Origin of the sequence: Undibacterium sp. Ji50W (assembly GCF_049340445.1) — a bacterium.
Lineage (GTDB): Bacteria > Pseudomonadota > Gammaproteobacteria > Burkholderiales > Burkholderiaceae_D > Undibacterium.
Map to the genome: position 1 here is coordinate 1 of NZ_JBMPOX010000013.1, position 57,671 is coordinate 57,671.

Annotated in this window: 56 protein-coding genes (1 of these 56 running past the window's edge); 36 read left to right on the forward strand and 20 right to left on the reverse strand. The window is 51.7% G+C overall.

The features are described 5' to 3' along the window. Positions 1 to 389 precede the first annotated feature (389 nt). From waaF to dnaE, 5 genes are all read right to left on the reverse strand, one after another. Positions 390 to 1,418 (reverse strand): lipopolysaccharide heptosyltransferase II, encoded by a 1,029-nt coding sequence (gene waaF / locus ACO0K9_RS17585; RefSeq protein ID WP_422987254.1) that lies wholly within the window; start codon positions 1,416 to 1,418, stop codon positions 390 to 392. Between the two features lie 29 nt (positions 1,419 to 1,447). Further along, positions 1,448 to 2,029, reverse strand: coding sequence for a peroxidase-related enzyme (locus ACO0K9_RS17590; RefSeq protein WP_422987256.1), 582 nt, complete (start codon positions 2,027 to 2,029; stop codon positions 1,448 to 1,450). A 42-nt stretch (positions 2,030 to 2,071) separates the two neighbouring features. Continuing rightward, positions 2,072 to 3,817, reverse strand: a complete 1,746-nt coding sequence (gene msbA / locus ACO0K9_RS17595) for a lipid A export permease/ATP-binding protein MsbA (protein WP_422987258.1) — start codon at positions 3,815 to 3,817, stop codon at positions 2,072 to 2,074. A gap of 123 nt (positions 3,818 to 3,940) precedes the next feature. Then, positions 3,941 to 5,272, reverse strand: coding sequence for an O-antigen ligase family protein (locus ACO0K9_RS17600; protein ID WP_422987260.1), 1,332 nt, complete (start codon positions 5,270 to 5,272; stop codon positions 3,941 to 3,943). Beyond that, positions 5,259 to 8,777, reverse strand: a complete 3,519-nt coding sequence (gene dnaE / locus ACO0K9_RS17605; protein WP_422987262.1) for a DNA polymerase III subunit alpha — start codon at positions 8,775 to 8,777, stop codon at positions 5,259 to 5,261. The genes ACO0K9_RS17600 and dnaE overlap by 14 nt, the downstream gene beginning before the upstream one ends. Before the next feature lie 270 nt (positions 8,778 to 9,047). Here dnaE and ACO0K9_RS17610 point away from each other — a divergent pair, with 270 nt between their 5' ends. The 7 genes from ACO0K9_RS17610 to ACO0K9_RS17640 all read left to right on the forward strand — a co-directional run bounded on the left by ACO0K9_RS17610 (position 9,048) and on the right by ACO0K9_RS17640 (position 17,070). Beyond that, positions 9,048 to 11,081, forward strand: coding sequence for a TonB-dependent receptor plug domain-containing protein (locus ACO0K9_RS17610; RefSeq protein ID WP_422987264.1), 2,034 nt, complete (start codon positions 9,048 to 9,050; stop codon positions 11,079 to 11,081). A gap of 87 nt (positions 11,082 to 11,168) precedes the next feature. Then, a complete protein-coding gene (locus ACO0K9_RS17615) occupies positions 11,169 to 12,080 on the forward strand; it encodes an ABC transporter substrate-binding protein (RefSeq protein WP_422987266.1) in 912 nt (303 codons plus the stop codon). After that, positions 12,077 to 13,420: a diguanylate cyclase gene (locus tag ACO0K9_RS17620; RefSeq protein WP_422987268.1), complete on the forward strand. Its 1,344-nt coding sequence runs from the start codon at positions 12,077 to 12,079 to the stop codon at positions 13,418 to 13,420. Before ACO0K9_RS17615 ends, ACO0K9_RS17620 begins: the two co-directional genes overlap by 4 nt. 300 nt (positions 13,421 to 13,720) lie before the next feature. Beyond that, positions 13,721 to 15,466 carry a glutamine--tRNA ligase/YqeY domain fusion protein gene (locus ACO0K9_RS17625; protein WP_422987270.1) on the forward strand — a complete coding sequence of 582 codons (1,746 nt, stop codon included), beginning with the start codon at positions 13,721 to 13,723 and terminating at the stop codon, positions 15,464 to 15,466. Between the two features lie 83 nt (positions 15,467 to 15,549). After that, positions 15,550 to 16,122, forward strand: coding sequence for a zeta toxin family protein (locus ACO0K9_RS17630; protein ID WP_422987272.1), 573 nt, complete (start codon positions 15,550 to 15,552; stop codon positions 16,120 to 16,122). After that, the gene (locus tag ACO0K9_RS17635; RefSeq protein WP_422987274.1) at positions 16,098 to 16,265 is read left to right on the forward strand and encodes a hypothetical protein; all 168 of its coding nucleotides are present in this window, start codon (positions 16,098 to 16,100) and stop codon (positions 16,263 to 16,265) included. Before ACO0K9_RS17630 ends, ACO0K9_RS17635 begins: the two co-directional genes overlap by 25 nt. Positions 16,266 to 16,524: 259 nt before the next feature. Further along, entirely contained in the window at positions 16,525 to 17,070 is a 546-nt protein-coding gene (locus ACO0K9_RS17640; RefSeq protein ID WP_422987276.1) for an REP-associated tyrosine transposase, read from the forward strand. Between the two features lie 76 nt (positions 17,071 to 17,146). Here the strand turns inward: ACO0K9_RS17640 and ACO0K9_RS17645 are convergent, their stop codons facing one another. From ACO0K9_RS17645 to ACO0K9_RS17660, 4 genes are all read right to left on the reverse strand, one after another. Continuing rightward, positions 17,147 to 17,698, reverse strand: coding sequence for a DUF4399 domain-containing protein (locus ACO0K9_RS17645; protein WP_422987278.1), 552 nt, complete (start codon positions 17,696 to 17,698; stop codon positions 17,147 to 17,149). 365 nt (positions 17,699 to 18,063) lie between these two features. Further along, positions 18,064 to 18,588 carry a hypothetical protein gene (locus tag ACO0K9_RS17650; protein ID WP_422987280.1) on the reverse strand — a complete coding sequence of 175 codons (525 nt, stop codon included), beginning with the start codon at positions 18,586 to 18,588 and terminating at the stop codon, positions 18,064 to 18,066. Positions 18,589 to 18,909: 321 nt separating this feature from the next. Then, positions 18,910 to 19,974, reverse strand: a complete 1,065-nt coding sequence (locus tag ACO0K9_RS17655) for a serine hydrolase domain-containing protein (protein ID WP_422987282.1) — start codon at positions 19,972 to 19,974, stop codon at positions 18,910 to 18,912. A 322-nt stretch (positions 19,975 to 20,296) separates the two neighbouring features. Then, complete coding sequence (locus ACO0K9_RS17660) at positions 20,297 to 21,214, reverse strand: LysR family transcriptional regulator (protein WP_422987284.1); 918 nt, start codon at positions 21,212 to 21,214, stop codon at positions 20,297 to 20,299. A gap of 129 nt (positions 21,215 to 21,343) precedes the next feature. On the opposite strand from ACO0K9_RS17660, the gene ACO0K9_RS17665 reads away from it, so the two are divergent. The 6 genes from ACO0K9_RS17665 (at position 21,344) to ACO0K9_RS17690 (ending at position 25,081) form a co-directional block, all read left to right on the forward strand. Continuing rightward, positions 21,344 to 22,141 (forward strand): putative hydro-lyase, encoded by a 798-nt coding sequence (locus tag ACO0K9_RS17665; protein ID WP_422987286.1) that lies wholly within the window; start codon positions 21,344 to 21,346, stop codon positions 22,139 to 22,141. A gap of 19 nt (positions 22,142 to 22,160) precedes the next feature. Continuing rightward, on the forward strand, positions 22,161 to 23,033 hold the full coding sequence (locus tag ACO0K9_RS17670) for a DMT family transporter (RefSeq protein ID WP_422987288.1): 873 nt from the start codon (positions 22,161 to 22,163) through the stop codon (positions 23,031 to 23,033). Between the two features lie 120 nt (positions 23,034 to 23,153). Further along, positions 23,154 to 23,660: a DUF4124 domain-containing protein gene (locus ACO0K9_RS17675; protein ID WP_422987290.1), complete on the forward strand. Its 507-nt coding sequence runs from the start codon at positions 23,154 to 23,156 to the stop codon at positions 23,658 to 23,660. A 70-nt stretch (positions 23,661 to 23,730) separates the two neighbouring features. Next, on the forward strand, positions 23,731 to 24,114 hold the full coding sequence (locus ACO0K9_RS17680; RefSeq protein ID WP_422987292.1) for a YkgJ family cysteine cluster protein: 384 nt from the start codon (positions 23,731 to 23,733) through the stop codon (positions 24,112 to 24,114). An 83-nt stretch (positions 24,115 to 24,197) separates the two neighbouring features. Then, positions 24,198 to 24,671, forward strand: a complete 474-nt coding sequence (locus ACO0K9_RS17685; protein ID WP_422987511.1) for a hypothetical protein — start codon at positions 24,198 to 24,200, stop codon at positions 24,669 to 24,671. 62 nt (positions 24,672 to 24,733) lie between these two features. Then, on the forward strand, positions 24,734 to 25,081 hold the full coding sequence (locus ACO0K9_RS17690; RefSeq protein ID WP_422987294.1) for a TfoX/Sxy family protein: 348 nt from the start codon (positions 24,734 to 24,736) through the stop codon (positions 25,079 to 25,081). A 62-nt stretch (positions 25,082 to 25,143) separates the two neighbouring features. Here the strand turns inward: ACO0K9_RS17690 and ACO0K9_RS17695 are convergent, their stop codons facing one another. After that, positions 25,144 to 25,716: an outer membrane beta-barrel protein gene (locus tag ACO0K9_RS17695; protein ID WP_422987296.1), complete on the reverse strand. Its 573-nt coding sequence runs from the start codon at positions 25,714 to 25,716 to the stop codon at positions 25,144 to 25,146. Positions 25,717 to 26,038: 322 nt separating this feature from the next. Continuing rightward, the gene (locus ACO0K9_RS17700) at positions 26,039 to 26,635 is read right to left on the reverse strand and encodes an outer membrane beta-barrel protein (RefSeq protein WP_422987298.1); all 597 of its coding nucleotides are present in this window, start codon (positions 26,633 to 26,635) and stop codon (positions 26,039 to 26,041) included. A gap of 169 nt (positions 26,636 to 26,804) precedes the next feature. Here ACO0K9_RS17700 and ACO0K9_RS17705 point away from each other — a divergent pair, with 169 nt between their 5' ends. The 11 genes from ACO0K9_RS17705 (at position 26,805) to ACO0K9_RS17755 (ending at position 38,959) form a co-directional block, all read left to right on the forward strand. Then, positions 26,805 to 27,506: a hypothetical protein gene (locus tag ACO0K9_RS17705; RefSeq protein ID WP_422987300.1), complete on the forward strand. Its 702-nt coding sequence runs from the start codon at positions 26,805 to 26,807 to the stop codon at positions 27,504 to 27,506. 214 nt (positions 27,507 to 27,720) lie between these two features. After that, positions 27,721 to 28,983: an MFS transporter gene (locus tag ACO0K9_RS17710; protein WP_422987302.1), complete on the forward strand. Its 1,263-nt coding sequence runs from the start codon at positions 27,721 to 27,723 to the stop codon at positions 28,981 to 28,983. A 505-nt stretch (positions 28,984 to 29,488) separates the two neighbouring features. Then, positions 29,489 to 30,325 (forward strand): heme-binding protein, encoded by an 837-nt coding sequence (locus ACO0K9_RS17715; RefSeq protein ID WP_422987304.1) that lies wholly within the window; start codon positions 29,489 to 29,491, stop codon positions 30,323 to 30,325. Positions 30,326 to 30,470: 145 nt separating this feature from the next. Then, on the forward strand, positions 30,471 to 31,664 hold the full coding sequence (locus ACO0K9_RS17720) for an FAD-dependent oxidoreductase (protein WP_422987306.1): 1,194 nt from the start codon (positions 30,471 to 30,473) through the stop codon (positions 31,662 to 31,664). A gap of 75 nt (positions 31,665 to 31,739) precedes the next feature. After that, entirely contained in the window at positions 31,740 to 33,752 is a 2,013-nt protein-coding gene (locus ACO0K9_RS17725) for a hypothetical protein (protein WP_422987308.1), read from the forward strand. Between the two features lie 236 nt (positions 33,753 to 33,988). Then, a complete protein-coding gene (locus ACO0K9_RS17730; protein WP_422987310.1) occupies positions 33,989 to 34,351 on the forward strand; it encodes a VOC family protein in 363 nt (120 codons plus the stop codon). A 2-nt stretch (positions 34,352 to 34,353) separates the two neighbouring features. Then, complete coding sequence (locus ACO0K9_RS17735) at positions 34,354 to 34,842, forward strand: EVE domain-containing protein (RefSeq protein WP_422987312.1); 489 nt, start codon at positions 34,354 to 34,356, stop codon at positions 34,840 to 34,842. Between the two features lie 179 nt (positions 34,843 to 35,021). Further along, positions 35,022 to 35,894 (forward strand): hypothetical protein, encoded by an 873-nt coding sequence (locus ACO0K9_RS17740; RefSeq protein ID WP_422987314.1) that lies wholly within the window; start codon positions 35,022 to 35,024, stop codon positions 35,892 to 35,894. A gap of 132 nt (positions 35,895 to 36,026) precedes the next feature. Next, a complete protein-coding gene (locus ACO0K9_RS17745; RefSeq protein ID WP_422987316.1) occupies positions 36,027 to 36,557 on the forward strand; it encodes a hypothetical protein in 531 nt (176 codons plus the stop codon). 210 nt (positions 36,558 to 36,767) lie between these two features. Continuing rightward, positions 36,768 to 37,739: an arsenic resistance N-acetyltransferase ArsN2 gene (gene arsN2 / locus ACO0K9_RS17750; protein WP_422987318.1), complete on the forward strand. Its 972-nt coding sequence runs from the start codon at positions 36,768 to 36,770 to the stop codon at positions 37,737 to 37,739. Positions 37,740 to 37,762: 23 nt separating this feature from the next. Beyond that, positions 37,763 to 38,959, forward strand: a complete 1,197-nt coding sequence (locus ACO0K9_RS17755; RefSeq protein WP_422987320.1) for an MFS transporter — start codon at positions 37,763 to 37,765, stop codon at positions 38,957 to 38,959. A gap of 47 nt (positions 38,960 to 39,006) precedes the next feature. Here ACO0K9_RS17755 and ACO0K9_RS17760 read toward each other — a convergent pair whose 3' ends face one another. Then, a complete protein-coding gene (locus ACO0K9_RS17760) occupies positions 39,007 to 39,405 on the reverse strand; it encodes a nucleotide pyrophosphohydrolase (RefSeq protein ID WP_422987322.1) in 399 nt (132 codons plus the stop codon). 342 nt (positions 39,406 to 39,747) lie between these two features. Between ACO0K9_RS17760 and ACO0K9_RS17765 the strand changes: the two genes are divergently transcribed. From ACO0K9_RS17765 to ACO0K9_RS17775, 3 genes are all read left to right on the forward strand, one after another. Beyond that, a complete protein-coding gene (locus ACO0K9_RS17765) occupies positions 39,748 to 41,313 on the forward strand; it encodes an acid phosphatase (protein ID WP_422987324.1) in 1,566 nt (521 codons plus the stop codon). 291 nt (positions 41,314 to 41,604) lie between these two features. Beyond that, on the forward strand, positions 41,605 to 42,615 hold the full coding sequence (gene phaP / locus ACO0K9_RS17770; RefSeq protein ID WP_422987326.1) for a TIGR01841 family phasin: 1,011 nt from the start codon (positions 41,605 to 41,607) through the stop codon (positions 42,613 to 42,615). Between the two features lie 162 nt (positions 42,616 to 42,777). Continuing rightward, positions 42,778 to 43,527 (forward strand): hypothetical protein, encoded by a 750-nt coding sequence (locus ACO0K9_RS17775; RefSeq protein WP_422987328.1) that lies wholly within the window; start codon positions 42,778 to 42,780, stop codon positions 43,525 to 43,527. A gap of 55 nt (positions 43,528 to 43,582) precedes the next feature. Here ACO0K9_RS17775 and ACO0K9_RS17780 read toward each other — a convergent pair whose 3' ends face one another. The 3 genes from ACO0K9_RS17780 to ACO0K9_RS17790 all read right to left on the reverse strand — a co-directional run bounded on the left by ACO0K9_RS17780 (position 43,583) and on the right by ACO0K9_RS17790 (position 45,354). Continuing rightward, positions 43,583 to 44,110, reverse strand: a complete 528-nt coding sequence (locus ACO0K9_RS17780; RefSeq protein WP_422987330.1) for a GNAT family N-acetyltransferase — start codon at positions 44,108 to 44,110, stop codon at positions 43,583 to 43,585. Between the two features lie 124 nt (positions 44,111 to 44,234). Continuing rightward, positions 44,235 to 45,080, reverse strand: coding sequence for a PA4780 family RIO1-like protein kinase (locus ACO0K9_RS17785; RefSeq protein ID WP_422987332.1), 846 nt, complete (start codon positions 45,078 to 45,080; stop codon positions 44,235 to 44,237). Positions 45,081 to 45,093: 13 nt separating this feature from the next. Then, on the reverse strand, positions 45,094 to 45,354 hold the full coding sequence (locus ACO0K9_RS17790) for a hypothetical protein (RefSeq protein WP_422987334.1): 261 nt from the start codon (positions 45,352 to 45,354) through the stop codon (positions 45,094 to 45,096). Positions 45,355 to 45,617: 263 nt separating this feature from the next. On the opposite strand from ACO0K9_RS17790, the gene ACO0K9_RS17795 reads away from it, so the two are divergent. From ACO0K9_RS17795 to ACO0K9_RS17835, 9 genes are all read left to right on the forward strand, one after another. Next, positions 45,618 to 46,436, forward strand: coding sequence for a hypothetical protein (locus tag ACO0K9_RS17795; RefSeq protein WP_422987336.1), 819 nt, complete (start codon positions 45,618 to 45,620; stop codon positions 46,434 to 46,436). A 91-nt stretch (positions 46,437 to 46,527) separates the two neighbouring features. Then, entirely contained in the window at positions 46,528 to 47,451 is a 924-nt protein-coding gene (locus tag ACO0K9_RS17800) for a fused MFS/spermidine synthase (protein ID WP_422987338.1), read from the forward strand. Positions 47,452 to 47,664: 213 nt separating this feature from the next. After that, the gene (locus tag ACO0K9_RS17805) at positions 47,665 to 48,435 is read left to right on the forward strand and encodes a DUF1223 domain-containing protein (protein WP_422987340.1); all 771 of its coding nucleotides are present in this window, start codon (positions 47,665 to 47,667) and stop codon (positions 48,433 to 48,435) included. A gap of 279 nt (positions 48,436 to 48,714) precedes the next feature. After that, complete coding sequence (locus tag ACO0K9_RS17810) at positions 48,715 to 49,167, forward strand: DUF2214 family protein (protein ID WP_422987342.1); 453 nt, start codon at positions 48,715 to 48,717, stop codon at positions 49,165 to 49,167. Positions 49,168 to 49,363: 196 nt separating this feature from the next. After that, positions 49,364 to 49,735 carry a hypothetical protein gene (locus ACO0K9_RS17815; protein ID WP_422987344.1) on the forward strand — a complete coding sequence of 124 codons (372 nt, stop codon included), beginning with the start codon at positions 49,364 to 49,366 and terminating at the stop codon, positions 49,733 to 49,735. 281 nt (positions 49,736 to 50,016) lie between these two features. Then, positions 50,017 to 50,367, forward strand: a complete 351-nt coding sequence (locus ACO0K9_RS17820; RefSeq protein ID WP_422987346.1) for a LiaI-LiaF-like domain-containing protein — start codon at positions 50,017 to 50,019, stop codon at positions 50,365 to 50,367. Between the two features lie 30 nt (positions 50,368 to 50,397). Next, positions 50,398 to 51,084: a LiaI-LiaF-like domain-containing protein gene (locus ACO0K9_RS17825; protein ID WP_422987348.1), complete on the forward strand. Its 687-nt coding sequence runs from the start codon at positions 50,398 to 50,400 to the stop codon at positions 51,082 to 51,084. A 15-nt stretch (positions 51,085 to 51,099) separates the two neighbouring features. Continuing rightward, a complete protein-coding gene (locus ACO0K9_RS17830) occupies positions 51,100 to 52,167 on the forward strand; it encodes a sensor histidine kinase (protein WP_422987350.1) in 1,068 nt (355 codons plus the stop codon). Further along, entirely contained in the window at positions 52,164 to 52,937 is a 774-nt protein-coding gene (locus tag ACO0K9_RS17835; RefSeq protein WP_422987352.1) for a LytR/AlgR family response regulator transcription factor, read from the forward strand. Before ACO0K9_RS17830 ends, ACO0K9_RS17835 begins: the two co-directional genes overlap by 4 nt. Before the next feature lie 33 nt (positions 52,938 to 52,970). Here ACO0K9_RS17835 and ACO0K9_RS17840 read toward each other — a convergent pair whose 3' ends face one another. From ACO0K9_RS17840 to ACO0K9_RS17860, 5 genes are all read right to left on the reverse strand, one after another. Further along, positions 52,971 to 53,828 (reverse strand): HDOD domain-containing protein, encoded by an 858-nt coding sequence (locus ACO0K9_RS17840; RefSeq protein ID WP_422987354.1) that lies wholly within the window; start codon positions 53,826 to 53,828, stop codon positions 52,971 to 52,973. A 98-nt stretch (positions 53,829 to 53,926) separates the two neighbouring features. Further along, a complete protein-coding gene (locus ACO0K9_RS17845; RefSeq protein ID WP_422987356.1) occupies positions 53,927 to 54,481 on the reverse strand; it encodes a winged helix DNA-binding protein in 555 nt (184 codons plus the stop codon). A 169-nt stretch (positions 54,482 to 54,650) separates the two neighbouring features. Then, positions 54,651 to 56,261 carry a methyl-accepting chemotaxis protein gene (locus tag ACO0K9_RS17850; RefSeq protein WP_422987358.1) on the reverse strand — a complete coding sequence of 537 codons (1,611 nt, stop codon included), beginning with the start codon at positions 56,259 to 56,261 and terminating at the stop codon, positions 54,651 to 54,653. 125 nt (positions 56,262 to 56,386) lie between these two features. Further along, positions 56,387 to 57,091 carry an ABC transporter ATP-binding protein gene (locus ACO0K9_RS17855; protein WP_422987360.1) on the reverse strand — a complete coding sequence of 235 codons (705 nt, stop codon included), beginning with the start codon at positions 57,089 to 57,091 and terminating at the stop codon, positions 56,387 to 56,389. Further along, positions 57,091 to 57,671 carry the 3' portion of an ABC transporter ATP-binding protein gene (locus tag ACO0K9_RS17860; RefSeq protein WP_422987362.1) on the reverse strand. It continues 133 nt past the right edge of the window, so 581 of the gene's 714 nt are visible here — the last part of the coding sequence; its start codon lies beyond the right edge, outside the window — the gene reads right to left on this strand; its stop codon occupies positions 57,091 to 57,093. Before ACO0K9_RS17860 ends, ACO0K9_RS17855 begins: the two co-directional genes overlap by 1 nt.

Here is a 57,671-nt window from a genome sequence, read left to right on the forward strand (position 1 = left end):
GTCTTATCGGTCTCTGTTTTTGAGAAAACTGAGATTTCATGCGCCTTTCAGACCGATGACTACATTTCTGAAACAGCACCCAACGCTAACCAATTGAATTTATTCGACTTTTAACCGGACGCTAGTGTGCTGCAATAATTAAATGCACTCCAGACAGGCGCAGATCTACTGCCATCTCACTGCCTGGAATGCCTTGTAATACCTATTACAATTTAAGAATACTGCAACGCCTTAGCTTAATATTGCCAAAATTGACATATTCCGGTTACTGCGGGCAAAAAATAAGGCCGACTGTGTATTTGTGGCGTTTGATTTTGATGGTACAGCAGCCTGCCAGAAAGAATCGTGGCTGAAACAATCATTTACAGTCGAATCGTTTCCAGTGCAGGTCAGGCGGCTGACAGCAAGATTTTTTGCAGCGGTTGCCAGACCCTGTCTGCCCCCAACTTTTGCATGCAGTCATGATGGCCTAGCGGACATTCCCTTTGGCGGCAAGGCGCGCAGTCCAAGTGCAGGGACAATGAATGGGCAATATCAGAAAACGGCGGTGCGTGGCCGGGGTCGGTTGGCCCATAGATCGCGATCACCGGACGATTCAGGGCCGAGGCAATATGCAGAAGGCCAGAATCATTGGAAACCACCGCCGCAGCCCGGGCAATCAATGCCACGGCCTGGTCCAGCGAAGTTTTGCCAGCGAATTGATGTACTTGCGGGCAGATAGCCTGAATCTGATCGCAGACATCCATATCCTTGGGCGACCCCAGCAAAACGATTTGCGTCGTCGGTTCTGCATCCAGGATGGTACGCGCCAGTTCAGCAAAATGGGAGACTGGCCAGCGTTTGGCATGACCAAACTCGGCCCCTGGTGCAAAACACACCAGCGTATGCTGCATGGACAAGCCCATGTCCTGCATGGCCGCAGCAATGTTGGCGGCATCGACTTCCAGCTTTGGTTTTGGTAAATTTTGTGGTGCCTCATCGGCAGGTGCAAAAGCCAGCGCGGCATAAAATGCCACCATGGCACGCGGTGCCTGGCGGTTGTCATGATGCATCAGGTTGATCAGGCCATAACGACTTTCGCCCTTGTAGCCTACACGTTTCCTGATACCCGCCATCCAGGGCAGGAGTGCAAATTTTAGTGTATTGGGTAATACATAGGCGGCCACATAGCCACGCTGGCGCAGTTGGCGTGCATAACGCCAGCGTTCGCGCAATTGCAAGGCACCATGCCTGAACGGGGTTTCCAGCACAGTATCGACTTCTGCCATGGCGCGTAGCACTGGTGCTACCCAGGCCGGGGCCAGCACATCAATGGCAGCTTGCGGATTATCCTGTTTAAGCAAGTGCAACAGTGGTTGCGCCATGACGGCATCGCCTATCCAGTTAGGGGCAATCACCAGGATACGGGGTACTGACATAGGGGATACAGGTTTTTCCATGCCCGACATCATCTTGGCGTACGCCCCATCAGGAAAAATTCATCATTCGGCCGCATCGAAATGACATTCGCCATGCGGTTGGACAGGCCGAAGAAAGCGGTGATGGCAGCAATGTCCCAGATATCTTCATCATCAAAACCATGGCCATGCAGCAGGGCATAATCTGCATCGTTGACGTTTTGCGAATCCAGGCATACCTTGATGGCAAAATCCAGCATCGCGCTTTGGCGGGGTGTGATATCGGCTTTCAAATGATTGACGGCGACCTGGTCAGCCACCAGGGTATTCCTGGCATAAATGCGCAGGATGGCACCATGCGCCACCACGCAGTACAGACAATTATTTTTGGCGCTGGTGGCGGTGACGATCATTTCGCGTTCGGCCTTGTTCAGCTTGCCTGTCGTCTTCAGCATCAGTGCATCATGGTAGGCAAAAAAGGCGCGAAATTCATCCGGCCTGTGCGCCAGCGTCAAAAACACGTTGGGTACAAAACCAGCCTTCTCCTGCACTGCAAGGATTTTCTCGCGCATGTCCTGCGGCAGGTCTTGCAGGGACGGCACCGGAAAACGGGAAATGGCAGTAGTCATCATGCGTCCTCTCACTATGTACAAAACTAAGATCGCAAGCAGGTTCTAAGCCGCAAATTGCAAACGATACAGGTTAGCATACACGCCATTATTATCCAGCAATTGGGCGTGCGTACCCATTTCCACTATCTTGCCATCCACCAGTACAGCAATGCGGCTGGCGCGTTCTATGGTGGACAAACGGTGTGCAATCACCAGCGTGGTTCTGCCCTGCATCAATTCATCCAGCGCTGCCTGTACGGCACGTTCAGATTCGCTATCTAGTGCCGACGTGGCTTCATCCAGGATCAGGATGGGTGCATTTTTATAGATGGCGCGGGCGATCGCCAGACGCTGTCTTTGACCACCAGACAAGCGCATGCCGTTGTCGCCTATCATGGTGTTCAAGCCATCTGGCAAGTCACGTACCACATCGCCAAGGTGGGCGGCCTGCACCGCAGCAGCAATACGTGCAGCATCTGGCTGGGCATCGCCATAAGAGATATTCGCAGCCACTGTATCATCAAACAGCACCACGTTCTGGCTGACCATAGCGATCTGTTCACGCAGGCTGCTGAGAGAAATCGCCTGCAGCGAACTGCCGTCGAGCAAAATATCTCCTGAATCAGGCGTGTAAAAACGTGGCACCAGATTCACCAGTGAGGTTTTACCACCACCTGACATCCCCACCAGGGCGATGGTTTCGCCCGGTTCTATGCGCAGATTAATGTCCTTGAGCGCTTCTTGCTCTTGTCCCGGATAAGAAAAATTGGTGCCGACAAATTCCAGCCGGCCTTGTGCCCGTGCAGTCAGGGTCTTGCCGCTATTGTTTTCTGGTGCGGTATCGATCAATGCAAATACCGATTCTGCCGCTGCCATGCCGCGCTGCAACGGGCCATTCAGGTCAGCCAGTCTTTTCAGCGGCGTCAGCAACAACATCATCAAGCTGACAAACTCGACGAAATGTCCGGCTGTCGTAGCATCTGCAGCCGCCTGCGATACCGCAAACATGATCACCACCGCCACCGCAAAGGCTGCTGCCAGTTGTGTCAGCGGCGTGGTGGACGCAACTGCGACTGTGGTGCGCATGGCGTAACCACGCAGCTTTTCGTTCTTGGCTTCAAAGCGCTGCTGCTCATATTTTTGGCCACCAAAAATACGGATGACCTGGCTGGCGCGGGTGGCTTCTTCTATCACCTGGGTCAGTTCGTTATTCACATTCAACTGGTTCTGGTTGAGTTTGCGCAGGCGTTTGCTGACCCCACGCACCAACAGAGCCATGACCGGCATCAACACCAGAGCGACGATGGTCAATTGCCAGTTGCGCCATAGTAGCGCTGCCAGCAACACCACCACTGTCAGTGAGTCACGGAACAGGGTCGTCATCGACACCTTCAGCATTTCAACGATTTGCTGCGCTTCAAACATGATGGTATTGATGATGCGCCCGCTGGATTCAGCCTGATAAAAACTGATGGGTACGTTCAGTATGCGGTCAAATACCTTGGCCCGCAGTTCATTGAGCAATTTGCTCGATACCCAGGTCATCAGGTAGCTGGTGGTGAAAGTACAGATGCCGCGAAACAGGAAGATGGCGATAATCGCCACCGGCACTTTCCACAAAGCCAGCTTGCTGGCATCGCCGTTGAAACCGTGATCCAGGATATAGCCCAACACTTTGGGGAACATGACCTCTGTCGACGCTGTACCCAGCATGGTTAGCAAGGCCCACCACACGCGCGAGCGGTAAGGCGTAATGGATACCCATAAACGCCGGAAAACCATCGTAGTTTCTTTATTGATCAAGCTCATAGTCCGATTTCATTTTTCTCATTTGTTATGATGCACATGCGGGTCATTCATACCGCGCGATACCGTACGATATCGCCACATCACCGTACATAAATTTTATCTTGAAGATGTCCTGCAGCAGGCTTACTCACTGCGCAGGCCAGCCAGCGGGATCGCCAGCATTATCATGAATGCCATGCCAAACACGCCATCACGCAAAATGGCATTGAACATGCCACCCAACATCATCGCCACGGTCAGCATCAGCAGGGGCATGGACAATTCCCACACCCTGGTATGTTCATGCAAGGACATGCGGCGTGCCGTCCACAACTGTGTTGCCCAGATACCCAGTAAGGCCAGCAAACCAAAGACCCCCAGTTCAGTCAGGTACAGCAGATAATCATTGTGCGGCGTGGTCATGGTGGCACTGCTCAGGCCCTTGGCTTTTTCCTGATACAGCGGCATCCAGCTGGCAATGCCATGCCCTGCCCAGGGGTCGTCGGCAATGATGTCGGCGGTGATCCTGTATATCTCCAGGCGCATGCCGTCTTCATTGACCTTACGGCCCTGAGAAAAATCACGCAATTGCTGGATAGTACAAATGCTGCGTAATTTAAATATTTCCCACGGGCCCGCCTGAACCAGGCGTATCTCGCAGGTGGGTGGCGGTGGCAGGCTCAGTGCATATTTCCAGCCACCAAACAAAGCCGCCAGCAACACCAGCGGCAAGGCAAAGGTACGCCAGGACCAGCCCATCTGACGCAATAGTAAAATCACGCACAGCAAGACAAACAGCAGGCTTGCGGTACGGGTCTTGGCCAGCAGAATCAAGCTCGCTGCCACATACACAATCGCCAGCACACGCCACAGCAAATGATCGCGATGCAAACGCAATTCATGCAACATCCAGGCTGCGGCCACTGCCATCAGGATACCCAGCAAAATCGATTTATTCCCCTCATACACCACATAGCTGCGAAACAGGGTATTGGCAGGTAGCAGGTGCAAGGCATTCGCCACAAACAGGCTTGCCGCCAATAGCGCCCCGGCAAAAAACACATGCATGGCACGACGCTGCCAGGCACCCGGTGCGACCGTCAAAAATGGCAAGAGAAACAGATAGGTCTGGTAATGCCAGAAGCCAGGCCAGAATTCCCTGGCATTATCGTCCGGCATGCCCTGGCTGGCAGCAATCACCACACTGACCAGGCTCAGGGCAAAAATCGGCAGCAGCATGGGACTCTGGCGCAGTCTTTGTATCTTGCGGACGAAACCGCCCGATACCAGTAACGCCACATAAAACAGCAAAACGCCAAAATACATGACCCCCACCGGGAAAAACAGGGTCAGCGGCAATACCGGTAATATCTGTTGCGGTAAAGCCTGGCGCCAGCCCTGTGTGCCATCCCTGGGCAGCACGGCAGCATCTGCAGACGACATGCGGGCATTGTCCATGGAATCAGGCGTATTCAATTTTTACGTTTTTCATGGACAGCCATTCACCCAGGTTTTGCCGCAAGGTGTCATCCGGGTTCACCCGCCATTGATCCGACAGATAGAGCTCGGCACTGGCGTTACCGTTTTGATAGCGTATCAATACCGGGCAACCATCGGCATTCAGATGTGGTTTTAACAGTTCCTGCAATTTTTTGGTATCTGCACCGGCGGTCAGTGTCAAACGCAAGCCTTGCGAAAACTGGACACGGGCACGGCCGATGTCCATGACTTTTTCGGCAGAAATACGCAAGCCACCAGAGAACCTGTCTTCCGACACCTTGCCCAGCACCGCCAGGAATTCATCTTCCTTGAACAGGGATTTAAACTCTTCCATGATTTCGCTGTAGACCGTTACCTCAACCACGGCGGTGCCGTCGTCCAGGCTGACAATCAGCAGCTTGCCGCGTTGCGTCATCTGGGTGCGTACACCACTGATGATGCCGCAGATCAAACGCAAATCGCGCGAAGGTTCCAGCTTGGCCAGCGTGGTCTTGATGAACTGTCGCACTTCTGGCGCGTAAGAATCAAACAGATGCCCGGACAAATAAAAACCGAGTGCGGTTTTTTCTTCGGTCAGACGTTTTTTGTCCGACCAAACCGGCACATCCAGATAATCCGGCGGCGGGATCAGGTCGTCATCATCACCAAACAGGCTGACCTGGTTTGCTGCGGCTTCGGCCTGCTCGGCAGCTTCCAGCGCAAAATCAACCGTCGCCAGCAAGATGCCCCGGTCTTTGCCCAGGCAATCCATGGCACCGGCGCGTATCAGCGATTCCACGGTGCGGCGATTGACCTGACGCTTGTCAACGCGCTTGCAGAAATCAAACAGATCAGTGAATGGGCCACCATTTTTTCTGGCGGTGATGATACTTTCAATCGCATTCTGGCCCGAGCCCTTGACGGCTCCCATGCCGTAACGTATCTGACTGGATTTTTTACCTGGCTCAGCAACCGGCATGAAACGATAATCAGACAGATTAATATCCGGCGGCAGCATTTTCAGCTTGCAGACATCAATCGCATCTTCCACCAGAATCTTGACCTTGTCGGTGTCATCCATGGCCAGCGACATATTGGCTGCCATGAACGCGGCGGGGTGATGGGCCTTCAGATAGGCGGTGTGATAAGACAACAAGGCATACGCGGCAGCATGCGATTTATTAAAACCGTAGCCGGCGAATTTTTCCATCAAATCGAAAATCTCATCGGCTTTTTCTTGCGGCAAGCCATCCTTGGCAGCACCGTCGCGGAAAATCTGGCGATGCTCGGCCATCTCTTCGGCTTTCTTTTTACCCATGGCCCGACGCAGCAAATCCGCACCACCGAGCGAGTAACCACCAACCACCTGCGCCATCTGCATAACCTGTTCCTGATACACCATGATGCCGTAGGTTTCAGACAAAATGCCTTCAGTACGTGGATCGGGATAATCGAAGCGTTCACCGTGCTTGCGCTTGCAGAAATCCGGTATCAGGTCCATAGGACCAGGCCGGTACAAAGCCACCAGCGCGATAATGTCTTCAAACCTGTCAGGACGCGCATCTTTCAGCATGCCCTGCATGCCGCGGCTTTCCAGCTGGAACACGGCGACGGTTTTCGCCTTGGTCAGCAATTCATACGATGCTCTGTCATCCAGCGGCAGTTTGGCCAGATCAAAATCTGCCATGGCCGGGTCCATCAGTTTGATATAGCGCACGGCCCGGTCGAGTATAGTCAGCGTGGTCAAGCCCAAAAAGTCGAACTTGACCAAGCCCACGGCTTCGACATCGTCTTTATCATATTGCGACACCACGCCCGAATCACCACCCTGGGTATACAGCGGGCAAAAATCAGTCAGCTTGCCCGGTGCAATCAATACACCACCGGCATGCATACCAATGTTACGCGTGATACCTTCAACCTGTTGTGCCAGGTCGAGCAGGGTTTTGACTTCCTCTTCGTTTTCCTGGCGTTCGGCCAACAGCGGTTCTTCGACGATGGCTTCCGCAATCGTCACCTGCTTGCCTGGCTTGAACGGAATCAGTTTGGACACGCCATCGCAAAACATATAGCCAAAATCCAGCACCCGACCGACGTCGCGAATCGCGCCCTTGGCCGCCATGGTACCGAAAGTGGCAATCTGCGACACGGCGTCTTTACCATACCGGTCCTTCACATATTGAATGACGCGATCACGGCCTTCCTGGCAAAAGTCAATATCAAAGTCGGGCATGGATACCCGCTCTGGATTCAGAAAACGTTCAAACAGCAGGTTGTACTGCAAAGGGTCGAGATCGGTAATCAGCAGCGAATACGCCACCAGCGAACCAGCACCAGAACCACGGCCCGGCCCTACTGGTACGCCATTATTTTTTGCCCACTGGATAAAGTCCGCCACGATCAGGAAGTAGCCGGGGAAACCCATCTTGATGATGGTGTCGGTTTCAAACTTCAGGCGTGCTTCATAACGGGCACGTTCTTTCTCGCGCTTTTCTTCGTTCGTGAACAAATGCTGAAGACGGAATTCCAAACCCCGCTGGGCTTCATGCACCAGGAAATCATTGATGGTCATGCCATCCGGCGTAGGGAAATCGGGCAACTTGGGTTTGCCCAGTTCCAGCGTCAGGTTGCAGCGTTTGGCAATTTCCACCGAATTGCGCAAGGCACCGGGCATGTCGGCAAACAGTTCTGCCATCTCTGCCTGGGTTTTAAAACACTGTTGTTCATTGAAGCGGCGTACACGGCGGCCGTTGGCCAGCATATCGCCTTCGGCGATACAAACCCGCGCTTCATGCGCCGTATAGTCATCCTTGCTGATGAATTGCACCGGGTGGGTCGCCACTACCGGCAACTGCAGCCTGCTGGCCATTGCCACGGCAGCACGCACATGGTTTTCCATATTCGGCTGGCCGGCGCGCTGGATTTCTATATAAAAATGCTGCGGGAAAATCCGCGACCAGCGCAGCGCCAGTTGTTCTGCCAGATCAGGATTGCCATTGTCGATGGCAACACCAACGTCACCAAAATGCGCACCAGAAATGGCGATAAGACCGCCGCCCTGTCCATCTTCATGCAGTTTTTGCAACCATTCATAACGGATTTCTGCACGTCCGCGATGCTGGTTGGTCAGCCAGGCCTGCGCCAGCAATTCGCATAACTGCAGGTAACCCAGGCGATTCTTGACCAGCAACAGCAATCGGGAAGGCTTGTCACGGTCAGCATCATTGCTGATCCAGACATCACAGCCGGCAATCGGCTTCATGCCCTTGCCGCGTGCGGCTTTGTAGAACTTCACCATGGCGAACAGATTCGCCAGGTCGGTAATCGCCATTGCTGGCTGTTTATCTTTGACCGCTGCCTTGATGACATCATCGATGCGTACCAGGCCATCCACAATCGAATATTCGGAATGGATGCGCAGGTGGACGAAGGCAGGTTCGTAAGGCTTTGCAGCAGCCGTTTCAGTACCGGCGTCGGGGGAAATAATTAATTCTGTAGTCATCCCGCTATTCTACCCCGTTGCCCGCCTTGTTCAGAAGCTTTGCCTTATCGCGGGTTTGGATAAATGATATTTTTTGAAACACATTCAATGACCGGGCGCCGATTCGCAGGGTGGCATAATAAATATACAACGTCATAAGTATATTTGTACAAATGTTAATTCACGCACAGAAACCGGGGGAATCTCCAAAAAGGCACACGCTTGATTTTCTTTGCATTTAAACTATAAGCAAGGACTTTGCTGTGTTACTCTAAATCAACAAATTTTCTGATGCTGGAGCCACTCTTGTCTGCTGACAAAATCAGATTAGCACTATCCATTCTCTGTCCGGGCAAAAAGGCCGGCAGCCTGCTGTTGCTGTGTGTGCTGGCCCAGGGTCGGGCACTGGCAGGTGGCGGTGAAGAATCAATTTTCCTCGATGAGATGCCAGTCATCCTGTCTGCGTCACGCCTGTCACAACCCATCAATGAAGCACCGGTGGCTGTCACTATCATAGACCGGCAAATGATCAAGGATTCCGGTGCCTGGGATTTATCTGAAGTGTTCCGCCTGGTACCCGGCATGTATGTGGCTTATCACGCCGACCCGTATTTTTCTGCCGACAGTACCGTGGCCTACCACGGCATGGTCACTACCACCACCTCAGACCGCATGCAGGTGCTGGTTGATGGCAGGTCGGTGTATTCCACCCTGTTTGGCGGGGTCAACTGGAGTGACCTACCGATCGTTCTGGAAGACATAGAACGCATAGAGGTCATACGCGGGCCAGATTCTGCCAGTTATGGAGCCAATTCGTATTCTGGTGTCATCAATATCATCACCCGTCACCCGGCCGAAACGCAGGGGCAGATGCTGTCACTGACAAGCGGTACTGGTCGCAAGGAAGCCATATTCCGCTATGGCGGCAAGAGTGGTGATCTCAGCTACCGGATAACTGGCAGCCTGCGTGACGATATTGGTGAAGACAGCCGTATCAAGAATCCAACCTCACAGTTCACTTTCTGGAATCTGAACAAGTACGACAACAAGACCATACAAAACCTGAACCTGCGTGCCGATTACCAGCTCACTGCGGCGGACGCGCTGGAATTTCAGTTCGGCTACAACGGCGGCCCGCGTGAAGTGGGTGAATACGGCAATGTATCTGCCATCAGCCGCAGGGCAGAAAACCATTTTGAAATGCTGCATTGGCGACGTGCACTGGAAGCTGGCGGTGAGCTGTCAGTACAAATTTTCCACACCGTAGAACGGGTCTATGCCAGCTTGAAAGATTCAGATGGTGTCAGCGATGGCGATGCCATCTTGCGCCGTTATGATATCGAAGTGCAGCATACCTTTTCCCCTTTCAAGGATGCCAGGCTGGTCTGGGGTGGCAGCGTGCGCTATGACCAGACCTATGCACCGTATTACCTGGGAGTAGGTGACAACCAGTATCTGTTCGGCGATTTTCCTTATCATTTGCGACGTTTTTTCGGTAACCTGGAATGGCGCGCCAGACCCGACCTGATCTTCAATGTCGGCGGCATGATAGAAAACAATACCTATACCGGCACCGATACCACACCGCGCGTCGCCGTCAACTGGCACATGCTGCCGGGGCATACTTTGCGCTTCAGCCATTCACGCGCCACGCGCTCACCGTCGGTGTATGAAAAAGTGTATGACAGCTACTGGCGCAGTGCCGGGTTTTACCCAGGTTTGCCAGAAATGCAGACAGAACGCGTAAAATCCACCGACATCGGTTACATGGGCAAATACGCAGGTCTGGATATCGATTTTCGCCTGTTTTATGATGACTACAGTCAGTTGATTGATGTCCGCAACAAGCGGTCGGCGGCCAACGGCAACCTGAACGCCGGCACCGCCATCATGCGCGGGTACGAGCTGCAACTGAAAACCCAGCTTGGTGACAAGACCAAACTGATTTATGGTTTGTCGGGTGGCAGTGTCAAAAGCGATAATGTGAACGGCGTTATCTATAGCGATTCTCTGCCGAAGTACAGCCAAAGCCTGATGCTGAGCCATCGTTTCAATGAACAGTGGAATGGCAGTCTGGTGATGTATCAGGTCGCTGCAACCAAGTTCAATGCCACCGACTATAATCCGAATGAAAACCGGGGGTATTACATCAACGCCAACCGGCGTCTGGATGGCAAGCTTAGCTATCAGTTCAAAATGGCAGGCAAACAGGCAGAATGTTCGTTGATTGCCCAAAACCTTGCCGATGCACGCTATTTTGAATACCGGCACGACAACGAATTGCCAGGGCGCCGCGTCAGGCTGAATTTCAGATTGGATATGTGAACCATGCGGTACCGGCATGTCCAGCAGTTGCTTCACCACTTGCCATCCTGTGCCGGCAGGGGTCTGCTTGGTTTGCTAAGTGTGATCTTGAATCTGCTGATGCCGCTACCCTGCCTGGCCATAGATAATGTCACCATACTGCTGAGCGAAGATGGCGCCGCCTATACCGAATTTGCCAGCAGCCTGACCAGCCAACTGGCACAAGGCAGCAGCGCCAGAACCACGGTCAAAACCCTGTACCTGCCAACCCTGAAAACCGACGAACTGCCACGCAATGCCAATAACCAGTTGCTGATTGCCGTTGGCACGCCGGCGATGACGGCAATGGCACAAAAGCCGCCAGCCATGTCTGTGCTGAATGTGCTGGTGCCACGCAGTACCTTTCACAAGATAGCCAGACAGTACGGTCGCCACCAGGACCCGCATCGTTTTTCTGCTGTGTATGTAGACCAGTCGTGGAACCGCCAGTTGGCATTGGTACGTGCCGCCCTGCCCGCCAGCAGCCGCATCGGCGTATTGCTGGGCAAGGATACTGCCGACATGCTGCCAGGCTTGCAGGCTGCGGCGAAAGAAACTGATTTCCAGTTGAATATGGAAACCGCGAGTGATGATTCAGACCTGTTGCCAGCCCTGCGCAGACTACTGGCCAATAGTGACGCCTTGCTGGCCGTGCCTGACCCTGCCATCTATAACCGCAATAATATTCCCAGCATTTTGCTGACCAGCTATCGCCAGAAAATACCGCTGTTCGGCTTTTCGGCGTCTTATGTCAAGGCCGGTGCTCTGGCTGCCGTCTTCAGCTCACCGGCACAGATCAGCCAGCAGGTGGCAGAAATCATTCAAGGCTTGCCCGCCCATGCTTCTTTACCACTGCCGCAATATCCACGTTACTTTACGGTCAGTGTCAATTCCCAGGTCAGCCGTTCGCTGAGTCTGGAAGTGGATGATGAAAGCATATTGATGCGCAAATTGAAAGCCATATCGGAGCGTGCCCAATGAAAAACTGGCCGCTCGCCCATCGCATACTCTTCCTGGCACTGGCACCAGTGTGGGTGATTTCTGTCTTGCTGGTGCTGTTGGCCGTCATCGTCGGCATTACCGAAATTGACGGTGCCCTGAAAGCACGCGGTGCCGTCATCACCCGCCAGTTGGCACCTGCCAGCGAATATGGTGCGTTTTCCGGCAACCGCGATGTCTTGCAAGCCCTGACCCAGTCTGTCATGAAAGAAGACGACGCCAAAGCTGTCATCATCACCGATGCCAACAACAAGGTACTGGCCGTCAGTGGCAAGCCCAGCAAAATGGGGCCGGAACATGCCAATGCTGCCGACACCGGCAAAGTGATCAAGGGCGAACAAGGCTCGCTGATATTTGCCGCCCCCATTTACCAGGGCAAGGCCGACAGCGATGCCTTTGACCTGTTCGACCGCAGCACCAGCGACAAAGCCAGTGATAAAACCAATAACAAACCCAAACTGCTGGGCCGGGTTTATCTGGAACTGAGTACCCATGCCAGCCGCCAGAGCAAAAATGCCTTTGTTGCGGTCAGCATACTGATAGGCCTGATAGGTACTGCCTGTGCATCGGTACTGGCATTGCGCATGAGCCGCGACATCACCCACCCCTTGTCACGCCTGCTGGAAGGCGTACACCAGATGGAACAGGGCGCACTGAGTACCCGTATCAAAGCCAGTTCTGGTGGTGAGCTGCAAGAACTGGAAGCCGGCTTCAACCAGATGGCAGAAAAACTGGAGAGTGGCCATAAATCCTTGATGGAAGTGAACAGCAATCTGGAAAGCCTGGTCGCCGCCCGCACCCATGAACTGGAAATGCGCAACCGTGACCTGGAATTATTGTCCAGCACCGACCGCCTGACCGGCTTACATAACCGCCTGAAGCTGGAAAAAATCCTGGATGAAGAACATCAGCGCAGCCTGCGCTATGGCACCTTCTTTTCAATCGCCATTGTTGATATTGACTTGTTCAAGCAAGTCAATGACTGTTATGGACACCAGATCGGTGACCAGGTCCTGGTCGGCATTGCCAACCTGCTCAAAGAACATGTGCGCAGCATGGATGCCGTTGGTCGCTGGGGCGGTGAAGAATTCTTGGTGATTTTCCGTGAAACCAGCATCCATGCCGCCGTAGCCACGGCAGAAAAACTGCGTTGCGCCATCGCCAATCATGAATTCAAGATCGTCGGAAAAAAAACCGCCAGCTTTGGCGTGGCTGCCTACCACCATCCGGACAGCATCCACGAAACCATGAGCAAGGCCGACAATGCCCTCTACCATGCCAAGAAATGCGGGCGCAACCGGGTGGAGTCGAGCGGGATTTAAACAATCTGAGTCGTTTTACGCTCGCTTTGCCCTGTTTTCAGGCAATTTCTCGCCAAAAACCGCCCGTTTCCACTGAGCGGCCTCTGCCGACAAGCAAACATTCGCGCCCGCAATGCTGCGCTACGGTAAAATAGTTGTCAGCCCTAAATTTGCACCACCTTACTTAATTATTGATTAACGATTAGTATGGTGTGCAAATAACAAAAATCAGGTTTGCGAAATCATCTTCCGGCAAGATGCCATGCCAACGAATTGATATTGCGCAAACCAAAAAATATACATGGTCACTACCTCACTACTATGAGCAACGATACTAAAAATAACGCCAACACAAACACCAACGCAAGCTCGCCAGCACCGGTTTCCAATTTTCTGCGCGCCATCATCGACAATGACCAGGCAGCAGGCAAGTACGCACGCGATGGCATGCCAACCGTCATCACCCGTTTCCCGCCAGAACCAAACGGCTACCTGCACATAGGCCACGCCAAATCCATCTGCCTGAACTTTGGTTTGGCGCGTGATTATGCTGGCCGCTGCCACCTGCGCTTTGATGACACCAACCCTGAAAAAGAAGACCAGGAATATGTCGACACCATCATGGACAGCGTCAAATGGCTGGGCTTTGACTGGAACAACCAGGGCGTAGAACACCTGCACTATGCCAGTGATTATTTTGATCGCCTGTATGAAATCGCCGAATACCTGATCGGCGCAGGCCTTGCCTATGTCGATAGCCAAAGCGCTGCCGACATGGCCACCAACCGTGGTGATTTTTCCAGGCCAGGCGTGAACTCGCCTTTCCGTGACCGTGCTGCAGCCGAGTCGCTGGACCTGCTGCGCCGCATGAAGGCGGGCGAATTCAAGGATGGTGAACACATCCTGCGCGCCAAGATAGACATGGCATCACCGAACATGAATCTGCGTGACCCGGCCATCTACCGCATACGCCATGCCCACCACCACCGCACAGGTGATAACTGGTGCATTTACCCTATGTATGACTACACGCATCCGCTGTCGGATGCGATAGAAAACATCACCCATTCGATCTGCACGCTGGAATTCCAGGATCACCGCCCATTCTATGACTGGATCATAGAACGCGCAGCCGAAGGTGGTTTCTTTAAAAAGCCAGTACCACAACAATATGAATTCGCCCGCCTGAACCTGACCTATGTCGTCACCAGCAAACGCAAGCTGCGCCAACTGGTAGAACAAAACATCGTCAACGGCTGGGACGACCCGCGCATGCCTACCATCGTCGGCATACGTCGCCGTGGTTATACACCAGAGTCAGTGCAACTGTTTTGCGAGCGCATAGGCGTGACCCGCTCTGACGGCTGGATCGATTACAGCACGCTGGAAGGCTGCCTGCGCGAAGACCTTGACCCCAAGGCACCACGCGCTACCGCCGTACTGCGCCCGCTGAAACTGATCATCGACAACTTCCCCGAAGGCGAAAACATCGCCTGCACGGCACCGATACACCCGCACCACCCGGAACAAGGCAACCGCGAATTCACCATCGGCAAAGAACTGTGGATAGAGCAGGAAGACTTCATGGAAGTACCTGTCAAAGGCTACTTCCGCCTGTTCCCTGGCAATAAAGTACGCCTGCGTTATGGCTATGTGGTCGAATGCACAGGCTGCGACAAAGATGAAAACGGCAACGTCGTCGCCGTCCATTGCAATTACTTCGCCGACAGCAAATCCGGCACCGAAGGCAGCGCCAACTACAAAGTCAAAGGCAACCTGCACTGGGTCAACGCCGCCGACGCACTGGAAGCCGAAGTCCGCCTGTACGACCGCCTGTTTACCGACGCCAACCCGGGCGCCGGCGGCAAAGACTTCATGGCCTTGCTGAACCCAAATGCACTGGAAGTAGTACGCGCCTACGTAGAACCCGGCCTGGCGACCATCACACCAGATACGCGCTTGCAATTTGAACGCCATGGTTATTTTGTGACTGATCGTGTGGATTCAGTGGTGGGGAAACCGGTGTTTAATCGGGTGACGACGTTGAAGGATAGTTGGGGGAAGTAAGTGAATAAAAAATAGTACTGCTTTTGCTGTTCTATTTTTTATATCAACGCCATCAACAAACAAGCTGTATTGGAAACTGAACGATGCCGCAACCCCATGTTATCGTCATAGGTGGCCCCAATGGAGCAGGCAAATCCACCATTGCGCCGTTAGTCTTGCGAGACTATCTTGAAGTACCGGATTTCGTCAATGCAGATCAGATCGCAGCGGGCTTGTCGGCGTTTAATCCGGATGGTGCGGCCTTTGAAGCTGGTCGCATCATGTTGCGTCGCCTGGATGAATTGGCTGCATCGGGTAAAAGCTTCGCGTTTGAATCAACCTTGTCAAGCCGCACGTTTTCTGTTTTTTTAGGCAAGCTGAAAGCGCAGGGGTACCGTATCGATCTGTGCTACGTCTGGCTTAACAGCGCTGCACTGGCGCAGGAACGGGTAGCATTGCGTGTGAAAATGGGCGGTCATAATATTCCGCCAGAAGTCATTGCACGACGTTATGCGCGCAGCATACAAAATTTTCGTGATTTGTATTTGCCCTTGGCTGATAAATGGACTGTCTTCGATAATTCAAATGTCAAACGTTCAAAAATCGTGGCAGAAGCAGAAAATAATACAATTACTATCTATGAGGACAGCATATGGAACAGCATCAGCAAGACCTGAGCGATCCCATCGCAGCAAAATTGCGTGATACCGCAACAATGGAAAAAATAATGCAACGTGCGGTCAAAGAAGCCGTTGATAAAGCACAGCGCCTGGGTTTTCTCCCGACGCCACCATCCCCTACAACAAAATCAGAGCCGTAAGGCCGATACCTCGCATTTTAGTAGGGTGCGCCATGCGCACCGCCTTCGTAAAAAGGGTGTGAAATGTTTGACGACGGTGCGTGCGGCGCACCCTACATATCATGTGGTTTATCTGTGAGGGCTTGTATGAAACAGCCGCTTGCGTATACGGTACATTGATAATTGTATTGAACCGTATCACCGCTTTATCATCTAGCTGTCTTTTACCTTAACCCACGGTGCACATGGTGCACCCTACAAGATAGCAGGCGATTTCATCATGCCCAATTATCGACGCTCACGCATCAGCGGTGGCAGCTATTTTTTTACGGTCACCAGCTTGCGGCGTCGGCCAATATTGGCGCAAGCTGCATTGCGACAAGCACTACGGGTAGCAATACAGCAAACCCGAATCTCACACCCCTTTGACATTGACGCCTGGGTATTGTTACCAGATCATTTGCATTGCATCTGGACATTACCACCTGATGATGCCAATTTTTCTTTGCGCTGGTCCATGATCAAACGTCTGGTGTCGCAGGCTTGTTCGACTGAACTAGGGATGCAAATTACTTCTACCTCTGGCATTGCAAGAAGGGAAGCAGGACTATGGCAGCGGCGTTTTTGGGAACATCAAATCCGTGATGATGAAGACTTTGCAAGGCATGTCGATTACATCCATTGGAATCCGGTCAAACATGGCCTGGTCAGTCGGGCGGGTGATTGGCCGTATTCGACATTTCATCGTTATGTAGAACAGGGGATGCTTTTACCGGATTGGGGTATTGGTGTTGTGGCGGATGTTAGCCACAGGTTTGGTGAGTAGGTACGGGGTATTATTTTGCTCCAGTTTGACGGCGGTGCGCGGGGCGCACCCTACAGTATGGCACGCCCACCTCCCCCTACCCCTTGCTCGGCAAGACTTCGATCGTGATTTCCTTGCTGGCGATGTAGTAAGGAACGTGCTGGTGGTTGGCGAACATCAGGCGCAGCTTGTGTTTACCGGGCGGCAGGTTGAGGACAGTTTCGGTTTCACCATTGCCAAAGTGCTTGTAATGCTGGTGCTGGTATTCATCCGCACGGTCAAAAGGGATGGCTTTTTTGATGTCTTGCGGCAGGTCAAGGTCGATCAGAATGTGGTGATGGCCAGTACCCTCGATCTTGCCAGCCTCCACCGGCGCTACTCCCATGCCAGAGACGGAAAACACAGCCCTGAATGGTGAATGCACTTTGTCACCGTCGCGCAGATTGAGGAAATACAGTGCCTTGTCCCCCACCGGAAAAGGCAGCGTGCGTTCTATCGCACTGGTGCTACAGATGGTGGAGTCTGGTGTGTTGACGACAGCTACGGGTTTTTTGTTACTTGCGGAATAGGTCAGGCAAGGCAGGGTTAATAGCAATGCTGCCAGGTAGCTGACACGAAGTGCATGAGGTTTTTTGAATTGTAATTTCATGATGTTGTCTCTGCGATGGTCATAGTTCAGGTCACAGCCTCCAAGACATTCCTGGTAGCCCTTCTTTTTTCTGTAAGCTGCCTTGGGGTGCATGGGTATTGCCTTTAATACTAACCTATAGCAACCAGGCAAGCCATTAAAGCATGGCTTGCCCCAACTGCGAAATTGATTATGCCAATCTGAGTTATTGTTATTGGCTATGAGCGCTATTGTGTAATGACGCCAGCATGCACCGGCACAGCAAGTGGAAGACCTGCATTGATCCGCTAGTGTCGAGAATGGTTGCGCTGTTCCGCTTTTTATCGATTGTCCGTCCTGTATCAGGCGAACTGTTTAAATAGTGGAGACATCTCCGTACTATTGCATCAATACCCCTTGGCACCGAAAGCTTTGGCGCGCTGACCGCCAAATTGTCCTCTTCCAAAACCCGTCAAATTCCAGTGGCCGGATACGGCGCCCGTCTTAAGATTGATTTTGCCATCGAAACTGGCTGAACCGGCCAGACCTTTCCCTGTCATTTGTACGACACCATCGGATGATACCTTGCCGGTAATCGTGAAACTGCTATGGGCTGTGCTTGAATCAGCAGAACCAAAGATGTTACCGATGCGATCAACATGGATATAAAACGTACCAGTATCGGCACCGTTATAACTACCGTAATAATCGCCAAGAATGCCCGTATTGCCAGATTCACTGGTGTCAGTTTGTGCTAATTCCCGGGCTAGTGATGCGCCCTGTGAGCGAAGTTGGGCAAGATTGACTGGGGCTTTGGCGGGTGCATCGGCTTCGACACCTGCTGTGATATCAGTAATTGATTTTGCTGTTGCCGCAGGCGCAGGCAATTTTTCGATTGATGCTGGACTCGCTACCGTCTTGGGTGGACGCACAGACTCTTTTTGGGAAACAAGTGACGACTTTTGATGCACAGGTCTTTCATGTTCATTTTTTTGTATCAATGAATCTGTTCGCGTCACCGGCACAAAAAAAGCTACTGCCGTTCCTGGCATGTCTTTATCTGTTTGAAGAACATTGCTACGCGATAAAACCAGGAGCAACAGGACATGCAGCACCAGAATGGCAATCAGAGGCCCTATCCGGATAGGGCTACTTCCATGCAATGCTTGCTGTACTGATGCCATTCATGTATCCGCTGTAAAAAATGCGGGCGCATGCACCCGCAGCCATTCACTTAAAACCAGTTTACGATCTTACTGCGCCAGAGGAAATTCGCTATTGATGATCTTGTTGCCTATGTCGCTGACGCTGACATCTGCATTCGACAGTATCACGACACCCTTGCCAGCTTTTTTATCGAAGGCAATATAGCTGCTGTAACCACCCGTCTTGCCTTCCAGACCCAGGATGGAACTATCGAATTTATTATTATAGCCACCCCATACAAGCAAAAGGCGATTGCCTGGCTCGAACTGCAACTGCAGTTTTTGCATGGTGCCGTTTAAGGCTGTCTTGGTCTTGTCCATGTTGGCGGCAAGGAATTTGAGCATGTCATTGGCAGAAGAATGTAAGCCGCCAGCGCCTTCGAACGAAGTGAAGTTCCACGCTGGCGCGACGGAAAATTGTACCTTGCTGCTGTAACCTGTTGCCATGCGTTTTTGCATGTCTGCGTTGAGATTGACTGCGGTGGCTGTCATTCCCAGAGGCGTGCTGACGCGGCTCTTGATCAGGGTTTCATAGTCTGTACCGGCGCGCTGGCTGAGCGCCAGGCCCAGCAGACCGTTGCCAAAACTTGAATAGGCAAAACGGGTACCGACATCGTATTTCATGTCGTAGCTGGACAAGAATTCATAAGCCTTGTTGGCAGTGAAACCTGCATAGGGATTGTCGTTGCCTGAGTTAGTTGGCATAGCAGGCAAACCCGAGCGATGTGAGGACAGATCAGCGAGTGTTATTTTTTTCTCGTCATAGTTGGGCACTCTCACGCTACCAGGCAGGTATGTGGCGAGTGGATCTTTTAATCTGATTTCACTTTTTTCTGCCATATCCATCATGGCCACGCCAGTGAATGCATTAGTGATGGAACCAATTTCAAACAGGGTATCGGCATCAACAGGGCGGCGCTCGGCCAGGTTGGCATAGCCGTAGCTGATCACCCTGCTGCCTTTTTCATCGACAATGCCAACAACTATGCCTACACCTTTCCTGTCTGTATCAATGCGCTGTTTGAGAATATTCATGATGTCTGCGTCCGACATGGATGTCGCTGCATGTGCCTGAAATGCACCCAGTGCCAGCGTTGTCATCAGTAATGTCACGGGGAGAAGGCGGTAAGTTTTTTTCATGTTCAATGTACTTTCTGATTCAGGATTGAGAAACCGGGACCTGCTCCTGGAGAGGTCACTGGAAAACTGTGCAAAGGTAAACTGTTACAGTCCACTATTCCCTTCGCTGGTGCAGTCTCTTGCATGCACATGGCGCAATATAGGCAATACCTGCCTTGCAGATGGGCAGATTGAGACGGAAGCGCAATTTATGGGATTGAACGCGAAATTTTGAGGAACCAAATGCATCAGGGCTTAAGCAAAACCGCCCCAACTGCGTTGCAGCTCCGGGCCGTATTAAAACGAGTTGGCGACTTTAACGTGCCAGTGTAAGTGGCAAAAGCAGACCGCTTTGCTGTAATACTTCACGCGCCATGGTGACGATGCTTCCATCAGCCAGACCGGGTTCCTGGCGCAAATACGAAACGTAATACATCAGGGGATGCAGCGGTGGCTTTACCGTCAGCGTGCGGATAATTCCGCCCTTGATCTCTGCATCGACCACAGCGCGTGGCAGCACGGCAATGGCGTGGCCTGCGGCGACCAGCTTGATCATCATGGCCATGGAATTGCAGATACTGAGGTTTTCTGGCTCATGGCCTGCCAGCCTGAACCATTCCATGACGACATTGCAGATCGTCGTTGGTGAAGGCATGGCAACAACCGGCAATGCAGCCATGCCTGCGGGGTGAAGCGCTTGTTCGTTCAGCACGGTTTGGGTGGATGCCACCCATGCCAGGTCGACATGGCCTATCGCCACATCAACGACATGCGGCGCGGAGACAGGGTCACTGAGGATGGCAATGTCAAGTTCACGCGCATTCAATTTGCGGCTAAGGTTGGCACCCACATCAATGGTTAGCTCTATGCGTGTATCAGGGTATTGCGCTTTTAGCCGCCCCAGCAATTCAATCAGACCGGACATGGCAGTAGATTCATTGGCACCCAGTCGTAGCAGCCCGCGCATGGGATTGCGCCGCTTGCTGAGTTGTTCCAGGTCGTCAGACAGACGCAGCATTTTTTCTGCCTGCACCAGCACATCTCGCCCTATCGGGGTGATGACGGCGCGGTGGCCACCGCGTTCAAACAGCTTGAGGCCAAGTATGTCTTCCAGTTCCTGAATTCTGGCGCTGATAGTCGGCTGTGTCAGGTGCAAGTGCCTGGCGGCAGCATGGAAACCACCCAGCCGGGCTATCCAGTAAAAGGTTTCAAGTTGCTGCAGTGAAGGTCGCATGATAGATAAATCTTATCAACTATTGACAATAGTTTCAATTATCTTCTATCAAGATCACATTTTATACTGGCTGTACTGGTTGGCGCGATGCATTGACGACCTTCCCCTTCTGTACATTTTGGAGCAGCCATGTCCTCATCTTTAGCTATTTCCCCTTCACCCGCCCAATTACGCCAGGCCATACGTCGGGGCGAATGGAATAAGGAAACATCCGGCCTGGCGCCGGGCTTTGTGCAAGTCAACCTGGTGATTTTGCCTGCATCAAACGCCAGCGATTTTCATCGTTTTTGCCAAAACAATCCCAAGCCCTGCCCCTTGATTGCCATATCTGAAGTGGGCAACCCACATATCACAGCCCTGGGTGCTGATCTTGATATCCGCAGCGATGTCCCACGTTACCGGGTTTTTCATCATGGCGAACTGGTCGCTGAAACGAATGACATCCAGGATATCTGGCGTGATGATCTGGTGACGTTTGCCATCGGCTGTTCATTCACGTTTGAACATTCATTGATGGAAAATGGTATCGCCATTCGCCACATAGAACAAAGTCGCAATGTGCCCATGTACCGCACGACGATACCCACCACCCCGGCCGGCAATTTCCAGGGGCCATTGGTGGTAAGCATGCGCCCGATGAAGGCGGCAGATGCCATACGGGCGATACAGATCACATCACGCTTCCCGGGTGTGCATGGTGCGCCTGTGCATATCGGCGACCCGGCACTGATAGGTATCAATAACCTGGCACAGCCAGATTATGGCGATGCCGTGGATGTGCTGCCCGGTGAATTGCCGGTGTTCTGGGCTTGTGGTGTGACACCACAGGCGGCGCTGGCAAAAGCCAGGCCTGCTTTTTGTATTACCCATGCCCCCGGCCATATGTTGCTGACCGATTTGCGCAATTGCGATTACTCCATTATTTAAGCAACCAGGGGCAGATTGCATGGGGACACTGTATGGCCTGGTGGTTGCCATCATCTGGGGTGCGCAGCCGGTGGTTGCCACGTTTGCTTATCGTGCATCGCTGACGATACTGGATCTGACCTTATTGCGTTTTACCGTCAGTGGTCTGGTGATGTTGCCGCTGTTTTTAAAGCGTGGTGCCTGGAATGCCGCAGGCGTAGGCTGGCCCAGGGCACTAGTGCTGCTATTGCTGGCTGGCCCCTTGTATAACATGGTGCTGGTTGGCGGCCTGCGTTGGGCACCTGCTTCCCATAGTTCATTGATTTATCCGGCGTTTACACCCTTGTTTACCTCGATACTGGCCAGGTTGATGCTGGACCGGCAGGATCGCATTCCCCTGTTCGGGCTTGGCCTGCTGGTGCTGGGTGTACTGGTGGTTAAAATTGGCAGTGTGTTGCAGGCACCTGCACAGGTTTATAGCGATGCCTGGCGCGGTGATTTGCTGTTCATGCTGGCAGCGCTGATGTGGTCGTTTTACACGGTCCTGATGCGGCGCTGGAATACGGACCCGCTGTCGGTAGTCAGCGTGATACAGGTCGGTGCCCTGCTGTATATACCCGTGTATTTTCTATTTGAGGGTGACGTGCTGTTTCACAGGAACCTGGGTGCCATCTTGCTACAGGCTGGCTATCAGGGCTTGCTGGTCAGCGTGGTATCAGTATTGCTGTTCAATCTTGTCGTAAAACAGATAGGGGCCAAGGCATCCATGTTCACGGCATTGATGCCACTGGTTGGCGTATCGCTTGCCATACTGGTGTTGGGGGAAAGCATGAGCCTGTCGCTGCTGGCTGGCGCATTGCTGATATCAGGCGGCCTGTTTTTATCACTGAAAAATCCAGGCGACCAGCGATAAGAAACGTACGAGATGTACGCAATGTACAAAATGTTCATTAAGACGCTTGCAATAAGGGCCAGGTTTATTACACCAGTCGCAAGAGCTAGTACAATGTGCCTGTGCCATTCTGACAATGGCATGACCGACAAGCTGACACCACAAACCCTGATGAAAATATCTTCCCCTCTATCTGCTTTTAAGCTGGCCATCGGTATGGCAGTTGCTGCGCTGACCATGCAGGTGCCTCTGGCACAGGCAGAAATCTATAAATGGAAAGATGCCAATGGCCACACCCATTATTCTGAAAACAAACAGGATGCCGGCAATACCAAAGCGGAAGAAGTGAAAGTCAGTACCCAGGCAGGTACAGGATCAGCGCAAAGCTGGCAAGAGCAGGAACTGGCATTCAGGCAACGCCAGGCCGCACGCAAGAGCGACAACACCCGACCCAGCTTCAATCCTGGCACCAAAGCCAATACCGGCAATCAGGTAGAGACAGATGCCACCCGTTGTGCCGAGGCACGTCGTCTGCTGCCAGCCATCAAGGAAGGCCGCGCCTATCACCGGACAATCTCATCCGGCACCAAAGCTGACGACAATGACCGCATGATTGCCGAGCGCGACATCAGTCTGTTCTGTCACTAAGAACGCGTTTATGATCTTAGGGCTGCATCTCGCTGGCAGCATCTGAAAACTGTGCGATACTCCATTGCATATGCCAACAGTCCCTGCTACCAGCTCGAATGATCCCTGCCTGACATGTGGTGCATGCTGCGCCAGCTTTCGTGTTTCATTTTATTGGGCAGAGGCCGACAGCCTGCATATCCCTATAGGGTTGACAGAAGCAGTGAGCCCTGTCTATTCCTGCATGGCAGGCACCAACCAGGCGCGACCACGCTGCCAGGCATTATCTGGTGACATTGGCAAATCGGTTGCATGTACCATCTATGCGCAAAGACCCTCGCCCTGCCACGAAGTCCAGGCAGGTGATGAAAAATGTCAGAAGGCCAGGGCGCGCCATGGTTTGCCCCCCCTTCCAACCCTGCCTACCCTGTCAAGCAGACCAACGGACATGGTTCCAGACAGCATACCCACATAAGGTGTAGGATGCAGCCTGACTTAATACATTAGCGAGAATTTCTTTTGCCTAGCGACACCGACAACCAGCAGGCGCATGCCGCCATGCCCGATGAAGATCAAGTAATTCGTGAAGCCCGCCTGTGGCACGACAAAGGCTGGACAGCCCGCGTCATCAAAAATGACGACGATGAAGGATGGGCCGTTGCCATGATCAAGGATGGTGAACCAGAACCAGCACTGGTCGGCCCCTGGACCATGGGCCGGGACAAGAAAAATCCCAAGCCACTGGATGCCAATGCCTTTGGCACACTGGTGAAAACTGCGTCAGAAGTCATACGCCGGCATGAACAGCAATTGCATGCACAACTGCATAAGAACCTGATGGTGGCGACGGTTGAAGCGGATTTCAAGATCATGCTAGATATCGTGCCGGATGAAGATGACCCCTATGCCTGGCTCAGTGCCCAGGATGCCAATAATGTGGAACTGGCGAAAGTCAGGGTCAGGCCCGATTACAAATTGAACCAGCAAAATGCGCGGGCCTGGATAGCAGATAATTTCCGCAAGCCGGAATAAATTATCTGTTTAAAACAGGATGCAGGACTGGTAAGGACCGGTAAAAACTGGAGATAAATACGATGGCATCACAGGCAAGTTTTGTAGAATTCGTGCTTGATCAGTTAAGCAGTTGTGAAGGCATCACTGCCAAGAAAATGTTTGGTGAATATGCTGTCTATTCTGGCGAAAAAATGTTTGCGCTTATTTGTGATGATCAGTTGTTTATCAAACCTACCGCAGCAGGTCGGGAGTTGCTAGGTACAATCACCGAAGCGCCGCCCTACCCCCAGGCCAAGCCCTGGTATCTGATCGACAGTGAATTGCTGGAAGACAGGGATGGCTTGGCGAGCTTGGCACGCGCCACCGCTGCCGCCTTGCCGGTCCCAATAAAAAAAGCCAAGAAAGCGGCTAAACCAGGCAAGGCCTGAAACAGCACACTTTTAATGGCGTTGATGGAACAAAAATGTTTTTATCAACGCCACGCCATTGCTTAGAAATTGTATTGCAAACCCGCCGACAGATTGCTTACTGATGCCCCCCTGCTGGAAAAAGTCTTGGGGTTGTATACCTCAAATTCTGTCCGGGCTGAGAGGGTATTACTGATCTTGTAAGTCAGCCCAAGGCCATATAACGCCTGGTTTTCAGTATCTGCGCTGCTAGTGGGAGGCAGGCCTGAGGTATCGTAAAAAGTGTCCGTTTTCACACGCGCAATACCCAGTTTTGCAAAGCCGGCAAAAGCTTCATTGAATTCATAGTTATACACGCCGGCCAGGCTGAGTCCGGTTTTCTTTTGCTCGCTATGTCCCAGCGCAAGACCCGAGTTGATCGATGTTTTTCCAGCAGAAAAATAACTGCTTTCCATTGCAAAATTTTTGTCTATGGTATAGCCACCAAAAACCTTGTAACTGTTCGCTTTGGAATCACAGGTATTGCTGTAACCACAGTAATTACCCTTGTCGCTCTGGCCAAGAGAACCACCGACATAGACCTGGGCAGAAGCGAAAGAACTGGCAAGCATGCCTGCTGTTGCGCACACAATAATGGAAATTTTTTTAATCGACATAAAGACCTTTGTTCGTTGATCAATGTATCTGAACTGAATCAGAAAACCGGGCCCGAAGCATCAAAGGTGCATGGCAACATGGCCAAAAACACCTGTCTTATTGCCCAGGGAACAAGTTGCAGTTTATACAAAGGCTTGCAAAAATAAAATTTGAAATATGCAAGTACTGTATTTATGGCTAATTGGTATCGACTGGCTAGCCCTTTGGCCGTAACCACAGTTTTTACCTCAGTTGTCGCGGTGACCCTGCCCCAAAAAACAAAAAGCAAAACCTGATTGCAGGTTTTGCTTTTTCATTGGCAATGACAAACTGTCTGTGTGATTAAAAGTTGTATTGCGCGCCGATATTGAAATTAGTCCCCTTCAGGCCTTTACCAAAGTCCAATTTCTCAGCCTCTGCCCGCAAGGTCCAGTCCGGGGCTAATTTATACGTCAGCCCCAATCCAACTAGCGCCTTGTTGAAACTAGACGAAGAATCAGGGTTTGCTGCACCGGGAATATAAAACGTCCGTTCCTCTTTGACATTGGCGATACCCAATTTGGCAAAACCGCCAAAAGTCTCATTAAATTCCAGTTTATAGATTGCTGCCAGACTAAGACCGCTCTGTTTAACTTTGGAGGTGACCATAGCGCCAGGTGTTGCAACAGCGCTAAAAGCACTAACCGATGCAGGAAATGAATAACTTGCAGAACCCAAAGAAAAATAAGTCAGTTCAACCGAAAAATTCTTGTCGATATTGTAGCCGCCAAAGACCTTGAAATTATTCGACTTGGAGTCACATGTAATAGCGAAGCTGCAGTTAATCGCCTGTTCGCTGCGACCAATAGCCGCACCGGTATACGCCTGGGCGGAAGCGAAGGAATGTGCAGTCAGCGCAGTGAGCACCAATGTGGCAAGGGATAAATTTTTCATCAGCATGATAAGCCTTTGTGGGTTGACGATTCAATAAAAGTATCAGTGACGGCAAGCGTATAGATAGAAATGACAATACTGAAATCAATTCTGACAAGTACTGTATTTTGATATCTCAAGTACCGTCCCGTCAGACATTACGGGCAGCATCGCTATCCCAAGCACCGGAGAAAGAATGGCATTTGACCCACTGAAATTAAAAAACGCTTCCGAGCATTTTGAAAACAGTCTTAACCGTGTCATCGATGAACGGGTAGCGCCACTGGTTGATCGTTCCATCAACCAGGTCAGCAAGGAATTGTCAGATGTGATCCGCCAAGCTGGCGAACAGGTAGATAGAAATATCGCCCTGCTGTCGGATGAAATACATAATCAGCGCAGCATGACCAAGGATGACATCAAGTCGCTCATTGATTATTCCACCGCACAGATAGGTGCCGCGATAGACCAGCGCATACTCGCCATCAAGCATGAGACTTCTACCCTGATCAATGAAAAAGTGGACATGCTCAAATGTGAGCTGGAAGATGCCGCCATCACCAGCCGCAAGACCATGTATGCGAATGTCGCCATCTCTATCGGTGCGGCGTTCATCATGGCGATGATCGGTCTCATTTATAAAAAGGTATCGCTGGGTGAAGTCAATTTGCTCAACGTATTCCGGGTATCGCTGTTGTCATGTGCGACCTTTACCTTTGTGTTGTCTGGGTTGAAAGTGATACAGCGCTGGCGTGGTATGAAACGCGCAAAAAAAGGCGTGGCAACCGTTGCCCTTGGCTATTTTGGTGTCTTGCGACCCAATGGTGCCGGTGGTTTGTTTTTGCTGAGCCTGGCCTTGCTGGCAGGCTGGATCTGGCTCTATCTTGGGCACTTTTAATGCTTGCCAGGCAAGTTCCTTCTTTCAATACGGCAACAGCGGACGTCAATTAGGCGTACAATAAGCAGCTTCCACGATGTGTCCGCGCTTGCCTGAATCCACAAAGATTCCGTCTTTGTGAACTTTGGTCTATGGCCGATGTCATCCTTATTGGCAGACCCCGGTTATTTGCTGTTTTCAGGTGATGACGGCGCCCTGGTCGCTCAAGTTCACTATGCAAAACAAGAAATTCAATCCAGCTTTTAATTCCTATCTGATTTACATTGGTGTGGCGATTGCCTCTGGCGGTGTTGCCTTGTATACGCCCATCATCGTTTCCGAAACTGGCAAAGCGTTTTCCGGCTTCTGGGCTGCATCGATTTTATTCGGGCTGAACCTGGGGCGTGTACTGGGTTCTTATACAGGCAGCCGCTTTCCACGCCTGGCGGGTCATCCGCTGGCGGTATCAGGCAATATCCTGCTGGAAGGCATTGCCCTGTATTGCATGGCGTATTTGCAACAGGCCTGGGCGCTGGCCCTGTTTGCCTTGCTGGCGGGTCTGGGCAGCGGCCTGTCCTTTCCTGGTTTAAAAAATTACCTGCTGAAATTGAAAGAACTGAATCAGGCCACGCTGTTCAGCAAGCTGGCATTTTCCATACGTATGGGCCTGGTAGGTGGTTATCTGACGGCTAGCTGGGTGCCACATGAACAATTGAAGCTGGTGTTCCTGATCGTGCTGATCACTTTCATTGTCTACGGCCTGTTCATGCTGGTAGCCATGCGTGCCATCAGCGATCATGAAGCACATCACCTGGCACTGGAAAAACAAAACGCCAGTGTAGCAACATCAGCAGCATCACCTGTCGACGCCATGGATGGTGATGTGAACGATACCCCCTCACAATTGCCGCTGATGTTTCATTTATCGAATGCGGTATTCTGGTGTTTTGCCGTGCAACCCATGATAGGTTTCAGTCTGCACATCCCCAAGTTTACACCCGAGATTCCGGTATCCACGCCGTTCTGGCTGGCAGCACTGGTGATCATTTTTTTCCAGATCCCGATCTCCAGTCGCGCCGTGCGCACGCGTGACCATTTCCGGTTTTTGAAGATAGGCTATGCCTGCTTATTTTTGAGTTTTGCGCTGATGACGGTATTTACCCACAGCGCAGCGGCAGTCGTCGCGTCAGCCATTTTACTGTCGTTCGGCCAGGTATTTTATGGGCCTTCACTGGACGTACTGATCGCCCGGTTTGCCAACAAATCGGCAACCGATACCGGCAGGCTGATGTCGCAACAGATGTTCTATCAAAGCATAGGCACCATGGTCGGCAGCATGGCGGGCGGCATCCTGTTTGATCTGGCGCAGACCCTGCATCTGCCCGGATTGAACTGGGCTTTGCTGGCCGCAGCCAGCATGGGCATGATGATACTCAGCAGAAATAAAATCCCTTCGCTATATCACAGTGCCGGGCAAGGGCCGCAAAGCGCGAATTAGGGCGTGTTGACTTAAATCATCTGGGCAGGCACCTGCCCACTTTCTTTACCCCCTGCTCCATCAAAAATACCGCACAGAAAATCCATCAAGCCTGTGCGCGATCACTTCTCACCTCCCTGTGTTTTGCTTATCAGAAACTGCACGCTATCCCGGTCGCATTGCTCACAGGATTGAGTAAAATCCTGCTTCACAAGTTAATTTTTTTACTATACTATTCATTAACCAAATTCTTATTATTTAGGCAATCAGCTTCTCAGACACATCTGCGTCGCCTGAACAAACTCGCTTAGAACCTGTTTGCGATCTGTAGCGAGCGAGCGTCAGCGGGGCGAAGAGCAGCGCAAAAAGCGGAATGTACTTAAGTACATGAGCATTTTGAGCAGCGCATGAGCCCCGATCACGCCCGCGCAGTAAGATCGGAAACAGGTTCTTAAGGTTTTTGTATCTGTTCTTTAAAACAAATCCGGATTTTCTCACGCAGTAAAACCTCAGAAGGATGTCATCAATGAATGTCAATTCACCTCTGCGCGCCGCAGCGCCCAGCCATCAGGCCACGTCACCGTTAGGATTCCTGTCTGAACTGGAAGGTACCTGGTCCGGTCGCGGCTTTAACCTGATTGCCGTACCCGACAAACAAAATGGCCATGATTTTCGCCTGATCCTGAATTCCACGACGGAAAGAATACAGTTCAATGCCATTGGCGGTGCGGTGCCCAATCGTGGTTCGGCCCAAAATGATATCAACATCTTTGGCCTGACTTACCTGCAACAGGTAAATGATGCGCAAACGCTGGAAGGCATCCATATTGAACCCGGCATCTGGCTGAACGTGCCGGCAACTACAGTGCCACCAGGCAAGGCCAGCGTCGTCCGGCAATCGACCATACCGCACGGTGATTCCCTGCTAGCGCAAGGCGTAGGCTTTGGTGCCAAAGGCGGCCCGCAAATTGCACCGGTCAGTGCCAAACCCACCGGCCCTGGCCTGGCGCACAAAATGCTGGGTTATCTTGATCCTTATACGCTTACAAAACTGCCCCCTGGCATGAAACAGGAATACGTCGCCAACATGAACCAGGCACTGGTAGATGCGATACATGGCCAGAACATCATCAGCAATACAGTGCTGTCAGTCGCCTCGATACCGGTAGGCGGCATTGTAAATATTCCTTTCGTGACCATCAATGCGAATGCCACCAAGATGGATGCGATTTTCTGGATAGAAACGGTAGAACGCCCGGATGGCAGCCATTTCCTGCAAATGCAGTACACGCAGACAGTGATGCTGAATTTCCTGGATATAGACTGGCCCCATATTTCTGTCGCCACGCTGATCAGGACATGATGCCTGCCTGCTTTTGCAGATGAATTTGCAGACGAATTTGCAGATCAACTTGTAGATGAATATAGCATCGTGCCTGATCCGGTACGATGCCTCGATGTAGACAAGCCATGCGTGCAACGCGCATTGAACACAGAGAGGACATCTTATGAACAATGACAAACACTTCGATGTGATCGTCATCGGTGGTGGCCCCATGGGCCTGTCAACTGCCTATCACCTGAGCAAGCGCAAGGTAAGCACCCTGGTGTTGGAGCAATTTACCTTCATCAATCAACTGGGTAGTTCTGCCGGGGTATCAAGACAGTTCCGCATCCCTTACCCGGATGAATACATGGTCAAGCTGGTCAAACAATCCATTCCTTTCTGGGATGAGTTGCAAAGCCTGACACCGGTACCGTTGATGGATGAAGTCGGTACCTTGTGGTTTGGTGACCCGGATGTGCATTCCACCGAGGGCAATATCAAGCAGGCAGAAATTGCCCTGACAGCGCAAAACGTTCCCTACACCACCGTCAGCGCCAGCGAGCTTGAGAGTCAATACCATTTCCGGGATTTGCCATCCACCTACACGGGTTTGTTCCAGCCCCAGGGTGCCAGCATAGACCTGAAAGCGACCCAGCAAACCCTGTACAACTGGAACCGTGAATCCAGTCTGGTGACATTGAAAGAAGAAGCGCCGGTCACCAAGATAGAACATCATCATGATCAGTTTGAAGTGACTACCCCATTGGGCAATTTTACGGCAAAGAAACTGGTACTGGTTCCGGGTCCGTATGCCAATGCTGTTTTCAAATTGCTGAAATTCCAGGTGGCTGCCACTTACTGGAATATGGCATCGGCATTTTATAAAAAGACGACACCGCAGGTTCAATACCCGACCTGGTTTGTGTTTCAAAATCCTGTGGGCAGCAATGGCAACCAGTTCTATGGTTTCCCTGAAGTCAGCTGGAATTATCCCGGCTATATACGGGTTGCGTCTGACTTCGTGATCACACCGCTCGACTCTCCTGAACAGCGCACCTTGGTACCCAATCCGCAAGAGCTGGCCTATACCGCAGAGTGGGTTAAAAATCATATGTCGGGCCTGGAGCCGGTGCCGCATTACACCTCTACCTGCCTGGTGGCGCTCAGCAAAATCCCCAACAAGGAATTGCTGGTCGATTTTGCACCTGCCTACGTCCCTGCACACAAGGACATCGTGATTTATGCCACGGGCTGGGCAGGCAAGTTTGTACCACTGTTGGGAAAAATACTGGCAGACCTGACTCTGGATGGCCACACCCCATTTGATATCTCGCATTTTGCCACCGGCTACAAATACTTTACGCAATTGAAATAATGCAAATGCGTGAACACACAACAACTCATCGACTCGACCACCATCGGTTCAACCACATAACGAACAGACGACATCATGAAAACCAAAACCTACTCCATCTTCGGTGCCGGCGCCGCTGGCCTGTACACTGCCTGGCGTCTGTTAAGCGGACAAACCAGGGAACATGAGCATCACAAACTGCTGGGCAAGGGTGACAAACTTGAACTGTATGACTGGGGCAAGTACGACTTCAGCAAAGAAGACCATGGCAGCCGCGCACCCGGTGCCCGCGTCTGTACCTGGCATTATCAAAATGACCCCAGCAAGTCTTATGTGGAACTGGGTGGCATGCGTTATTCAGAATGGAATAGCAAGGCCAAGGATGCGAATGATGGCAAGGCACCGGGCCACAGACTGGTGACAACCGTCATTTCCAAACTGGGGCTGGATCAGTATTCGGTGCCCTTCAATGAATCTGACAATCCACTGTACTACCTGCGCAGCGAAAATTTCTATCTGCAAGAGGTGACTTCGCGTAACCCCGCGCCCTATAACGCCAACAACTATCTTGCCAGCTTGTCGCCGAATCAGGGTTTTACTGTGGTTGAAGACCTGGCTGTGACCGCCACTACCGGGCCACAAACCCGGCGTGAGTGGGATCATTTTTACCAGCACGGCAAAATCACGGCTGAATTGCCGGAATCATCCATCTTCCAGAAAGGTGACAAGCTCAAGGATATCGGTTACTGGAACCTGATGTTTGATCAACTGGGTTCTGAAGGCTATAACTATGCCGCCGATGGCAATGGCTATACCTCGAATGTGATTAACTGGAATGCCGCAGTCGCCTTCCAGGCCAATAATGAATTCACCCCCGGCAATCAGTACAAGACCCTGACGACCGGCTATTCCGGCATGTTCAAGGCCTTGTTTGAAACCATCAAGCAACTGGCAAAAGACAAGGGCGTGGTTTTTGATTACCAGCCTAACCGTCGCCTGCATTCCATACTCGACATCGACCATGTCATCCACTACAGCATCGCCAACCGCGACAATCCCAACAAGAAATCCGGCAGTGGCACCACCGATGCCGCCTGGCTGGCCATGCCGCGTTACGCACTGGAACTAGTGGCGCAGGCGACACGCTATGAAAGCCACCCCGGGCTGGATGTATTGAACGGCCAGAAAGTACAGTTGTACATGGAAGCATCCATCATGCAGCCTTCGTACAAGATAGGCATGTTTTTCAAGGAAGCCTGGTGGCTGACCCAGGCCAGCTATCCACCACAACTGACCAGTTACGAAGTCACCAAGGATGTCTTGCTGGCGCTGGAAAAACAACAATTCCCGGAAAGGTATTTATTGAAAATCGCCAGACCGGCGGTGGATGGTCAGGCAGAGATCATGAACACGCCCTATTCCAGCGCCGAAAGCCTGTTGAAAGTGGTGGAACAGCGCCTGCAGGAACGCCTGACCGTACCGCAGGAAGAACAGCTGTTGTCAGCATCAACCCGCAATACCGTAGGCCCCAGCGTCACGGACAATCCGGTACGCATGGTGGTCTATTTTGGCAACAATGCCACTGACAAGACGGCAGAACCGGTGTATGGCCTGCTGGCTGCCTATGACGATGAAATGTTCACCACCTTCTGGCAAGAACTGGAGCTGGGACCGGATGAGCAAAGACATCTCCCCATATCTGAAAACACCGAGCCACTGAAAGGCCCGCGCAAGCTGCCGCCACGCATGCTGAAGATGGTGCGCAAGCAGTTGGCGAATATCCATTTCGGCCCGAATGCCGATTTTACCTCCGTGCCGGAACCGCTGGATGCCGCCTACATAGACTGGTCGCTACCGCCCTTCAATGCCGGCTACCATGCCTGGGCTGCACATTATGATATTGGCGACGTACAGCAAAAAATCCGCAAGCCTTCACAACTGATACCTGGTGCAGATACGAATATCTTCATCGTCGGCGAAGCCTATTCCAATGACCAGGCCTGGGTCGAAGGGGCCTACTGTACCGCTGAATCGGTATTGAATGATTTCTTCGGAGTCATACCGCTGATAGACAATACCCATTATCCGTTTATTTGCTCTGGCAAATAAGCAGCAAGTCAACCAATGGACGGGGCCTGCCAGCGGCCCATTCCGTCACCGTCACATATCTGCACCAATCCCCATCATGCGTGCACCAGAAACTGGTGCACGCAGCGGTTTTCCCGCTGCTACTCCCGCAAAACACTACTGACAGAAACTGACACTGGCAGGGCATACCATGGCCAGGCCTTGAGCACCTGGCTCAGGGCATTTACCCCATGTCCCATTATTAGGAGTGTCATCTCATGTTTAATCCCGGCTATATTCTTTTATACGTCTCCAGCCCACAAGCCAGCGCGGCTTTCTATAGCGAATTGCTGGGTTTGGCACCGATAGAAAACTCAGACACCTTTGCCCTGTTCAAACTCACATCCGGCGTCATGCTGGGTTTATGGGCTGCCGCCACGGTTGAACCGGCAGCCACCGCCGTTGGTGGCAGCGAACTGGCCTTTACCGTCGCCGACCAGGCTGCCGTTGATGCCACCCATGCCCAGTGGGCAACACGCGGGCTGAGCATTGCACAAGCGCCCTGTGCGCTGGATTTTGGCTACACCTTCGTGGCACTGGATGCAGACGGTCATCGCCTGCGCGTGTTTACCCCAAGCTGATCATGACACGCAACTGGATTGCAGTTGCCTCGGCTGACCATGTGCAAGGTGGTCAGCGCGATGGCTTCATGCAGGTATGTCATGGCAAGGCTGCCCCTTTGCGCCGTCTGCAAGCGGGCGACAGGGTGGTGTATTACTCACCCAGTCAGGTGTTTGGCAGCAAGATTAAACTACAGGCGTTTACCGCGCTAGGCATCATCCTACCGCGCGCAACTTACCAGGTGGCTATGGGTGAAGGATTTCAGCCCTACCGTCGTGATGTCTTGTGGCTGCCGTCTCAGATAGCCGCCATCCATCCGCTACTGGAAAGCATGGAATTTTCTGCCGGCGTGCGCAACTGGGCTTACCAGTTCCGTTTCGGCATCGTTGAAATCAGTAGCCATGACATGAACATCATTGCTGCTGCCATGCAGGTGAATATGGATGTGGATATGGACGCCACCAAAGCTGAGTTAAGTACTACAGGTCAGCTCTGCCTTGATTTGCCTTAGTTGCTTTGTTTTAGTTGATTTTTAAGCGGCAACCAGTCTGACCGGTCGCCAATCCAGGACATATAGTCGTTTTTGTGCCCATGCCCATAGAATATAGCCGTGTTGGCCACTAGTTGTGGCAACATCTGTCTTTTCCGCGTTCTCTGTATTTTCAATGCGATTTCCATAGAAAGATCGGCTTGCAGGCATTTCAAAGATATTCATTCCATTTCAAGTTGCTGTGCAAGAGCAAGTTGCGCCTGGGCCGGCTGCTGCCTGTACTTACCACATTACTTGCCACCTTATTTACCACATTACTGGTTTTGACTGGCTGTGAGCAGACCAAGGGCGGCAAGACTGTCGTATTGACACCCTGGCTAAAGATGCACCAGGCGGGCACGGGCGATGGCAACAAGCTGCCCGTCACTTATTCGATACGCCAACAAGAAAAATGGTGGCTGCTTTCTTTTCCCATCTGGCAAGACCTGGACTATGACGAAGTCAGTATCATCAACGATAAAACCATTCTGGTTGCCAGGTCAGTCAAATTTGCCAAGACGCAGTCTGCCGATACCCACGCCAGACTCATGACTGAAAATGACGGCCGTGGCATGGATGTCTGCACTTCCTCATCGGCCATCAATGCGCCAGCCAATGTCAACTTCATTGACTGCACCGATGCCAGCACTGACAAGAAACGCATCGTCAAACGTCTCAGCCTGAATGGTAAACTGATGCAGACTTTCAACATGCCAGCCAATGAATGGGAAGACTTGCCAACACCGGCAAACATCGCCTTTTATGGCGATGATGACGATGCACAATTGCCCTATGTACTGGAAACCGCCAGGGACAACACCTACTGCCGCCTGATCATGCTGGGCAAGGACAGGAACACCAGTTTTTCCATGAATGCAAAAACTGATAACGGCAAGTGTGCATCAGCAAGCGACTGGGGAAGGATCCGCCAGAAACACCTGCAACCGGCGACCAATTTTGAAAACCTGGGTCAGAACCTGCCAATACGAAAAAAAGTGATCGCCGAATCCGCAGAAAAACCTGCCTCCAAATAATGAGCAAAGCCACAAGTATCAAGAGGACTATGCAATTTATCGCCTGTTGTCGCTTGCCAGGGTTAAAATTCCAGTTCAGCTTATGTCGCAAGATATGCTTGTGACCTGCTTATTTCTCATAGAACGCATCAGATGATAGTCAGAACCATCACCGTAATTTTTGCCATCATTGCCATTTATCTGGGCATAGAAAATGTACAAAAGCTCAATGCCATGCGCATACCAGACACCGAGTTTGAGCAGATTGACGGCACGGTCGTTTTAATGGTGCATGGTGTGGACGACAATCCTGGCTATGTCGTGACCGGCGGCTTTAACAAGCAACTGATACAGATCACCTTCTCCTACATCGTGAATGGCGTCGAAAGAACAGCCGATACCATATCACCCATCTGCAGTCGCTGTGAAGCGCATCATGTGCTGAGAATGACAGGCATGAAACCAAACGAACTGGTCCCTGGTGCCCCCATCCGTGTGCTGGTATCCAAAACCGATGTCAGCAAGGCGTATCTGGCCCTGCCCACCTCCGGTGAAAAACAGTCGCAGATGTGGACGGTGTTCCTGTGGCTGATTCTTGCCCCCGGCATGGCCTTGCTCTTCTACAAACTGGAAGGTAAAAGTAAAAGACCGGATGACACTGCTGCCGATAAACCTGCTGCCTGATCATAGAGCACCTGCAACATCTCGACAGGGTTCTCTCACTACACGAACTGCCCAACAGTGATCAGGCGGTCAATTCACGACCGCAAACTCCATTAGCCACATTAGTTGTGTTTGACAACGATTGGTTTGACAATAATTGATAACAAGGCGTATGATCGTTGTCAAACGCAACCATTCTAATGAAATACCTGAAGAGCCCTGCATGTCTGCATGAACACACTTACTACTACCGGTGCCTTGCTCCGGGAATTTGTCCGGCTTTATGTACGCGACCAGCGTATCAAAACCAATTGTGGTAACGGCGCATCCACTGTGCAATGTCACGTCATGACAGAGCTGTTGCGTGAAGATGGCCTTACCCAGCAAACCCTGGTGAAGCGTCTGGGCCTTGATAAAAGCTGGATCAGCCGGGCAAGCGATGCACTGGCGGCGGATGGTACGCTATCAAAAACAGTCAATGCAGATAACCGGCGTAGCGTCAGCCTGCGTCTGACTGCGGCAGGCAGAAAACGCGCCAGTACGCTTGACACGACCTTGAATCGTCATGCAGATCAGCTATTGCTTGATGCAAACGCAGCACAGCAGTCCGCAATCATGACTGCCATGCAGGTATTAATCGATGCGCTACAAAAAGACAACAGACCCGGTTGCGGCATCGCACCACCAATCCGTAAAGCACCAGACAAAACTATCATCCTGCCAAAACAATTGATATACAGGCCTGCCAGCAGAAAAGACTGGTCAGCGATACGTTTATTGTTAAACAGCCAGAGCTTACCCGTGGAAGGTGCCTATGCCCATCTGCAACACTTCCAGCTAGCATTCCACAACGATGCGCTGATAGCTTGCGGTGGCCTCGAGATCTACGCACAGGATGCACTCTTGCGCTCCATAGCCGTCCAACCTGAAGCCCAAGGCCAAGGCTACGGTCAGCAACTGGTGATGCAATTGATTGATGCGGCACGCAACACAGGTATCAAACGCCTGTATCTACTGACGACCAATGCCGACAAGTATTTTCAACAATTCGGTTTTCGCATCATACAAAGCAGCAAACTCCCGGTCGGCCTGCAAGCATCCAGCCAGTTACAAGGTGCATGTCCGGCATCGGCTATTGCCATGCAATTAAAACTGGGACGTGTTGAACTGACAAAGCCCTCAAAAAAACCAGGCGCAAGATAAATCCAATCCACCTTATTTTCAAGATGAAACATACCCCACGCGCCTTGCAAACCATTGCCATCCTGGCTGTCACACAAATTCTGTCGTGGGGATCACTGTATTACGCCATCGCCATCCTGGCACCTGAAATTCAAAAAGAGATGGGTTGGCGGGCAGAGCTGGTATTCGGTGCGTTTTCCTGGAGCCTGCTGGTGGCAGGTACGATCGCCACCTATTCCGGCATGCTGCTGGATCGCCATGGCGGCAGGCTGGTCATGGGCATGGGTTCAGCCACTTGCGGTCTGGGCCTGATATTGCTGAGCAGCGCGCACACGCTGCCAATTTATTTTCTGGCGTGGAGCATACTGGGGCTGGCCATGGCAATGACACTGTATGAAGCGGCCTTTGCAACCATCACCCATCATTTCACCATCCACAGCCGCCAGGCAATTTCTACGCTGACCCTGTTTGGTGGTTTTGCCAGTACCGTGTTCTGGCCGTTGACACAAAAACTGAACAGCCTGATGGGCTGGCGCGACACGTATCTTGCCTACGGTATTGCCCAGCTTCTGGTATGCCTGCCGCTGCATTTGCTATTGCAGGCGAAAAAGACAGCACCACCCGCAGAAACAGTGACAGCAAACACAGCACAAAACACAAATCGCAGTCACAGCCTGCAAGAAGCCTTGCGTAACCCTACGTTCTGGAAACTGGCATTTGCTTTTTCTGCAAACAGCTTCGTCTTTTCTGCCATGTCGGTACATCTGATCCCATTGCTGGGTCAGCTAGGCCACCCGGTTACGCTGGCAGTATTCATGGCTGCGCTGATAGGCCCGATGCAAGTCGCAGGCCGCATCGGCGAAATGACCCTGGCAAGAAATGCCATGCCACAAACCGTGGGCAAGTTCACCTTTACCGCCTTGCCAGCGGCACTGGTGGCGTTGATACTGTTTGGCTCGCATGCCTGGGCACTAGCACTGTTCTGCATTTTTTATGGTTTGAGCAATGGCATACTGACCATCGTCCGTGGCACCATTCCCCAAGCCCTGTTCGGTACTGAAAACTATGGTGCCATTTCTGGTGCCATGTCCGGCCCGGCGCTGTTTTCCAAAGCCGCTGGCCCGTTGCTCATTGCCAGCCTGATACAGCATGCATCTTCACCGGATGTGATTTTTACCTGCCTGCTGGTATTTTCCCTTGCTTCGCTGGCGTTTTATCTATCGGCATTGAAAACACGGTGATTCAGGATTTTTCCTGCTTTTCGTTTTTTCCTGCTTGTCGTTTTTTCCTACTTCTCGTATTCCGAATATTTCCTGGCATCCCCTTTGACCAGAGGGGCAGGATACTTTAAGGCATTCAGGGCAATTTTTTCCTGGCAGGCGGCAAACAGATCCACATCCAGGGTGTCTGCCAGCATGATGAGGTAATTCATCACATCGGCTATTTCATGGCGGACAGCGATTCTGGCCTGCTCGTTCAATTCTTCTGGTTTGCCTGTGGGCAGCCACTGAAAAATTTCCAGTAACTCTGCCGCTTCAACGGTCAAGGCACTGGCCAGGTTTTTGGGCGTGTGAAACTGCGCCCAGTCACGATCAGCCACAAACTGCCTCAGCTTATCCCTGACAGCCTGGCAGGCATCTGTTGAGGCGTGTTGCGGTGTACTTATTTTGGTAGATGATGAGGGCATGATTTTCTCTGGCAAATGCACTGAATACCATTATGCATCATGCCCCTGTTGTTCACGCCAACATTCCTGTCGTATCAATTTGTATCCAGCATGAAGTGGAAAATGAACCATATTAATTCCGCAAATGACTGGGCACTATCATATAATCGGGAGCAAAAATGGCCGCTATTCATTGAAGAATCTATTACCAAATATCACTAAATTCATTATCTTTTTGGAACCACCATGTCAGATAAGCAGCCCCCAAATCATAGCGAAAACTCCGATCTTCCAACAGACCCATCCCGCCGACGCTTGCTGCAAGGCGCAGCTGTCGCTGGAGTGGTTGGAAGCATGCACGTTATGGGAGAAACTGCTGCGCATACGGCAAATAAAGTCGTGGCGGGTTCTCTGGACACCAAGCTGAAAGCACATATCAAGAATGTGGTCGTGATATATCTGGAAAACCGCAGCTTCAATAATCTGTTTGGCAATTTCCCCGGCGTCAGCCAGCCTTTGTCTGATGTCCCCGCTGCTGTTTTTACACAAAAAGACAGGGATGGTTCTGTCTTGAGTACCCTGCCCAAAATATGGGGTGGAATGGTGTCGCGTGCGCAAAACCTGGGTGGCAAAAACTATGTGATTGATGAAGACAAGATCAATGGTCTGCCAAATGCTCCGTTTGCCTTGAAAGATGCAGAGGGCTTGCCTCTTCCTGAATCCGTGATCACCCGGGATTTGTGGCATCTGTTTTATCAAAATCAGATGCAGATCAACGGTGGGAAAAATGATCGCTTCGTCGCCTGGGCAGATTCGGGCGCATTGACCATGGGCCACTATGGGGAAACGCATAAGAATCTCGATTTATGGAAAATCGCTCAGCAATATACTCTCTGCGACAACTTCTTCATGGCTGCATTTGGTGGTTCCTATCTGAACCATCAATTCCTGGTCTCTGGCAGGACTCCTGAATATTTTGATGCACCGAATACCCCGGCAATAAAAAAAATAGCAGTCACCGAGGATGGTCCAACCGGAGTCAGGCTGGCCATCGATCAAGAATGCCCAGCATCGGCACTGGATGGCAAACCAAAATTCGTCAACGATGGCGCAATTACCCCGGACGGCTATGCAGTCAATACCATGGCCCCACCCTATCAGCCCAGCTCTGTCAAACCAGCACTTGATGGTGATACCACGTTGGCAGATCCGCAAGATCCGGGTACTTTACCACCGCAAAGCTATGACACCATCGGCGATTTGCTATCGCGTAAAGGTGTCAGTTGGGCCTGGTACGGTGGCGCCTGGCAAGTTGCGTTGGAATATAAAGGCGGCGGTGAAAAACCAAATTTTCAATATCATCACCAGCCTTTCAATTATTTCAAGCAATTCGCACCAGGCACGTCGGCGCGCAAAGAACATTTACGCGATGGTGGCTTGGGTGACAGCCCCATATCCAACAAGTTTTTAGCTGATGTCATCGCTGGTAAACTGCCTGCCGTGACATTTTACAAACCGCAGGGCAATCTCAACATGCATGCGGGTTATTCGGATGTTGAATCCGGTGATCAGCATGTCGCCAATGTGCTGGAACACCTGAAGAAAAGCCCTCAGTGGAAAAACATGCTGGTCGTCATTACCTTCGATGAAAATGGCGGCTGGTGGGATCATGTGGCACCACCCAAAGGCGATCGCTGGGGACCAGGGTCACGCATCCCGGCGATGATCGTTTCCCCTTATGCGAAGAAGGGAAATGTCGACCATAGCTTCTACGATACGACATCCATTCTACGTTTCATCACCCGCCTGCACGGCCTGCCCCTGCTGGAAGGGATTAAAGTGCGCAACGCTGCGTTTATTGAACGGGGTGCTTTACCGCCGGGTGACCTGACTGGCGCACTGAGTTTCGCTGAGCATAAAGTGAGCTAATCTTATCCCTTGTACCCCTTCGTACCCATTTGTACCCCTTTACCCGTGGCTGGCCAAATCAAGCCAGCCGCATCCTCAAGCGCAGTAATATCGATATGGGCACTGCATGCCCTTCCCTGCGCCGATGACAGCGTCACAATCCAGATATTGCAATGCAAAAATAGTGCTTACAAATTAAGCATTTAAGCGATAAAATGCAAGACCATATGCAAATGCTGCATCGCGCCAATAATTTGATTCAACACGGCAATATTGCATGGTCGATTATCCCTACCCACTCTGGAGAGTTTCATGTCTTTGCTTAATGAACAATTATCATCTGCTGCCCAGAACCAGTTTGCGACACAAATCGCGGTTTTCCGGGCTTTCTCGCAATCTGCATTTGGTGGACTGGAAAAACTGATTGCCCTGAATTTCAATCTGGCAAAACAGTCGTTCGACAATGCCAATACCGTCACGCATGAATTCTTTGCCGTCAAAGAACCGCAAGACATCCTGACCCTGAGCCGTGCCCACAGCCAGCCGCAACTGGAAAAAATTCTGGCCTATGGCCGTGAACTGGCCAGCATCACCAGCAATGCGCGGGCAGAATTGTGGCAAGCCGTCAGTTCCCCGGCACAAGAGGTGACAGCAGTTACAGTACCGGCAATAAAAACTGCGGCCAAGAAACCTGCAGTGGCAAAGCCTGTCGCCGCGACCACGCAATTGACTTTGTTGGCAGAACCGGAAGCCAAGCCTGTAGCTAAGCTCAAGGCAAAAGCAAAAGCAAAACCGGCAGCGAAAGTTGAGGTCAAAGCTGATGTCAAGAAAGCGGGCGCAGAGAAGATTGCCCAGACCAGCAAAAGCGTGGCAACCAAACCCGTAGTTGCCAAGCCTGCTGATGCAACAAAGAAAGCAAGTCCTGCAAAGGCAAGCAAGCCGGTAACAGCAGCTCCCAAGGCGCAGCCAGCAGCAGAAAAAACTATCGAAAAAACTACAGCAAAGAAACCCTTGAAAAAAGCTACCACTCCAATTAATGCAGGTAACGCTGCAAATAATACCGAAAGCGCGGCCGCAACTACATCTACTGCAGCCGCCAAGCCAGCGCCCAAGAAAACCGCTACCAAGCCAGCAGCCCCGGTTGAAGCAGCACCCGCAGTTGTTGAGGCAACCACGCCAGAGAAAAAGTCTGCCGTTAAATTTCCTTTCCCTATTGCGCCAAGACTGAAAGCCGGTACGCCAGCCTTCCCTGGTGCCGCAGCCCCAGCCTACAAGGCAAAATCCAGCTCGGCCACGGGTGCAAAAAAGCGCGTACGTCAATAATCAGCACACATTCTTAAAAAGACCGCTGTTAGTGCTGATGCACGACAGCGGTCTTTTTACATTTGCCTACCGTAAAACCACATTTAGGCAGTATTGAAATTGAAATACTGCAACACCGGCGTCAGCACAGTAAAATGCACCATTGATCTTTGCGCTCACAAAATGAAATTCCCTTCACTCGCCAGCCTGGCAGCAATATGGATGCTTATCCACACTGTGCACACGGTGGCAGCAGAAGACACTATTACCGTCGCCTGGCGCATCAAGCCGCCGCATCAGTATATTGAAAACGGCGTCGAAAAAGGCATCTTGCTGGACCGCGCCAAGCAGGTCTTCAGCGTCGCCCACATACCAGTCAATTTTGTGGAAGAGCCGGCGAAACGCATCTGGAGTAATTTTTCTGGCGGCAGCAAAAACTATTGCTCGTTCGGCTGGTACAGGATTCCCGAACGTGAGTCGCTGGTACAGTTTTCCGACATCTTCCATACCGACCCGCCGCATACCTTGCTGGTCAGCCCTGCTGCCATCAAGCAGGTATCTGCCCACCGCAGCCTCGCCAGCCTGATGGCAGACCGTAGCCTGACGCTGGGTGTCGTCGACGCTGTGTCCTACGGACCAGAACTGGATGCCATGATCAAATCCAGCAAAAACCGGATAGAACGCAGCACCACCCTGCCGATGATCATGGCACGCATGGTCGGCGCCAACCGCGCATCCTATATGCTGATTGATCGTGAAGACTGGGAATACCTGAAAGATAAAGAAGACAGCCTGCACCAGACCACACAGATGGATCTGGCAGGCATGCCGGCAGGATTACACCGTTATATCGTCTGCAGCAAAGATATCTCGTCTGAACAAATGCAAAAGATCAATGCGGGAATACAGAAGGTATTTCGGGCGAAAAAATAGTAATACCCATTACATCAGTTCGTCAGGTGACTAGGGCTTGTTGACCTAACTGGCATCAAAGCGCTTCCCATTCATGTCTCAACAAGGCATACATCGCAATATCTCCATGCTTGCCACGGCAGAAAATGGCACCACGCGCAATGCCTTCTTTGATGTAACCACAGTTGATGGCGACTTTTTCTGATGCAATGTTACCCACACTCATGTGAATTTCCAGGCGGTTGATCAGCAGGGTCTTGAACAGGTAATCGGTCAGTAGTTTTACTGCCTCGGTCATGATACCTTTGCCGTGCAGGTTTTTGACAAACAGGCCATAGCCGATTTCCCTGGCATTGAAATACGGCACGGTCTTGAAATGAAAGACACGTCCTATGATCTTTTCATTCTCGTCAATAATCAGAAACGTCTCCGACATCTCCTTGGAGCGCGACTCATCATCAAATTTCTTTTCAGCAGTGCCCGGCAACATGATATCCAGGGGTAAAAAATCGCCCTTGCCATCTGGATGGTTCATCAAATCAAGCAGGGTCGCCACATCTTCTTTTCTGACATGGCGCAGGTAAAAGCAGCTTCCTTTAATCATGCATATGCTCCTCGACAAGTATCCATAAATCATTGATGCCATCCATACGCAACCAATGAACAAATATGGACAAGAGATCAAGGTGAGAGTTCCCGTCTGCCACTATCGTCAAAGTTGCCCGGGCTTACATTTCCAGCAAGCGTCTTTGTCGTTCTTTTTCTTCCAGGATGGCAGATTCGATTTCTTCCAGCACGGCGCCAACGTCAACCGGGCGCTTGTCTATTGCCACCTTGCCGGTCAATGCGGTTTCCGGTGTCAGTAAGCCGGCGACATACAGTTTCCAGATTTCCTTGCCGTATTGGGTATCCAGCAGCTCGGGGGCAAACTGACCGAAATAAGTCGCCAGATTGCGGACGTCGCGTTCCAGCAGGACGGCAGCTTCGGTATTGCTGGCAGCATCAATCGCTTGCGGCAGGTCGATAATCACCGGGCCTTCGGCATCCACCAGAATATTGAATTCTGACAGATCACCATGTATCACCCCGGCGCACAGCATCAGCACGACCTGATGCAGCAACTGTGTGTGATAAGCCAGCGCCAGTGCCGGTGACAGTTCTATGTCATTCAGGCGCGGTGCAGCATTGCCGTCGGAATCGGTGACCAGGTCCATCAGCAACACACCTTCAAAACAGATATACGGCCGTGGCACCTTGACGCCTGCGGCTGCCAGTTTGTACAGAGCATCCACTTCGGCGCTTTGCCAGACTTCTTCCTGCATCTTGCGGCCATAGCGCGTGCCTTTTTCCATGGCGCGTGCCTGACGGCTGTTTTTGACCTTGCGTCCTTCCTGATACGAAGCGGCATTTTTAAAACTACGCTGGCTGGCTTCTTTATAAACCTTGGCACAACGGATTTCTTCGCCACAGCGCACCACATACACGGTCGCTTCTTTTCCACTCATAAGCTGGCGCATGACTTCATCCAGCAAGCCCTCTTCCTGCAAGGGCTGCAGTCTTTTTGGTGTTTTCATTCGTGGGAGCTGCTCAGGCCTTGCGCGGCTTGCCGCCGGTTTTGACTAATTTGACCGGTGCATGTCCACGCGACTTATTGCGCATGTCATAGATGGCCTTGGCATCCTGCTCGGCCCTTTCTTGCGTACGCATGGCGGGAACATCGTCGTGCAAGGTAAAAAAGTCGGCCGCCTGGGCCCGCATTACATGCTTGATGGCTTCATCATCGCTGAGATCAAATCGTTCCGTCATTAAAGTGGTGACTTCATCCAGATATTCTTCATAGGTCATCATCGTATTTTTTTCCTGTCTTTATGGAGTGCCTGGTGCTGATACATCAAATGGGTATAAAAATAGCCATAAAGATATATAAGCCGTGCCAGCCACACAATCATTGCGTTTGGCACAAGTGTATTTGGGCTGTGCCGACTCCAGCTTCATTAATAAAGTCTGCACAAAGGTGAAGTATTGTACACGTGCTGCCTGCTCACAACGGTAAGCTGTGAAATCTCGGCTACAATGCCGCCTTCCAGGAAATATCCCACAAGAGTTATTGCATGAGCATAGTCATCCATGAGGCGCTGCGCGCCTATATCGATCCCCTGACCGAACACGAATTCGCTGCGCTTGAGCGCAGCATACTCACAGAAGGTTGCCGCGATGCACTGGTGTGCTGGGGTGACATCCTGATCGATGGCCATAATCGCTACGCCATCTGCCAGCGTCATGGTTTGTCTTACAATACCGTGCAAAATGGCAATTTTATCAATATTGAAGACGTGCAACTGTGGATGATAGACAATCACCTTGGACGTCGCAGTGTGTCTGACTTCCAGCGAGGCATGCTGGCGTTGCGCAAGAAAGAAATCGTCACCAGCCGCATGAAGGCTCAGGAAGAACAACCCGCGCCAGATACGCCAGAAAGCGAAGTCGCCGTCCCCATCATCAAGCCCACCCAGAGCCGCCAGGAAATCGCCCGGGTTGCCGGTATCAGCAGCAATGCTGTGGTACAGATAGAAAAAATACAAAAAGCAGCCGCGCCAGAACTGGTGCAGGCGGTACGCGATGGCACTATATCCATCAGCGCCGCTGCTGCCATCGCCTCTTTACCCAGCGATGAACAGGTCGCCGCCGTGGCAGGTGGCCGCAAGGAATTGCAACAGGCAGCCCGCCAGGTCCGGGAAAAAGCACGCGAGCATAAAGCACCACCCAAAGTCAGCGAAGCCGCCGCCGAAGTCACGGCAGACCATCAAACTGCAAGGGTACAGACCCTGGATGAAGTCAGCGCCCTGCGCCAGCAAGTCCAGAGCCTGCAAATGGAAAACAATGCATTGCAACGGCAGATCGCCGCCCTGAAAGAGCAACTGGCAGTATGATCATCCGTAATACCAACCAGTAGCAACCAGCAGCAACCAGGACTCATTTCATAAATAGGGATGCGTTCTACACAAAACCGTGGATAGGGGAATGGCAGAAAAGCGCGCAAGTTTGTCCAGCCTGTTTTTGAACAAGCTATCCGGTGCCGAGCTGGAGCATATGCGCCGCCTGGAAGCCATACAGCAAGCGCACCAGGGCCGGCCATTTTATGTCGACGACGACAATTTGCGCATGATGTACCTGAACCCCAAGTGCATGCAGAGTGTCATGAAGCTGGATGCCCCGAACGAATTGGTCTGCGCCTACTCGCGCACTGTCATGGGTTTTTTACTGTTTCACCCCAGGCCTTCGCATATTTTACTGATAGGCCTGGGTGGCGGTTCCCTCGTCAAATACTGTTATCACCACTTGCCCGATTGCCGTATCACCGCGCTGGAAATCAATGCTGACGTGATCGCCATGCGCGAGCAATTCATGCTGCCAGCAGATGACGAACGCCTGCACATCATCCAGTGTGATGCCATCAGTCATTTGCAGCAGCATGCCTATGCAGCCGATGTCATCTTGCTGGATGCCTATGATGAAAACGGCCTGGTGGCCGCACTCAACACGGCAGAATTTTATGCCAACTGCCAGCGTCAACTGGCTACCGACGGCGTGCTGGTTGCCAATGTCTGGGGCAAACCCAGCGCCCTGGCAGACATGCTGGGTCGCCTGCGCCAAGTATTCAAGCAACAGGTCTGCTGGAGCCGCTCTGAAGACAGCTACAACCTGATCGTCTTTGCTGTCAAAGGCAGCGCCATACCCAGGGCACACACAGGTGAACACCCTGCCCTGCAACTGGAAGCACTGGCAGCGCGCCTGCTCAGCCTTGATCCCACTACCTCATTTGAGCAAGTTGACGAAGAATTGCACGCACTCAAACAAAGCCTGGCTGGCATCATGGTGGCAGATAACAAAGTTCCCCAAACCTATGCCGACTGGAAAAAGCGGGTAACACAGCAGCAGTTGTAAGTTAATCGGGGCTGGTCCGACTACACTGTAGCGTAGTCTTAAAACGTGTTTACGATCTGTAGCGAGCGAGCGTCAGCGGGGTGAAGAGCAGCGCAAAAAGCGGAATGTACTCTAAGTACATGAGCATTTTGAGCAGCGCATGAGCCCCGCATGGACTCCTATTGCGCTCGCGCAGTAAGATCGTAAACAGGTTCTTAGTCACAAGGAGCCCCCATGAAACCCCTATTCCTGATCAGCTTGTTTGCCAGTGTCGCCAGCAGCCCCCTGCAGGCTGCCGACATTTGCAGCAAAACCAGTCCCGGTCATACCGTCGCCCTGCTGGAACTGTATACGTCTGAAGGCTGTGACAGTTGTCCGCCTGCCGACAAAACCATCAGCCGCCTGTATCAAAGCACGGGCCTGAACAGTGATCAGGTGATACCGGTGTCCCTGCACGTGGATTACTGGGATTATCTGGGCTGGAAAGATATCTTTGCCAAACAGTTGTACACCGAAAGACAGCGCAGCCTGGCAGACCTGGCGGGCAGTCGTTCGGTGTATACACCTGAAATCTTTTTGGCAGGCAAGGAAGTGCGCAACTGGCGCAATGGCCTGAGCGATGACATCAAGCGTATCAATCAAAAACCGGCAACGGCCAGCCTGCGTCTGGGCATAGAGAAACTGGCCGACAACAAACTGTATGTCAATCTGCAAGGCAATAGCATGCAAGAAGCCAGCCTGTATGTCAGCCTGGTAGAACAGGGCCTGGTCAGCAAGATACAGGCCGGTGAAAACCGTGGTGCCACCTTGCAGCATGACTACGTTGCCAGAGAATGGGGTGAAGTCTACCGGCTGAACGCAGGCAAAACCGCAAGCTATTCCACCCAACTGGCCATACCCGCCAGCACAAAACGTAAAAACCTGTCGCTGCTGGCATTTGCGCAAGACAAGCAAGGCAATATCGTGCAGGCAGTAAGCCTGCCTCTGTGTGACAGCCCGCAATAAGATCGTAAACATGCTCTGAGGGCTTGCGCCATTTTACCTGTGCTTAGCGACATATTTACCGGCACTGGTCTTAACTTTAAGGCAAGCACAAGAAAGATGGTTTAGACTCCCTGCATTCCCCGTTGTTGCCATCTATATGATTACCATTAGGACTTACGCAAAATTGTCCCAGCAAGGCGTAGCGACGAAGACAGTACGAATAGTACGGCTAGGAGCTGCAACGCAGCTGGGGCGGTTTTGCGTAAGTCCCAACCATCAATCTTGCCAGGAGCCAGCCAAATGAATCTACTAGTCGCCTTTTTACACCATCTTGCCGCATTCACCCTGGTCAGTTCACTGGTCGCGGAAATGATCTTGATACGTCAGCCTTTGAGTGTGTCGTCCGCCAAAAGCCTGCGTACTCTGGACGGCATCTATGGCGTGAGTGCCATGCTGATCCTGGTCATGGGCATATTGCGCGTCATCTACTTTGAGAAAGGTGCGGCCTATTATCTGCACAATCATGCCTTCCTGCTCAAGATGACTGCCTTTATCGTGGTCGGTCTGCTGTCCATCTATCCCACCATGATCTTCCTGCGCTGGGCGCCGGCGTTGAAGCAAAATCAGTTACCGCTGCTGAGTCCGGCCCAGGCCAAGAATATACGCAGGGTTTTACATCTGGAACTGGCGGGTATCGTCGTCATTATTCTGGGTGCGGTGCTGATGGCGAAAGGCGCTGGTTTTACGGCTTAACACTTGTTTACGATCTTACTGCGCCTGTCAGTTGTTTTAAGCCAATTTACATGGAAGAAAAGTTGTATAAACGACTGAATTCTGGCAAGCTTTCCGAAAAGACATGCGATTCTCAACAATCGTCCCAACAATCACATGTCGACAAGAACAAGGATGATGCCACCCTGGCTGGCATCACAGCTTTCAGGGATTCGCCATGTACGATGAAAATGACTTCTTTGCGGTATCCAAGTTCTTGAAACTGGGTATCAAAATCACGTTCAGAAATCCCATGGGCCAAAACCCATCGTTTCAAAGCAGCTTCCCTACACCCAAGGGTACTACCGTTACCCTGGATGAAAAAAACCTGTATGAAGTTGAGCGTAAATTACGCGCCTTGATCGGCAGTGATGTACCGGTCAAGACCAAGGCAGCCCCGTTTGTCTATCTGGGCACGAATTTCCGTGGTTTGCTGTACTGCACCAAAGGCTCCAATGAGTATATCGTGCAGGAAACCCATGACCTGTTCGGCACGGAATCCAAGCGTATCGTACGCACCGCCGAGCATTTCATTCAATTGCTCAGCTAACACGACACCCACACCACCACTGCTGAACCATGCAATGGTAAAACCGGCTGGCAGCCAATCCTGCCCGACAAAACTTCCCTCAAGCGCCAATTACCGACGATTTGCGTCATTCGCCGACACAGACGCGACAAACACGCCCGCCTTGCGTATCTTGACTTCACCGGACAAGAACCGGCAGGTTTTCAAAAATAGCTCGTTCCAGTTGTTACGAAAAAACCTGCCTTCAGACCCAATAGGCACACACGTGCCAGGTCCGCAAACAGTGAAAGAAAGGGTATCGTATGACGAACGAAATGAACAATCAACACATCAACAAAGGTAATTTATTCTTTGGATTGGCGTTGATCGTTGCCGGTTGCGTGTTCCTGATGGATCATATGGACATGCTCAATGCTATGGATTACTGGTTCCTGTTACCCGCCATGATCGCCATCAGCGGCCTGGTCGATATCATCAGCCCCAGCAAACCCCAGCACATAGCCAAAGGCTGCTTCAACCTGGTATTTGCATTCTGGCTGTATGTATCGATAGAACATATGTGGGGCTGGAGTTTTCATACCAGTTGGCCACTGCTGCTGATCGCCTTTGGCTTGCGGCATTTCATTGGCGGCTTGCTGACTGTACGCAAATAAAAAAAGACATTTCAATTAAGGACTATCATCATGAACAACAATAACGCGCAAGGCCGCATCCTGGTTGGTGCCATGCTGTTGATATTTGGTACGCTGGCATTGCTGGATAATCTGGATATTTTCAACACCCGCGACATTTTCCATTTCTGGCCCACGGTGTTCATCATCATTGGTGTGCTGAAAATTTCAAAAAGTGACAGTACAGCCGGGTATATTATCGGCGGTGGCTTCATCATCCTGGGTAGCATGCTGACATTGCAATACATGGGCATCATCCACTTCCGCATGCGCGACTTGTGGCCAATTTTCCTGATCTTCGCGGGTCTGATGGTGATTTTCAAAGGTAAACTGGGCGATAAGGATCGCTACCTGAATGGACAGGTAAATCAGGATTCCGTGTGCAATATCGTCGCCGTCATGAGTGGCAATAAACTGCAAAACAGTTCTCAGGATTTCAAGGGAGGTGAAATCAATGCCGTCATGGGAGGTGTGGAACTGGATTTGCGTCAGGCCTCCATACAGTCGGAAGCAACCCTGAATGTCTTCGCCATGTGGGGTGGCATAGTGCTGAAAGTACCGAATGACTGGACAGTAATCAGCCATGGCTCACCAATACTGGGTGGATTTGAGGACAAAACCGTGCCGCCCATGCTGACTGCGAAAAAATTGTATATCAAAGGTTACGCCGTCATGGGTGGTGTCGAAGTCAAAAACTGAAACGCTTAGGCTTGCATGCATCCCATATTGTCAGATTTCCGTCGCTTCCTGCTGTATATCGCCGCCTGCCTGCTGATGGGCGTCGGTATCGCCAGGTTGCTGGTGGCGGCGGAACTGAGCACGATGTCTTACGCACTGCTGTTTTCCTTGCCCCTGGCCCTGCTCGGTGGTTTTCTTGCATCCTCCGCCTATTATGTCTGCCGTTCCCTGCCTATAGCACACAGAAGGATGGTCACCGCCGTGCTGGTCTTTGGCAGTGCATCGCTGATCTCAGGCTTGAGCTGGCTGGGCATCTGCCATGGCTGGAACAAGGTCCTGTTTTTCCTGTTGGAAGATGGCACCGAACTGCAGATCACACCACACCTGTCAGCACTGTTTTTCCTGGCTGGCTTTGCCTTGTATGTGCTGGCCTTGCTGGCCTTCGACCTGTATATCGCCTTTGACAATATGCATGAAGCAGACCGGCGTGAAGCGGCATCCCGCCTGCTGGCAAGGGATGCCGAACTACAGGTTTTACGCTCGCAGATCGACCCGCATTTTCTTTTCAACAGCCTCAACTCCATCAGCGCACTGACAGCAATAGACCCCACCAGTGCACGCAGCATGACCATAGCGCTGGCTGATTTTTTCCGCCAGACCCTGTCGATTGCCGAAAAAGAAAAAATCAGCCTGAATGATGAAGTGCGTCTGTGTGAAAATTTCCTGGCCGTGGAAAAAATCCGTTTCGGTAAAAAATTGGGTAATACATTCGACATCAGCCCGGATGCAGGACAGGCATTGATACCGCCGATGATTTTGCAACCGCTATTGGAAAATGCCATCAAACATGGCATACGCAATCTGCCACAAGGCGGCATTATCACGGTCACCATCTTCAGGCGTGACCAGTGGCTGCATATCTCGGTAAAAAATCCAGTGGCTAGCGAAGCCAGCAACAGTGCCGGCAATGGCCTGGGTCTGCAGAATCTACGTCAGCGCTTTGCAGCTATCTATGGTGAACAGGCACGTGTCAGCTGGCAGCAAACAGCGAATGAATTCTTACTTGAAATGGCTCTGCCATATGAACAGGACAGACCGGCATGAATAAGCGCTTACGGGTATTGATCGTGGATGACGAAGAACTGGCACGCCGGCTTTCGATAGAATACCTGCGCTCACATACCGACATAGAGATCGTTGGTGAATGCGAAACCGGTATGGAAGCAGTAGAAGCCATCAGCAGGCTGGACCCGGAGCTGGTCTTGCTGGATATACAGATGCCGCAATTGTCCGGGCTGGAAGTGCTGGAAGTGACTGGCAGGCGCAGCGGCGTCATCTTCACCACGGCCTATGATCAGTATGCGTTGAAAGCCTTTGATTTACATGCCGTTGATTACTTGCTGAAACCTTTTTCCCAGCAACGCTTCGACGACGCCCTGGCAAAGGCGCGCAAATTGCTGGCCCAGGAAAGCACAGAAAAGTTGACGGATGCGGCACAAGCCCAGAACCTGGGCCAACTGGGTAAGCTGGTAGCACAACAAGGCCATCAACTGCAACGCCTGTTGATACGTGACCGTGGTCAGGTACATCATGTACCGCTGGACAGCATAGACTATGTTGAGGCACAAGACGATTACATCACCATCCATACAGCGCAAAAGTCGTATATGAAAACCCAGAGCCTGTCAGAACTGGAAGCCCTACTGGATGCCAGCAAATTCATCCGCATACATCGCTCGTTTTTATTGCATATCAGCGCGCTCAAGAACATAGAGCGGGCCAGCAAGGACAGCCATGTTGCGATACTCAAATCCGGCGTGCAGATTCCGGTCAGCCGCGCTGGCCATGAACGTATCAAGGCCTGCCTGGCTTAGTGTAGTGCTGCACTAGCCAACCAACAGCTATTTTCAGTTGATGGCCTTCAAGACCAAGGCCAGCTCTGTCCTGGTAGACTGCATCAGTTCATCAATATTTTCCGGCGTGATATCCAAGAGTTGGAAGCTGCCAGGGACTTTACTCCAGTCCAGTTCGGCAATGGTCTCGTTGACGAAATGGCCATCCAGAAAATCAGCCACGGCCACCACATCAATCAAACCCAGCTTATGCCCACTGCCAGGATTATGGTCACGATGATCCATGACGGCAACGCGTATATCGTCAGAAATTTCCCAGTCTTCCAGTATCGCCGAACCTATGCTGGCATGCCAGTGATCAATCAACTCCCACAGCGTCTGTTCGGATGTAAACAAGTCCTGGTAATGATTCGCGCGATTCAATATGTAAAACTTGCCTATGTCATGTAACAAGCCAGCCAGCATGGCCTTGTCGGCACTCAGGCGGGTATGGGTTTTGGCGATCACCATGGCCAGGGCCGCCACCCGCAGGCTGCGCCGCCACAGGCCATCCATCTGGGCGGACAGGCTGCCGTTAAACTTGTTCTCGGCCAACTGCTTCATGCCTATGGAAACGGCTATATTGCGCACGGCGGCAAATCCCAGCAACACTGTCGCCCCGCGCAAATCCGTAATCTTTTTACCCTGCGGGTTGAAAGAGGCGGAATTGCTGAGATGCAGTATCTTGGCCGACAATACCGGCTCGGTGCCGATAATCCGCGCCACCATATCGGTGGAAATATCCGCCTGGCTCAATGCCTTGCGGATCTTCATGGTCGCCCCTAGGGACGTGGGGAATACCAGCTTCTTTGCAGACAATTCCGCAGTAAAAGCTTCGAGGAATGCGAATTCGGCATTTTTTTGGGCTGTCATGATGGCAATCGAAATACGGACGACTTTTTATTGTACCTTGGGAAACCATTTCCAGGTAGACACAGCCGTCACCGCTGCCGTGAATTATCGATTTTAGTTTATAAAGAGGTTGCTGCCCTTGCAGCCTGCTCATACAGCCCGGACAAGACGCGCAAAAAGCGCGCCAGTTCGCTCAGTTCAAAACTTTCAGTGCCGTCACCGGTCAGCGCCGATACCAGCACCTGTTCGCGCACGGCGTAATAGCGCTGGCATACATCGCGCCCTGCTTCATTGGTGGAATACAGGATTTCCTTGCCACGTTTTTCGGTCTGCACCAGTGACAAAGCCTGCAATTTCTTGAGCGAATAATTAACGATATGGGTATCTTCAATATTGAGGATGAAGGCGATGTCTGCTAGCTTCTTTTCGCGTGCGCGGTGATTGATGTGATGTAATACCAGCACATCGGTAATCGTCATGTCTTTCATGCCGACGGCAGCCATGCATCTGACCGCCCAGCGATTGAAGGCATTGCCAGCAATGATCATGCCAAATTCAAATTCACTTAATTCCGCACTGCGACCTTCCGCCAGGTGTGAAGAAGAAACAATCGGCACCCTGGGTGACGCCGATGAACTCAGGCTGGTCTTTTTTGCAGGCTTGGTAGTGGACATAGAGATTCTTTAAAAAAATTGATATGAAGATTGCTAAACAGATGACGATATTTCGTCCTTTAATTTTAGCTTTTCCACGAAAAATAACAGCTATTTTCTATCAATTTATCAATAAATAATCAGTAATTCATCTTTTTCCACACCTGTCCACCACTAACGCCGTCCAAAATCAAGAAATTGCCAGCACCAACTTATTTTCCGTAGGCGCTGGCACGGCCTGCCCGGATTTTTCCAGCTTGAACACCGCCACGGTATGCACCAGTATTTCGGCTTCTTCCTGCATGCTTCTGGCAGCGGCAGCCGCCTCTTCCACCAACGCGGCGTTTTGCTGGGTCATCTCATCCATCATGCTGATGGCATGGTTAACCTGCAAAATGCCGGTATTCTGTTCACGGCTGGCCGAGCTGATTTCGCTGACGATATTGGCCACATGCTGCACAGATATCACGATATCCTGCATGGTGGCACTGGCTTCACTCACCAGTTTGCCACCAGCATCGACCTGGCCAACGGAATCAGCGATCAGGGTTTTGATTTCTTTCGCGGCGCTGGCCGATCTTTGTGACAGATTGCGTACTTCAGCGGCCACGACGGCAAAGCCACGACCATTTTCACCGGCCCGGGCAGCCTCGACTGCCGCGTTCAGCGCCAGGATATTGGTTTGAAACGCAATGCCATCAATCACGCCAATGATGTCAACGATCTTGTTGGAACTGGACTTGATCGCTCCCATGGTCAGTTCTACCTGCTGTATGACCTTGCCGCCCTTGCCTGCATGCTGAAAAGCCTTGTCGGCCAGTTGATGTGCCTGAACGGCATTTTCTGCATTCTGCCCTACGGTAGCGGCAAGCTGCTCCATGGAGGCGGCAGTTTCCTGCAAACCAGATGCCTGTTGTTCAGTGCGGTTGGATAAATCCAGGTTGCCATTCGCTATTTCACGTGCAGCAGTACCGATTTTTTCTGAACTTTGCCTGACCTGTCTCACTGCAATGATCAGACTTTGACTCATTTGATTCAACGACGACAACAGCTTGCCGGTTTCGTCATTGGTCCTGACTTCTATCTCTACCCGCAAATCGCCACTGGCGACAGCCTCCGCTAGCAGGATAGCGGCGTTCAATGAAGACGTAATCGTCCGTGTGGTGACGAGTGCAATCAGTATCGCCACCACCCCGGCAATAGCCAGCAAGATGATCATCAGCATTTGCGCCGCACCGGATATGGCTGCAGCATCACTGCCACTGTGCTCCATCAATCCAGCTTGCCAGGTCACCAGTTGGTCCAGCGCAGCAAAATACTGGTCCTGCAAAGGGGCAATTTCAGGCAATACCAGATCCCTGGCTTGCTCGACCTCGTTCTCGGCAATCAGCTTCAGAAACTTGTCCAGCACTGGCTGATAACGCTGCTTGGCGGCCAACACTGCCTGCAAAAAAATTTTCTCCTCTTCAAAATCGGCCAGCTTGTCAAACTTTGCCAGATCAAGATCAATCTGTTTACCGGCCTTGTCTATGGCGGACTGTTCCAGCTTTCTTTCGTCCAGGGTAGATAGTAGTAACAGACTTCTCAAGCTGCGAGCAATGTGGTCCAGATCAGATTTGATGCGGTTGGCAACAGCCGTTTTTGGATAGGCTTCCTTGACCACCAGATTTACTCCCTGGTTGATACGCCCCAGTTGCGTGACGCCGGTCACCGTCAATGCCAGCATCAACAAAATTACGAAACCAAAACCCAGACCCAGCCTATGGCCTATCTTCCAATTTTTGGTGTATTTGTTCAGCATAGCCTGCCCTCAAAGATGCAATCAAAAACAAAAACGCATTCCGTCTCCAAAATCGCAGACAAAGCGGGGCCAAGGCAAGTGACCCAACTTGCCTATTGACTTGCCTGCGATTGCTTGCGGGAGATCTAGACGCCCAGGTAAGCTTTCTTCACATCTTCATTGTTCAGCAGTTCTTGCCCCGTTCCCTGCATGACGATGCGACCTGTCTGTATCACATAACCATGATGGGCAATCGCCAGTGCCTTGTGCAGGTTTTGCTCTACCAATAATATCGACATGCCCTGCTGATTGATCAGTTGTATGGTGTCGAGTACCTTGGTGACGAACTTCGGTGCGATTCCCCAGGACGGTTCATCCAGTAACAGCAATTTGGGTTTCGCCATCAGGCCCCGGCCTATCGCCAGCATCTGCTGTTCGCCACCACTCATGGTGCCAGCCAATTGGTAGCGCCTTTCCTTGAGAATGGGAAACAAGCTGTACATGGTGTCTATGGACTCGGCCACTTCATCATCGTCACGGCGGGTATAGGCACCCAGTTGCAGATTTCTTTCCACCGTCAGACGGGCGAATATGCGTCGTCCTTCCGGCACCAATGACAAACCCAGGCCTACCCGTTTGCTGGCCGGGATTTTTTCCAGCGGCTTGCCGTCGAATACGATCTGACCGGCATCGGCCGCATTCAAACCGGCAATGGCGCGCAAGGTGGTAGACTTGCCATTGCCGTTACCACCGACCAGGGCGACGATCTTGCCCTTCTCGACATCCATATCGACCTTGGACAAGGCCAGCACGCCGTCATAACTGACTCTCAGGTTTCGTACTTGCAGCATCATTCATCTCCCAGGTAAGCAGCGATCACTTTGGGATCGTTAGACACTTGTTCAGGACTGCCTTCGGCGATCTTCTTGCCGTAATCGAGCACTACAATCGCATCAGCAATCGGCATGATGCCTTCCAGCACGTGTTCAACAATCAGGCAGGAAATACCTTCTTCACGGATTTTCAAAACCACGTCCACCGTCTCTTTGACTTCGGTCGGATTCAGGCCCGCCATGACTTCATCCATCAGCAACAGGCGTGGTCTGACTGCCAGTGCACGGGCCACCGCAAGGCGGCGCTGCTCGCTGATGGTCATGCTGCCAGCAGGCTTTTCTTTAAACTGACCAAGATTGACAAAGCTCAGCAATTTCGCGGCACTTTGTCTGGCATCCGCCACATTCTTGTTGATCAGAAAAGCACCAACCATGACGTTTTCCAGCGCTGTCATGCTGGTAAAGGTACGCGCCACCTGGAAGGTCCTGCCTATACCTGCTCGCGCACATTGCTCAGGGCTCATACCAGATACCCTGATGTCATTCATCCAGATTTCACCCGTGGTCGGTGGTGCATAACCTGCAATACAGTTAAACA

Excerpts from the sequence above, each read along its gene's own strand:
- ACO0K9_RS17660 (WP_422987284.1), bottom strand. The coding sequence starts at position 21,214 with ATGCGACCTTCACTGCAGCAACTTGAAACCTTTTACTGGATAGCCCGG.
- ACO0K9_RS17630 (WP_422987272.1), top strand. The coding sequence starts at position 15,550 with ATGCCGCAACCCCATGTTATCGTCATAGGTGGCCCCAATGGAGCAGGC.
- ACO0K9_RS17625 (WP_422987270.1), top strand. The coding sequence starts at position 13,721 with ATGAGCAACGATACTAAAAATAACGCCAACACAAACACCAACGCAAGC.
- ACO0K9_RS17725 (WP_422987308.1), top strand. The coding sequence starts at position 31,740 with ATGAAAACCAAAACCTACTCCATCTTCGGTGCCGGCGCCGCTGGCCTG.
- ACO0K9_RS17745 (WP_422987316.1), top strand. The coding sequence starts at position 36,027 with ATGATAGTCAGAACCATCACCGTAATTTTTGCCATCATTGCCATTTAT.
- ACO0K9_RS17730 (WP_422987310.1), top strand. The coding sequence starts at position 33,989 with ATGTTTAATCCCGGCTATATTCTTTTATACGTCTCCAGCCCACAAGCC.
- ACO0K9_RS17690 (WP_422987294.1), top strand. The coding sequence starts at position 24,734 with ATGGCATCACAGGCAAGTTTTGTAGAATTCGTGCTTGATCAGTTAAGC.
- ACO0K9_RS17775 (WP_422987328.1), top strand. The coding sequence starts at position 42,778 with ATGAAATTCCCTTCACTCGCCAGCCTGGCAGCAATATGGATGCTTATC.
- ACO0K9_RS17785 (WP_422987332.1), bottom strand. The coding sequence starts at position 45,080 with ATGAAAACACCAAAAAGACTGCAGCCCTTGCAGGAAGAGGGCTTGCTG.
- ACO0K9_RS17645 (WP_422987278.1), bottom strand. The coding sequence starts at position 17,698 with ATGAAATTACAATTCAAAAAACCTCATGCACTTCGTGTCAGCTACCTG.
- ACO0K9_RS17835 (WP_422987352.1), top strand. The coding sequence starts at position 52,164 with ATGAATAAGCGCTTACGGGTATTGATCGTGGATGACGAAGAACTGGCA.
- ACO0K9_RS17610 (WP_422987264.1), top strand. The coding sequence starts at position 9,048 with ATGCTGGAGCCACTCTTGTCTGCTGACAAAATCAGATTAGCACTATCC.
- ACO0K9_RS17700 (WP_422987298.1), bottom strand. The coding sequence starts at position 26,635 with ATGCTGATGAAAAATTTATCCCTTGCCACATTGGTGCTCACTGCGCTG.
- ACO0K9_RS17800 (WP_422987338.1), top strand. The coding sequence starts at position 46,528 with ATGGCAGAAAAGCGCGCAAGTTTGTCCAGCCTGTTTTTGAACAAGCTA.
- arsN2 (WP_422987318.1), top strand. The coding sequence starts at position 36,768 with ATGAACACACTTACTACTACCGGTGCCTTGCTCCGGGAATTTGTCCGG.
- ACO0K9_RS17640 (WP_422987276.1), top strand. The coding sequence starts at position 16,525 with ATGCCCAATTATCGACGCTCACGCATCAGCGGTGGCAGCTATTTTTTT.
- waaF (WP_422987254.1), bottom strand. The coding sequence starts at position 1,418 with ATGTCAGTACCCCGTATCCTGGTGATTGCCCCTAACTGGATAGGCGAT.
- ACO0K9_RS17805 (WP_422987340.1), top strand. The coding sequence starts at position 47,665 with ATGAAACCCCTATTCCTGATCAGCTTGTTTGCCAGTGTCGCCAGCAGC.
- ACO0K9_RS17790 (WP_422987334.1), bottom strand. The coding sequence starts at position 45,354 with ATGATGACCTATGAAGAATATCTGGATGAAGTCACCACTTTAATGACG.
- ACO0K9_RS17710 (WP_422987302.1), top strand. The coding sequence starts at position 27,721 with ATGCAAAACAAGAAATTCAATCCAGCTTTTAATTCCTATCTGATTTAC.
- ACO0K9_RS17850 (WP_422987358.1), bottom strand. The coding sequence starts at position 56,261 with ATGCTGAACAAATACACCAAAAATTGGAAGATAGGCCATAGGCTGGGT.
- ACO0K9_RS17720 (WP_422987306.1), top strand. The coding sequence starts at position 30,471 with ATGAACAATGACAAACACTTCGATGTGATCGTCATCGGTGGTGGCCCC.
- msbA (WP_422987258.1), bottom strand. The coding sequence starts at position 3,817 with ATGAGCTTGATCAATAAAGAAACTACGATGGTTTTCCGGCGTTTATGG.
- phaP (WP_422987326.1), top strand. The coding sequence starts at position 41,605 with ATGTCTTTGCTTAATGAACAATTATCATCTGCTGCCCAGAACCAGTTT.
- ACO0K9_RS17810 (WP_422987342.1), top strand. The coding sequence starts at position 48,715 with ATGAATCTACTAGTCGCCTTTTTACACCATCTTGCCGCATTCACCCTG.
- ACO0K9_RS17765 (WP_422987324.1), top strand. The coding sequence starts at position 39,748 with ATGGGAGAAACTGCTGCGCATACGGCAAATAAAGTCGTGGCGGGTTCT.
- ACO0K9_RS17815 (WP_422987344.1), top strand. The coding sequence starts at position 49,364 with ATGTACGATGAAAATGACTTCTTTGCGGTATCCAAGTTCTTGAAACTG.
- ACO0K9_RS17620 (WP_422987268.1), top strand. The coding sequence starts at position 12,077 with ATGAAAAACTGGCCGCTCGCCCATCGCATACTCTTCCTGGCACTGGCA.
- ACO0K9_RS17670 (WP_422987288.1), top strand. The coding sequence starts at position 22,161 with ATGGGGACACTGTATGGCCTGGTGGTTGCCATCATCTGGGGTGCGCAG.
- ACO0K9_RS17705 (WP_422987300.1), top strand. The coding sequence starts at position 26,805 with ATGGCATTTGACCCACTGAAATTAAAAAACGCTTCCGAGCATTTTGAA.
- ACO0K9_RS17830 (WP_422987350.1), top strand. The coding sequence starts at position 51,100 with ATGCATCCCATATTGTCAGATTTCCGTCGCTTCCTGCTGTATATCGCC.
- ACO0K9_RS17715 (WP_422987304.1), top strand. The coding sequence starts at position 29,489 with ATGAATGTCAATTCACCTCTGCGCGCCGCAGCGCCCAGCCATCAGGCC.
- ACO0K9_RS17855 (WP_422987360.1), bottom strand. The coding sequence starts at position 57,091 with ATGCTGCAAGTACGAAACCTGAGAGTCAGTTATGACGGCGTGCTGGCC.
- ACO0K9_RS17635 (WP_422987274.1), top strand. The coding sequence starts at position 16,098 with ATGGAACAGCATCAGCAAGACCTGAGCGATCCCATCGCAGCAAAATTG.
- ACO0K9_RS17795 (WP_422987336.1), top strand. The coding sequence starts at position 45,618 with ATGAGCATAGTCATCCATGAGGCGCTGCGCGCCTATATCGATCCCCTG.
- ACO0K9_RS17685 (WP_422987511.1), top strand. The coding sequence starts at position 24,198 with ATGCCCGATGAAGATCAAGTAATTCGTGAAGCCCGCCTGTGGCACGAC.
- dnaE (WP_422987262.1), bottom strand. The coding sequence starts at position 8,777 with ATGACTACAGAATTAATTATTTCCCCCGACGCCGGTACTGAAACGGCT.
- ACO0K9_RS17825 (WP_422987348.1), top strand. The coding sequence starts at position 50,398 with ATGAACAACAATAACGCGCAAGGCCGCATCCTGGTTGGTGCCATGCTG.
- ACO0K9_RS17755 (WP_422987320.1), top strand. The coding sequence starts at position 37,763 with ATGAAACATACCCCACGCGCCTTGCAAACCATTGCCATCCTGGCTGTC.
- ACO0K9_RS17680 (WP_422987292.1), top strand. The coding sequence starts at position 23,731 with ATGCCAACAGTCCCTGCTACCAGCTCGAATGATCCCTGCCTGACATGT.
- ACO0K9_RS17735 (WP_422987312.1), top strand. The coding sequence starts at position 34,354 with ATGACACGCAACTGGATTGCAGTTGCCTCGGCTGACCATGTGCAAGGT.
- ACO0K9_RS17590 (WP_422987256.1), bottom strand. The coding sequence starts at position 2,029 with ATGATGACTACTGCCATTTCCCGTTTTCCGGTGCCGTCCCTGCAAGAC.
- ACO0K9_RS17665 (WP_422987286.1), top strand. The coding sequence starts at position 21,344 with ATGTCCTCATCTTTAGCTATTTCCCCTTCACCCGCCCAATTACGCCAG.
- ACO0K9_RS17780 (WP_422987330.1), bottom strand. The coding sequence starts at position 44,110 with ATGATTAAAGGAAGCTGCTTTTACCTGCGCCATGTCAGAAAAGAAGAT.
- ACO0K9_RS17845 (WP_422987356.1), bottom strand. The coding sequence starts at position 54,481 with ATGTCCACTACCAAGCCTGCAAAAAAGACCAGCCTGAGTTCATCGGCG.
- ACO0K9_RS17695 (WP_422987296.1), bottom strand. The coding sequence starts at position 25,716 with ATGTCGATTAAAAAAATTTCCATTATTGTGTGCGCAACAGCAGGCATG.
- ACO0K9_RS17820 (WP_422987346.1), top strand. The coding sequence starts at position 50,017 with ATGACGAACGAAATGAACAATCAACACATCAACAAAGGTAATTTATTC.
- ACO0K9_RS17675 (WP_422987290.1), top strand. The coding sequence starts at position 23,154 with ATGACCGACAAGCTGACACCACAAACCCTGATGAAAATATCTTCCCCT.
- ACO0K9_RS17760 (WP_422987322.1), bottom strand. The coding sequence starts at position 39,405 with ATGCCCTCATCATCTACCAAAATAAGTACACCGCAACACGCCTCAACA.
- ACO0K9_RS17840 (WP_422987354.1), bottom strand. The coding sequence starts at position 53,828 with ATGACAGCCCAAAAAAATGCCGAATTCGCATTCCTCGAAGCTTTTACT.